Origin of the sequence: Streptomyces sp. SUK 48 (assembly GCF_009650765.1) — a bacterium.
Taxonomy (GTDB): domain Bacteria; phylum Actinomycetota; class Actinomycetes; order Streptomycetales; family Streptomycetaceae; genus Streptomyces.
In genome coordinates this window covers 911,715-968,162 of record NZ_CP045740.1, presented here as the reverse complement: position 1 = coordinate 968,162, position 56,448 = coordinate 911,715, and the positions used below count along the sequence as shown (strand labels likewise).

Sequence of the window (56,448 nt, the reverse complement as noted above, 5' to 3'; positions counted from 1 at the left end):
CACGACGCCGTCGTACACGAACTCGACGTCACCGCCGCGGCGGCCGTGCCCGGCATCGCGGACGCCGTCGCCCTCGCCCCGCCGGGCACGGAGCTGCGGCTGCCCCCGCACGGCATCGTGCCCCGCCTGGCCGCGCTGATCGCCACGGGCGACCGCCCCGAGGAGTGCCGCACGGCCCTGGACACCGCCGAGCGGGCCGTGCGCCACCGCCTCGCGCCGCTCCCTCGCTGACCTCGCACCAGAACGCCGACCTCTCACTCCGCACAAGGCCGACCTCTCACCCCGCAAAAGGAAGCAAGGAGCTCTTCGACCATGTGGATCCTGGGCGTCAACGCACCACCGGCCGGCCGGCACGACACCGCGGCCTGTCTGATCGACGGCGACGGCCGGATCGTCGCCTTCTCCGAGGAGGAACGCCTCAACCGGCGGCGCCACTCGCTGTACCGCAAGCCCGCCGGTGCCGCCCGGTTCTGCCTGGAGCGGGCGGGCATCGGCGCCGCCGAGATCGACGTGGTCGCGGTGGGCTGGGACGACGAACAGCTGCACCCGGGCGGATTCGCCGACGACGCCGAGTTCCTCGCCCACGCGGTCGGCCTGGACTTCGGCGAGCGGCTGCCGGAGGTGGTGCGCGTCGGCCACCACCAGGCGCACGCCGCCTCCTCCTTCTACGCCTCGCCCTTCCGCAAGGCGGGCGTCCTGGTGGTCGACGGCCACGGCGAGAACGAGTCCTCCAGCATCTGGACCTACGAGGAGGGCCGCGCACCGCGCCGGGAACGCTCCTGGCGGCGCACCGCCTCCCTCGGCTACGCCTACGACGCGGCCTCCACCTGGCTGGGCTTCTCCTTCCTCGACGCGGGCAAGACCATGGGCCTGGCCGCCTACGGCCGCGCCCGGGGCATCCGCACCGAAAGCCTCGTGGCCATCGAAGGCGACGACTTCGCCCTCGCCGTCGAGCCGCTGCCCGAGCGCCCGGGGCGGGCCACCGCCGAGGAGATCAAGGAGCAGTACGGCCACACGGTCGCCCGGTGGCGCGAGCGCTACGCCCGGATCGCGGGCGCCGACGGGCCGCGGGCCGCGCCGGACCGGCTCGCCGACGACCCCCGGGCGGTCCTGATCGCCTACACCGCCCAGCGCGTCGTGGAAGAGGCCGTCACCCATCTCGCCTCGCTCACCCGCAAGGCGGCCGGGGTCGAAGAGCTGTGCATGAGCGGCGGCGTCGCCCTGAACTGCTCCACCAACGGCACCCTGCCGGGACCCCTGTACGTACCGCCGGTTCCCCACGACGCCGGCGTGGCCCTCGGCGCCGCCTGGACCGTCCACCCGCCGCGCTCCCGCACGGCGCCGCTCTCCCCGTACCTCGGCAGCGACACCGGCGCCGGGACGCTCACCGCCGCGGACACCGAGGACCTGCGCCGCACCCCGCTGGACATCGACGAACTGGCCGGGCTGCTCCTGGACGGGCGGATCGGCGCGGTCGCGCAGGGCCGCGCCGAGGTGGGGCCGCGCGCCCTGTGCCACCGCTCGATCATCGCCGTACCGGACACCGCGGACGTCAACACCCGGGTGAACGCGGTGAAGAACCGCGAGCAGTGGCGCCCGTTCGCCGGTGTCACCCGGCCCGGCTACGGCGCCCGCCTGTGGGAGCGCCAGGAGCACCTCAGCCGCTACATGCTGGGCGCCGCCCGCGCCACCGAGCTGGGCCGCCGGGTCGCCCCCGGCGTCGTCCACGTCGACGGCACCACCCGCCCGCAGACGCTCGACGGCGACGAGGCGCCCGCCGTCGGCGCGGCCCTGGACGCCCTGGCGGCCCGAGGGGCGCCGCCGGTCCTCCTCAACACCTCCTTCAACGACCGCGGCGAGCCCGTCGTGGACCGCGCGCGCGACGCGCTCGCCGCGTTCCGCTCCATGGACCTGGACTTCCTCGTCCTCGAAGACGCCCTGTACCGGAAGAAGAGCCCGTCGGGAGGGGGCGCATGATGGCGGCCGGCCGGGCCGCGTCCGAGCGCTTCCGCGCACTCGGTCCCAGGCACCTCGACGAGATCGCCGCCCGTTTCGGGCTGGGGGAGGAGGTACGCGAGACGGTGCGCCGGCTGTCGCTGGTGCTGCCGTTCCGGGTCAACGAGTACGTCCTGAGCCGGCTGATCGACTGGGACCGCGTACCGGAAGACCCGATGTTCCAGCTGACCTTTCCCCAGCGGGGCATGCTGGCGGCCACCGACGAGGAGCAGCTCGCCAAGCTCTCCGCGGACCCCGGGGACAAACCGCTGCTGCGCGAGCTGGTCGGCGACATCCGGGGACGCCTGAACCCGCACCCCTCGGGCCAGCAGCAGTACAACGTGCCGCACCTGGACGGGCGGCCCGTGCCGGGACTCCAGCACAAGTACCGCGAGACCGTCCTGTACTTCCCCGGCCAGGGGCAGACCTGCCACGCGTACTGCACCTACTGCTTCCGCTGGGCGCAGTTCGTCGGCGACGCCGACCTGCGCTTCGCCGCCCCGGACCCGGCCGGGCTGCTCGCCCATCTCGCCGCGCACCCCGAGGTCAGCGACGTGCTGGTCACCGGCGGCGATCCGATGGTGATGACCACCGAACGGCTGCGCCGCCATCTGGAGCCGCTGCTCGCCCTGGAGTCGGTCGACACCGTGCGCATCGGCACCAAGTCGGTGGCGTACTGGCCGTACCGCTTCACCACCGACCACGACGCCGACGACGTGCTGCGCCTGTTCGAGCAGGTCGTGGCGGCGGGCAAACAGCTCGCCGTGATGGCGCACTTCAGCCATCCGCGCGAGCTGGAGACCGCGCCCGCGCAAGAGGCGTTGCGGCGCATCCGCGCGACGGGCGCCGTCGTGTACGGCCAGGCACCGCTGATCGCCCGCGTCAACGACGACGCGGCGACCTGGAGCGCCCTGTGGAAGGCCGAACTGGCCGCGGGCGTCGTCCCGTACTACCTGTTCGTGGAACGCGACACCGGGCCGCACGCGTACTTCCAGGTGCCGCTGGCCCGCGCGTCGGAGATCTTCCGAGCCGCCTACCGGACGCTGCCGGGCCTGGCCCGTACCGTGCGCGGCCCGGTCATGTCCGCGACGCCCGGCAAGGTCGTCGTGGACGGGGTGCAGGAGACGCCCGAGGGCGCCTACTTCCAGCTGCGCATGCTCCAGGCCCGCGATCCCGCCCTGGTCGGCCGCCCCTTCCGGGCCCGCTACTGTCCCCGGGCGGCCTGGCTGGACGACCTGGAGATCGCCCCGGACTGCCCGCCCGACCTGGCGGCCGCGCTGCGCGGCACCCCACCGGAATCCGGGGCGGCCGCGTGAGGCCGAGCGCTCCGCCGGTGGTCCGGGACGGCGGCCGCGTGAGGCCGGGCGCTCGGCCGGCAGCCCGGGGCGGCGGCCACGTGATGCCCGGCGCCCCCTTGTGTCCACCCACCCGCGAAAGGACCCCGCACGTGCCCGGTTCGCCTCCACCCGCCCGCGATACGACCCCGCACGTGCCCGGTCTCCCGCGGCGCCCGCTCTCGCCCAACCTCGCTCTGGACCAACTGGTGCACGAACGCCGGGCCGCCGGGGAGTCCCTGGTGCATCTGGCGTTCGGCGAGGCGCGGTTGCCCCTGCTGCCCGGTCTCGCCCGGGCCCTCGTCGAGGGGCGGGACGGACGTCGTACGGTCCGGTGGCGGGCCGCGCCGACGCACGCGAGGCCGTCGCCGGCTACTTCGCGCGCCGCGACCTGCCCACCGAGGCCGACCAGATCGTGCTGGCGCCGGGCAGCAAGCCGCTGCTCATGGCCCTTCAGCTCACCGTCCCCGGCGATGTGCTGCTGCCCGCCCCCGCCTGGAACACCTACGCTCCCCAGGCCGCGTACGCCGGCAAGCGGGCCATCGCGGTCCCGGTGCCCGCGGACTGCGGGGGAGTCCCCGAGCCCGCCGCCCTGCGCGCCGCGCTCGCGCGGTCCCGCGCCGCGGGCCAGAAGCCCGCGTCGCTGGTCCTGACGCTGCCCGACAACCCCACCGGCACGCTCGCCCCGCCCCGACTGGTGCGGGAGATCTGCGCGTTGGCCCGCGCCGAGGACCTCGTCGTCATCTCCGACGAGATCTACCGTGACGTGCTGCACGACCCGGCGGGCGGCTACCTCAGCCCCGCCGAGGTCGTGCCCGAGCGCACGGTCGTCACCACCGGCCTGTCGAAGAGCCTGGGCCTGGGCGGCTGGCGCATCGGCGCCGCCCGCTTCCCCGCCGGGGACCTGGGACGCCGGCTGCGGGAGGGAGTGCTGTCGGCCGCCGGCGAGCTGTGGTCGACACTGGCGGGCCCGATGCAGCAGGTCGCCGCGTACGCCTTCGCCGAACCGCCGGAGGTGGTACGTCGGTTGCGGGACGCCGCCCGCCTGCACGGCGCCGTGGCCCGCGCGGTGCACCGGATCGCGCTCGACGCCGGCGCCCTGTGCAGACCCCCCACCGGCGCCTTCTACGTCTACCCCGACTTCGAACCGCTGCGCGCCGAACTGGCCGCCCGCGGCGTCACCGGCTCCGCCTCCCTCGCCCGGCGCCTCCTCGACGAGTCCGGCGTCGTCGTCCTGGCCGGACACCTGCTGGGCGACGCCCCCCACGCACTGCGCTTCAAGGCGGCGACCAGCCTGCTGTACGGGGACGAGCACGGGCAGGCCGAGGCCCTGGCCGCCGACGACCCCGTGCGCCTGCCGCACATCGCGGGCCAACTCGCCCGCATAGCCGACGCGTTCGCCGAGCTGACCGGCCGCCGCCCCGCGCCCGCGCCGGTGCACGACCCCGCGCCCGCGCACGACGTCCGGAGGCGAGCCGAACCAAGCCGAGCCGATGACGGCGACGGCGAGCGATCACCTGGGAGGGGCCCGATGAAGAAGTCCGACGTCCCGGAGGAGGCCCGATGAAGGAGATCGACCCCACCCCCGCGGTCCTCCGCGAACTCGACCGTGCCGCCGAGCGGCTCCTCACCGCCGCCGCCACGCTGGACGACGCGGCCGTCACCGCCCCGTCCCGGCTGCCCGGCTGGACCCGCGCCCACGTCCTCAGCCACCTCGCCGCCCAGGCCCCGGCGCTGGAACGCCTGCTGACCTGGGCGCGCACCGGCGTCAGGAACGATCAGTACGCCGGCCGCGAGGCCCGGGACGCCGAGATCGAGGCCGGGGCGCTGCTGCCCGCCGCCGCGCTCGTGGCCCGGGTCCGCGAAAGCGCCCGGAGCTGGCAGCGCGCGGTCGAGACGCTGCCGGGGCCCGCATGGGACGCCACGATCGTCCCGTTCACCGGCGAGACCTGCACCCCGCGCCGCATCCTCGTCATCCGGCTGCGCGAACTCGTCCTGCACCTGGTCGACTTGGACGCCGGTCCCGAACTCGCCGACATCCCGGCGACCGCGCGGGACATCGTCCTGGACGACGTCGTCGGCTACTACGCCGAGGCCGAGAAGGTGCCCGCCTTCACCCTGAGCGACGCCGAGGGCATGGAGCTGGCCCGGTTCGACGGCGGCGGCCCCCTGGTCCGCGGCGCGCGGGCCGAGCTGCTCGCCTGGCTCAGCGGGCGCGGTGACGGCGCCCTCCTCGACGCGCCCGGCGGCCTGCCGGTGCTGCCCCCGTGGATCTGACCCGCGCCCCTCCCCGAACGACCGAGGACTCCACCGACATGCCCATCCCCCTGCCCCCGGCAGCCCCCGCCCCCCTGCCCCTGGCGGGCATCCGCAGCGACCTGCTCGACTGCGTCCAGGTGAACCTGGCCGTGCTCGCGGACCACTTCCACGGCCCCGGCACCCATCTGCGCCTGGGCGCCCGCCTGGACCTTCCGCTCCGTACCCTGCCGGACGGACTGCCCACCGCCGACCCCACCCTCGACACGCGGCTGACGGGTGACGCACCCCTGGTGGGACTGCGCCCGGTGACCAGGCGCGGCCTGGCCGCCGCCGACCTCCTCGCCGAGACGGCCCGGCGGACCGAGGCGCACTACGTCGTCGCCGACAGCTATCACCTGCCCTGGCTGCCCTACCACGGCAACGCCCACATGGAGCACAGCTTCCTGCTCGCCGCCGGCCCCACCGGATGGCACGTCACCGACGCCTACCGCGTCGAGACCCGGTGGGGCGCGGCGGAACCGGGCGAACACATCCTGGACGAGCGGGAGTTGGCGGGCATCGGGACCGCCGAGGTCGTCACCTTCGCACCGGCCCCGCCCGAGCCCGCGGAGCCGAGCGTGGCCGACTTCGACCCCGGGCCCTACGTCACCGCGTACGCGACCTGGCCGGACCGGCTGCGCGCCCTCGGCCAACTCTCGGCGGAGACCTGGCTGCTGGCCCGCGCCCGCAGACTGCACGCCGCCCACCGCGCACAGCGCGCCGGACGCGCCGAGCCGCCGGAGGCCGTACGCGCCCACCTCGCGGCCTGGGACAAGCTGGTCGAGCAGACCTACCTCGCCCAGCGCAGGGTGGCCCGCGGCCGTGCCGAACCGGCGGGCGCCCTGGACCGGCTGGCCGAACTCCTCGCCGCCGACCGCACCGTGTTCGCCGTCGACCGCGGTGCCTTCGCGCACGACAGCGACGACGCCACTGCCGACCGTGACGAGCTGCGCTCTTCCGTCGCCCGCGCGGCCGCCGGCGTCCTGGGCGTCACGGAGGCCGAGCTGCTGGACGGCGCCGCGCTGGACTCCTTCCCCTCCTTCAGCTCCTTCCGGCTGGTCGAGATCATCGACCGGATCGAGAGCGACCTCGGCCTCGAACTCGCCGCCGACGAGCTGATCCCCGAACAGCTGCGCCACGTCGACGACTTCTGCCGCATCGCCCGCCGCTGACACCCCCCCCGCAGCGCACCGGCGCACCCCGCACCGAAAGGACGCCCCCATGGACCCCCGCTTCACCGAACTGCTCCGGCCCTTCCTCAAACACGCCGGCCCCGGCGACCTCACCATCACCCCCGAGACCGATCTGCGCCGGCTCGGCGTCGACTCCATGCAGGCCATCGAGCTCCTCTTCCAGCTGGAGGACGGCTTCGGCATCCAGCTCCCCGACGAGGACATGACCGACGCCACCTTCGCCACCGCGGGCAGCCTGTGGCGCGCCGTCGCCGCCCAGCTCTCCGGCGAGGAACCCGGCCCGGTGACGGCGTGAGCGCGGAGGCCGCGTCCTCGCTCGCCGCCCGGCTCGCGGAGGTCGTCGAGGTGACCGAGGCCCACCTCGCGGACGCCGACCGGGACGCGGTCTTCCCGCTGGAGGCGCTGGCCGCGCTGCGCCGGTCCCGGCTGCTCGGGCTGCTGGTGCCGGTCGCGTACGGCGGCCTCGGCGGCACCCCGCGCGACCTGGTGCGGGCCGCCGAGACCCTCGGGCGCGCCGACATGTCCGTGGCCATGATCTTCGCCATGCACTGCCAGCAGTCGGCCGCCCTGGTCCGCCATGCCGACGAGCGGCTGGCCAAGGCGGTCCTGCCCCGCGTCGCGGCCGGCGAGATCTACCTCGCCTCGGTCACCACCGAGACCGGCAAGGGCGGCCGGCTCACCACGGCCGACGCCCGGTTGACCGAGGCCGACGGCCTGCTGGAGATCGACCGGTTCGCGCCCGTCGTCACCGGCGGCGCCCACGCGGACGGATTCCTCATCACCATGCGCGCGCCGGGCGACGCCACCGCCCACGATGTCTCCCTGGTCTACGCCGACCGGGACCAGCTGACCGTGGCGGCGTCCGGCGACTGGCAGCCGATGGGCATGCGGGCCAGCCACAGCGCGCCCCTGCGGCTGACCGGCCGCGTCCCGGTCCGCCAAGTGGTCGGCGAGCCGGGGTACTTCCACGAGATCGCCGCGCAGGTCTTCGGCCCCCTCGCTCATCTGGGCTGGTCCGCCGCCTGGCTCGGCACCGCGGCGGGCGCGCTCTCCCGCGTCCTGCGCCTGATCCGCAGCCCGGCCGGCCGCGCCCGCTTCGACATCACCTCCGAGCTGCTGCTCACCCGTCTGTCCCGGGCCCGCCAGCGCCTGGACAGCGTCCACGCGCTGCTCCGGCAGGCGGTGCCCGTCGTGGAGTCGGGCGAGGACCTGTCCCGTCCGCCGCGGCAGCTCCTGCTCAACGCCCTGAAGATCACCGCCTCGGAGCAGTGCCTCGCCGCCGTGGACGAGCTGGTCGAGGCGGTCGGGCTGCGCGACGGCTACCTCAAGGACTCGCCCACCCGGCTCGAACTGGCCGTACGCGACCTGCGTTCCGCCGCGCTCAACTACCACAACGACCGTCTGCACCTGGCAGACGGCCGCCTCGCCCTGCGCGACCCGGGAGTCACCTTTGCCTGACCTGCCCGCCACCGCACCGGCCGGAACCCCGACGGCCGACGACCCCGCCCCGCGCGACCTGGCCCCGCCCGGCCCCGACCCCCGCGACTCCGCCCCGCCCGGCCCCGCCCCGCGCGACCCCGCCCTGAGCGGCTCGGCGGCGTGGGCGGCCCTCGGCGCGGCCGGTCACCTCGCCCGCGTCTACCGGGACGGCGACGTCCGCCGGGGCATCGACACCGACGGCCTCGCCACCGTGCTGGCCACGGCCGACGCCCGCTGGTCCATCCCCGCGACGCTGTCCGCCGCCGTGCAGCTCGCCACGGCCCTGCCGGTCCTTGCCACCGGCAGCGGCCCCGCCGTCGAGCGCGCCCTCACCCGCACCCTGAGCGGGACGGCCACCCTGGCCCTGGCCGCGACGGACACCACGGCGGGCACCGACCTGACCGCGCTGCGCACCGAGGCGGCCGTCGACGACACGGGCGTCACCGTGACCGGCGGCAAGGAGTGGATCACCAACGCCACCACCGCCGAGTCCCTCCTCGTCCTGGCCCGGCACCGCCCCGGCCGGCACTTCGCCAGCTTCACCTGGGTCCTGGTCCCGGCCGACGCGCCCGGTGTGGCGGTGCGGCCGGCGCGCTCGGCGCTCTACGCGGGCGCGGGCGCGGGCCATGTGTCGTTCGACGGAGTGCGCCTGGGCCGGGAGCACGTGGTGGGCCGGGTCGGGTTCGGCCTGCCGGCGTTCGCCCGGCACATCGCGGTCGAGCGTCTGGCGGGGGCGCTGTGGGGCGTCGCCCTGTGCCGCCGGGTGCTGGCCGACACGCGGCACCGGCTGACCGGGCGGGAACACCAGGAGGGCACGCTGTGGAGCCGCGGCCATGTCCGCCAGCGCTTCGCCGCCGCCCTGGTACGGGTCCAGGAACTCCACGCCCTCACCGAACGGGCGGCTCCCGCGGTGGCCGGGCACTACGACCTGCGGGCCGCCGCCACCTTGAAGGCCGCCGCCGGCACGACCGTGCCGTACGTCCTCGGGGAGTGCGCCCACCTGTGGGGAGCGGCCGGCTTCGCCGACGGGGGACTCCAGGAGGTCCGGGCCCAGGCCGCGCTCTTCGGCATCGGGGGCGGCACCACGGAGGTGGTCCTGGAGACGGTCGCCGAGGAGGCCGAGCGCGTCCTCGACGGTCTGCGCCGCGAGATCCTCGAAGCATGAGGCCCGGCCTGGTGGTGGGCCCCCTGGCGGTCGCCGGGGGAGTGTGGGTGGTGGCGGGCTCCGGCGCCCCGAGCACCCACCCGGACGACCGGCGCCGCGCCGCCGCCCTGCCCGAGTGGCGCGCCCTCAGGTTCCTCCACGGGCGCGGTGTGCTGCGGGAGCTGCTGCGCGCGGTGGCGCCGGAACTGGCCTGCACCGACATCGTGCCCGACGAGCGCGGACAGCCCCGCCTCGCCGGGTGCCCCGGGGCCGCGATCAGCGTCTCGCACAGCGACACCATGGTGGCCTGCGCCTTCGCCGCCGAGGGGCGCGTCGGGGTGGACCTCCAGCACCCGGCGCCCTCGGTCAGTGCCACCCTGGTCCGCCGGTTGCTGCGCTCCCACGCACCCGGCGTCCTCGCGCTCGCACCGGCACGGGCGGCGACGGAGGTGGCCTGGGTGTGGACGGCCCAGGAGGCGTGCGTGAAGGCGGCGGGGACCGGACTGGCGGGACGGCCGTGGGAGATCGAGGTGCCGCCGGGAAGCCGCGGCGGCCACTGGGGACCGTACCGCTGGACCTGTCTGCGGAACGTCTCCGGAACACCGCTGAGCTGCGCCGTGGGCCCGGCCCCGCCGCTCGGAGGGGCGGCCGGCCGCCCCTCCCCGAGATCCCGGCTCTCCCGCCCCTCCCTCTCCCCGAAAGGCGTGAACGACACGTGACCGAGGCCCCGCGAGCCGAACGCCGGACGCTGCGCGACTGGTTCGCGCACCCGGCCGCCGCCCACCCCGCCGCGACGGCACTGGAGGTCGGCGACACCCGGCTCACCTACGCCGAACTCGGCGTCTTGGCGGATCAGGTGGCCCACCGGCTGCTGGAACGGAGCGGCACCGCCGCGCCGCCGCGCCGTATCGGGCTGCTGACCGGGCGGACCGCCGTCGCGTACGCCGGTTATCTGGCGGTCCACCGGATCGGCGCGGCCGTGGTGCCCCTCGGCCCGGCCTTCCCGCTCGCGCGCAACGCCCGCGTGACCGCCGCCGCACACCTCGACGTGATCCTCACCGACGGCTCCTGCGACCACGCGGCCCGGCTGCCGGCACCGGTCCTCACGCTCACCGGCGAGGACCTGCTCGCACCCACCGCCACCGCACCCCCGGACCTGCCCGAGCCGGCCACCACCCCCGACGATCTCGCCTACCTGTTGTTCACCTCGGGCTCGACCGGCGAGCCCAAGGGCGTCCCGATCCGGCACCGCCAGGTGTGCGCCTATCTGGAACACGCGGTGCCGCACTACGGCCCCGGGCCAGGCGACCGCGTGTCGCAGACGTTCGACCTGACCTTCGACCCGTCCGTGCTGGACCTGTACGCGGCCTGGGGCACCGGCGCGACCCTGGTCGCGGCGACCCGTGGCGACCTGCTGCGCCCCGTCCGCTTCGCCGCGGCCCGCGCCCTGACCCACTGGAACTCCGTGCCCTCGGTGATCTCCCTGGCCGAACGGCTGCGGGCGCTGAAACCGGGCAGCCTGCCGGGCCTGCGCCGCAGCATGTTCTGCGGCGAGCCGCTGACCCTCCGCCAGGCGCGGGCCTGGGCGCTGGCCGCCGGGAACAGCACGCTGGACAACGCCTACGGCCCCACGGAACTCACCGTCACCTGCGCCGGCCACCGGCTCCCCGCCGACCCCGGCGCCTGGCCGGACACCCCGAACGGCACCGTGCCGATCGGCCCCCTGCACCCCCGCCTGGAGGGCCGCCTCCTGGCCGGCGAACTGTGTGTGCGCGGCCCCCAGCGCTTCGCCGGCTACCTCGACCCGGCCGACAACGCGGGCCGCTTCCTCGCGCCCGACGGCACCCCGTACGACCCGGGGACGCCGCTCACGGACGCACACTGGTACCGCACGGGCGACCGCGTGACCGCGCTGTCCCCCTCGACCGCCGACGAGGGCCCCCTGGCCCCCGGCACACCCCTCGCCCACCTCGGCCGTGTCGACCAGCAGGTCCAGGTGCACGGCTACCGGGTCGAGCTGGGCGAGGTCGAGGCGGCACTGCGGCACCTGCCGGGCGTCCTCGACGCGGTGGCGGTGGCACTGCCGGTGCCGGGCGGCGGCCTCGAACTCGCGGCGGCCCACACCAGCGCCCCCGGCGCCCGGACCGAGGACCACCGCACGGCTCTGCGCCTGCGCCTGCCCCCGTACATGGTCCCGGCCCGGATCACCGCGCTCGCGGCACTCCCGCTGAACCCGAACGGCAAGGTGGACCGCGCCGCGGTCGAACGGCTGCTGCGCGCGCCGGAGCCGTCCTGAGCCGTGACCGCCGTCCGGTGTTACGACGAGGCGGGCGGGTGCGGGGAGCGGAGCACGAGCAGGGTGATCTCGCTGGGGGCGAAGACGCGGAACGGCGGGCCCCAGAAGCCGGTGCCGCGGCTGGTGTAGAGGAGGGTGCGGGCGCCGTGCCGGCTGAGCCCGGCGACGACGGGCTGGTCGATGCGGACCAGGTGGTGGAAGGGCCAGATCTGGCCGCCGTGGGTGTGGCCGGAGAGCTGGAGGTCGATCCCGGCGGCCGCCGCCCGGTCGACGAACTTGGGCTGGTGGGCCAGGAGCAGGACGGGCAGGCCGGGGTCGGTGCCGTCCAGGGCGCCGGCGAGGTGGGCGCGGTGGCCCTCCAGGCCGGAGGACTCGGCGGTGACGTCGTCCACACCGGCGACCACGAGGGTGTCGCCGCCGCGTTCGAGCAGCAGATGGCGGTTGCGCAGCGGCTCCCAGCCCAGCTCGTCCATCAGGTCGACCCAGCCCTGGGCCTCGCTGTAGTACTCGTGGTTGCCGGTCACGTACACGCGGGCCCGGGTGGCCCGCACGGTGCCGAGGGGGAGGGCCTGGGCGCGGCGGCGTTCGGCCGTGCCGTCCGCGATGTCGCCGGTGTGGCAGACCAGGTCGGCTTCCAGGGTGTTCACGGTCTCGCACACCCGCTCCGACCAGCGGGCGCGGTCGAGGGGGCCGTAGTGGGTGTCGGTGATGAGGGCGACCCGGAGGCCGTCCAGCCCGGGGCCCAGACGGGGGAGCGGTACGTCGAGCCGGCGCACCCGTGGCACGCGGCGGGCCTCCGCGTACCCCCAGCCGAGCAGGACGGCGGTGGTGCCGAGGACGGCCCAGGTGACGATCCGGGCCCGGTCCTGACCGTCCCCGACGCCGGCCAGGACCAGGGCGAGCCGCAAGAACACACCGAGCAGAACGGACCAGGTGAACAGCACCCAGCTGGTGCCGAGCAGGGTGTCGCCGGCGATCGCCGCCCGGTCCCGCTGGCGCCGGCCGTGACCGTGCACCATCGCGAGCGGCATCCCGATGAGCCCGAGGACGAACAGGGCGGTGCCGGTCAGGGAGACGGGCAGCGGCCAGTGCTGGCCGGCGTGCAGGAGCACCCAGCAGGGCACGGCCCACAGCAGCACGGGGGCGATCAGCGGGATGACGCGCATCAAGCGGTGCAGCCGGCTCGGCCGCGGCTTCTGCGCCGCACCCTCGACGGGCCGGGTGTTGCTGGTGTCGGTCACGCTTCCCCTCCCTGACCGGGCTGTCGTCCCGCGCACTGTATCCGGACGGCGGTACGCCGCCGCGAGCACCTCGGTGAAGCCACCGCGGACACCTCCCTGAAGCCACCGCGAAGAGCTGCCTGAATGACGACAGCACCTGTCCGGTTCCACACCTAGTGTCGCCTTGTCGGCCACCGAAAGGACACCAGGCCATGCGCATCGCGGTCACCACGCCCACCGGGAACGTCGGACGCCATGTCGTCGCCCTGCTGATCCGGGCCGGGCTGCGGCCCCTGCTCCTCGCCCGCGACCCCGGCCGGCTCGATCCCGCGGTACGCCGCGAGGCCGACGCCGTCGCGGTCGACCAGCGGGACCCGGAGGCGGTCGTGGCGGCCACCGCCGGGGTCGACGCCCTCTTCTGGGTCGACCCCCCGACGACGGGCGCGGACCCGCTCGGCGACTACGCGCGGGCCACCGCGAGCGTGGTGAGCGCCGTCCGCGCAGGCGGCATCGAACGGACCGTCTTCCAGAGCAGCGTCGGCGCCGAGCTGCGCCACGGCGCCGGTGAGATCGACGGACTCGCGGGCACCGAGACCGCCCTCGACGCGCTCGGCGCCACGGTCACCCACCTGCGCTGCGGCTACTTCTTCAGCAACCTGGAGTCCCTCCTCGACGCCGTCCGGGCCGGCACGATCCCCGTGATCCTCCCGCTGGACCAGCCCCTCGCCTGGGTCGCGCCGCGCGACATCGCCGAGGTCGCCGTGGCACGCCTGCTGACGACCCACTGGTCCGGCCGCCATGTCCAGGCCGTCCACGGCCCGGCCGACCTCACCTGGACCCAGGCCGCGGAGATCGTGTCCGCCGCGATCGGCCGCCCCCTGCGCGTCGAACGCGTCACCGACGACGCGATGCGGCATCTGCTGCGCGCGTCCGGCATGACCGACGGCCTGGTCGAAGCGGTCATCGGCATGTCGGCCGGGCTGCGGGACGGCTTCGTACCGGAACAGCCCCGTACCGTGCGCAGCACCACCCCCACCACACTGGCGTCGTGGGCGTACGACGTGCTGCGGCCGCGCCTACGTGTTCATCGCGGAGACAGGTGAGTTGGCCGGGCGCTGACCCAGGACCGGCTCGGGTTCAGGAAGCGGTCGATCTCCAGGTCCGCCAATCCCAGTTCGTACGCGAGGGATCGGTCGTCCACGGGCCTGGTGACCACCGATTGCGTCCATTTCGAGCCGTCGATCTCGTAGTCGAGGGTGAAGGACAGCAGCTCGGAGGACGCCTGGCTCAGCTCGCGCATGCTGATCGTGCATCCTTCCGCCACTTCTCGCGCGAACGGCGGCTCGTCGACGTAGCGCCGCTCCGGCGGGTCCCGCTGGATGAGCACACGCCCCCGGTTCTCGACGTGGGCGCGGCAGACCCTGAGAAATGCCCGGGCCTGCTCGATGTCCGGTTTCTCGATCAGATGCGACATCAGGAGAACCACGTCGAAGCGGCGGGCGAGCTTCAGATCCTCGATCCTTGATTCGATGGTCTCCGCGCCTTTGATGTGCGCCAGCATGGCGGCCGACTCGTCGACCGCGACCACTTCGTGGCCCAGCTCCAGCAGGGGATGGGTGATTCTCCCCGCGCCTGAACCGAGTTCGAGGATGCTCGCACCCGCCGGAATCGACGCGTGGATCAGGCGCGGGCTCGAACCGGCCGGCAGGCGCGCGTAGAACTCCACCGGAGAGCCGTCGGGGGAGAGGGAGAGATCAGGGTGCGTCACTGTTCCTGCCACCTAGGTAGGGCATCGGCTGTTGGTGTGGGGCGAGAACAGGCCGCAGCAGTCGCCGTCCAGATCCTCGTCGAACACGCCTTCCTCGACCGCTGGATGCTCGCCGGTCAGATCCTTGAAGTCCTGACTTCTCAGCGGCGGCAGACCGGGCACCTCGATCACGCAGTCGGACGTGATGAAGTCGACGTGCACATCGCAGGAGTGGACCAGGCCGCGCACCTGGTTGCTCTGGCCGAAACCGATATGGACGCTCGGAAACCGCTCGTTGAGGTGCGAGTTCAGGGAGATGAACCGCTCGATGCCGATGTTGGTGCCGAATCCCAGCTCGCCGACGCGATCGGCGTTCGGGAGCCGCAGGCAGCGTTCGATCAATGTCGTGACCGAAGGGTCGTCGCACCGGTGGTCCGTCATGATGCCGTTCTCGATCTCGAACACGGCGGGATGTTCCCCCAGGCGCGCGTCGAGCGTCGTGTACGCGGTCGAGTTGAAGGCGCCGTCCGCGACGAGCGTGCCGCTGATCCGTGCGGGACAGGTCGCCACCTCGCCCGCGGGGAGGAGCACGAAGGCCCCCTCGCGGTGGAGACCGCGGTTGCTCACCCAGCGGTAGCGCGCGGGGTCCAGGACGACCTCCAGCTCCGACCCGGAGGACGTCCTGACCTTGAACTGCTCGGCGGTCCGGAGGATGTGCAGGAGCCCGGCGTTGATGTCGTTCAAGGTGGCCGGCGACGTCGTCACGGCCTGCCGGAAGAATTCCGCGCCGGTCATCACGGTCCGGAAGACCTCGGTCCGCTGCCCGGCGAACGGCTCCAGCGCGTCGCGAATCATGTGCGACGGGGTGACGATGTCGTATTCGACACAGAGGACGACAAGCCGGCCGGCGACCCGGTCGACAGTGAATTTCGTGCTGTCGAGCGCTTTCTTGACCGCGGCGGCGGACATTCCTTCCAGGTCCATGAGCGCCGTGGGCACACCCCGGATATCGAGTTCGGCTGCCACCCAGGCGGCCGGTTCGCGCGCGCTGCGCGCGTACAGCAGAAGCACCCGATCGTGGTCCTCGAGACGGATGTACTGATCGAGCATCGATGAGATTCCGTGCCAGACCTGTTCGTCAGGCCCCTCGTGCGCGACGGCGCTATTTTCGACCGGACCACTATTTCCCATGGCGTGAGCGCATTCCCGGAGATCGGAGAGTGGCGGAACAGGCGGAAAACGGCGCACGCGGAAGAGGAGAGGGCTCTCTCATCTTTCGCGTGCACCGCCGATGAGGATCAGTCTTCGGTCTCCCACGCGGACGTGAAGTTCACCGCTTCGCTGTCGCTTCCCGAGAGGATGTCCACGAGCGGCGCCGTGGCGACCGGGGCCTCCTGGGCCAGCATCGTGTTCAGCGTCGTTGCCACTCGCGCATTGCGCTTAGCTTCCGAGGTCGTCATAGAAACATTTCCTCCTGGCTGGTCGGGCTGAATTCGAAAATTAACAAGTGGCCGGACCCCGGTCAAGGTTGTCGACATTTCAGCCCATTCTGTAGAGGTGAGATCGGGCCATGTTCACGTACCGCCGCTATCCCTCTTGTGGGTTGATTTCCTGGGCCGTGGGGCCGGTGGGGCGGCCGGGGCCGAACTGCTCGGAATGGCGGAGCGCGGGTAGGAGGACGAGCAGGACGGCGAGTGTCCCGGTGCCGGCGAGGGCGAAGGTGGTGCGCGCGCCGAGCAGGCCGACCGACAGTCCGCCGGCGAGATAGGCGAAGCTCGCGCCCAGTTGGGCGGCGGTGCCGAGGGTGCCGAAGACCCGGCCGAGCATCGGGCGGGGCACGATGCCCTGGATGACGGTGTCGTAGCCGATGTTCTCCCCGGCGTTCCCCGAGCCCGCGAGCAGTTGCGCCGCCAGGACGACGGCAAGGGCCGGAGCCAGCCCCGTGAGCAGCGTGCCCACACCGCTCGCCGTGATCGCGACGACCAGCAGAGCCACCGGTGAACGCCCCCGGGCCAGCCGTGTGCACGCGGCCGAGGCCAGCAGCATTCCCGAGCCGAAGGCACTGGCGGCGAGACCGTATCCGGCCGGGCCGCCCGCCAGTTGATCCCTGGTCAGGAACACCAGCGCCACGTTGTCCACACCGGCGAGGGCGACGATGACGAACAGGGTGAGGATGAGGGTGCCGACCCGCCTGTCCGCCGCGACGTAGCGAAGCCCCTCCGTCGCCTCGGCCCAGACCCCGGTGACCGCCGCGGGGGCGCGGGCCGGTTCCAGCGCCGGGAGCCCGGTCAGCAGCAGCGCCGAGACGGCGAAGGTCGCGGCGTCGACCGCCAGCGCGGTGTGGATGCCGCCGGGCCCGGCGGCCAGCAGCCCGCCGAGGCCGGGACCGACGGCGAGTTGCAGGGTGCGGGCCAGCCCGAACAGCGCGTTGGCCGGGGCGCGATCGGCGGGCTCGACCAAGAGGGGGACGAGGCTGCGCCCGGCCGGGTTCCTGATGGTGGCCAGCGCTCCCGCGAGCACCACGAGCGGGACCAGGACCGGCAGCGGCGGCAGGGTGACGGCGATCAGGCCGATGACGAGACCCGAGGCCAGTTCGCAGCGTGTCATCAGCCGGCGGGTCGGGACACGGTCGGCGAGCACCCCGGCCAGCGGGCCGGCGAGTCTCGGCAGGGCGTTCGCGAGCAGCAGCAGGCTCACCCCGAGCGGCCCGTCCTGCCGGGCGGCGAGCACCACGAGCACGGTGGCGGTGATCCCGTCGCCGACGAACGACACCGCCCGCGAGGCACACAGGGACCGCAGCGCGGGGTTCCCCCGCAGCAGACGGGTGCGTGGCGGGGGCGCCACCGGCGCGGTCGGGGGTTCGGCCATGACCGACAGGGTGCCGTTCTGGGGGCCGGGAGAACGCGGATTCGATGTCCGTCGAATCCAGGTCTGCCATCGTGAGCGGTATGACGCTGGTGCTGAGGTTCGGGTCGGGTGACACGGCACGGTGCCGGTTCGCGGTCTCCCCGTTGCAGGAGACGATGTCCGCGCTCCTGGTGCTGAAGGCACCGCACCGCCAAGCCTGGTACCTGCCGTGGCTGCGCGGCATCCAGGACGTCGTCGCCGGACTCGATCTGGGACTGCTCGGCGTCGCGGTACCGGTGCGCGGGCACGGGCCGGACTTCCTGTGGCCGAGCCCGACCGGCCCGCTCACCACCATCGAGGACGATCTCGCCCAGGTCCGGGCCACCGCCCCGGACGTCGTCGCCGCCGAACTCGCCGAGCACGCGCGTCGCCTCGACCCCCGTACGGTGCCCCCGCACCTGTACCGCGCCCTCACCGGGGACCCCGTGGTGGCCCGGGACAGGCTCGTCGCACACCAGCGAGAGGCATGGCGGGCCCTGGTCGCACCGCTCTGGGACCGCGTACGCGGCCTGCTCGACGCGGACATCACCACGCGCGCCCGGCAGTTGGCCGACGGCGGTCTGGAAGGACTGTTCGCCGATCTGCACCGGCGGGCCAGGTGGGAGAACGACGCCCTGCACCTGAGGGGGCTGCGGCGGGGGAGCCTCGACCTGCGCGGCCGTGGCCTGGTCCTCGTCCCGACCGCCTTCGGCTGGCCGAACCTGGGCATCGGCCCCACCGGCGCCACGTCGGCCGCGCCCCCGTCCCTCGTCTACCCCATGCTCGGCGCCGCGCGGCTCTGGGCCCCGGCCGCGCGGCCACCGGCGATCGCGCGGCTGCTGGGCGCCGGGCGCGCGGCCGTCCTGGCGGAGACGCTCGTCCCCGGCACGACCGGCGGCCTCGCCCGTCGGGTGGGCCTGGCACCGGCGACCGTCTCCCACCACCTCACCGTCCTCCGCGACGCCGGCCTCGTGACCGCCGAACGGCGCGGCCACGAGGTGCTCTACCGGCAGACCCCGCTGGCGGCGGCGCTGTACTCGGGCGGCGTCTGAGCACCCCGGTCGGCGGCGGACGGCACCTGGCCGGCCCTGTAGACCCAGCCCGTCGCCGTACCCGGCGTCCAGTGGCGGAGCGTGTACGGCGTCTAGCGGGGTGTGGGCCGGCCCGTGCCGTGTGTCGAGCGGACCTGGAACAGCCGTGGCTGGACGTCGGTCGCGAACTCCGCCGCCTGGTCCATGTGGACGCGTGCCGCGGGGTTGGCGAGCATCGCCCGGTAGTGGTCCTCGGACTCCCACTGGGCGTAGTTGACGACCCGTTCCCCGTCCTCGGAGGCGTGGAAGTTGGCGCAGATGAAGCCGGGTTGGTGCTTCATCGTCTCCTCGGTGGCGCGGGCCAGCAGGGCGATCAGTTCGTCCTGGCGGTCCGGCGTGACGGTGAAGACGTTGATGAGGGTGGCCACGGGGCGGGTCGTGTCGATGCTCGCGGTGACGGTGACGGTCGTCATCGTGTCTCTCCTCTTCGGAAGGGGATGAGGGCGCGGAGCCGGGTCACAGGGGCCCGGGTGCCAGGGAGCGGGCCGGATGGCGGGGGCCGAGGAAGACGGCGACGCCCCGGCCGTCGGGGGAGGGATGCGTGGCCTGGGTCCAGCCCTGGCGGCGGTAGAAGGACAGGGCGCGGCCCGACCGCACGGACGTCACCAGCCAGGCGCGGCCTCCCGGGGCGTCCGCGGTGACCGCCTCCAGGAGGCGGGCCGCGAGGCCGGTGCCCCGGGCGGCGGGGCGGACGGCGAGTTCGCCCGTCTCCCGGGCGCCGACCAGCCAGCGCAGGGTGTGGTCGGGACCGAGCCCGGCGGCGGCCTGCGCGTGGCAGCGGTCGTCGGGGAAGGGGGCGAGGGTGGTCCAGGCGGTGGCGAAGCCGAGCATCGTCCCGTCCCGTACCGCCGTCGCCGCGAGAAAGCCCGGCCGGCCGGTGTCCACCGGCAGCCGTCGGACGAACTCCGCGGCCCGCTCCTCGTCCTCGTCCCATGGCGGGGCACAGAACGCGTCGACGTAGACGGAACGCAACTCCTCGACTTGCGCGAGGAGTTCGGCGCCCGTATGGACGCGGATCCCGGTCACGCCGCCACCGCCCGGGCCGTGACCGGATGCAGCGCCGCGTGCTCCAGCGGCGCCGACGGGTCGATCGACACGTCCAGCGGGGCGGGTTCGGCTCCGGCCCGGACGAGGAGGTCGCCGACGGCGGCGATCATCGCGCCGTTGTCCGTGCACAAGTTCAGTGGTGGCACGCGCAGTTCGATGCCCGCGGCCCGGCAGCGGACCTCGGTGAGCGCCCGCACCCGCGAGTTCGCGGCGACACCGCCGACCACGACCAGCGTCCCCACGCCGTACTCCGCGCAGGCCGCCACCGCCTTGCGGCTGAGTACGTCGGCCACCGCCTCCTGGAGCGAGGCCGCCCCGTCGGCGACCGGCAGCTCCCGCCCCCTGTGGCTCTCGGCCCAGCGTGCGGCGGCCGTCTTCAGACCCGAGAAGGAGAAGTCGTACGACCCCGGCAGCGGACGCGGGAAGGCGACGGCGCGGGGGTCTCCCGTGCGCGCCGTCCGGTCGATGGCCGGGCCGCCGGGATACGGCAGCCCGAAGACCCGCGCGACCTTGTCGAAGCACTCCCCGGCGGCGTCGTCGAGGGTGTCGCCGAGGTGGCGGATCGGGTCCCGGGCCAGATCGCGCACGAGGAGCAGCGAGGTGTGGCCGCCGGAGACGATCAGCACCACGCAGGGGTCGGGCAGCGGGCCGTGGGCGAGGGTGTCGGCGGCGACATGGCCGGCCAGGTGGTGGACGCCGTACAGCGGGACGCCCAGCGCGTAGGCGAGCCCCTTCGCCCCGGCCAGGCCCACCTGGAGCGCGCCCGACAGGCCCGGCCCGGTGGTGACGGCGACCGCGCCGATGTCGGAGAGCCGCAGCCCCGCGTCGTCCAGCGCGTGCCGGACCACCGGGCGGAGTGCGTGCAGGTGGGCCCGGGAGGCGATCTCCGGCACCACCCCGCCGAACCGGGCGTGCTCCGCCATGCTCGACGCCACCGCATGCCCCAGCAGCCGCCCGTCGCGGACCAGGCCGGCGCCCGTCTCGTCGCAGGACGACTCGATGCCGAGCACGATCGGAGAACCCATCGCGGACCCTTTCTGCACACTCTACGTTGTTGCGAACAGTGTGCAATAAGAATCCCGTGGATGCGCACCCGGCCGAGAACGCACAGGTCAGCGCCCCTGGAAGAGGTCCAGGGGCGCTGTGCGCGGCACCGGTATCAGGGCCCGCCGACCGGGCCTCGGACGGGCAGCGCCACCCCGTCCCGGCCGTGGACGCAGGCGTCCCGCGCCCCCTGGACCTCCCATGGCGGGAAGGGGTCCGCGCCGCCGGCGGGTTCAAAGCGGGCGACGCCGCCCGCCTGGGACCACAGTCCCGTCACCCCGGCGCGTCCGGCCGGTGTGAAGAAGCCCTTGCCGCGCAGCACCGAGCCGAACGCGCCGCTGTCGAGCCGCTCGGTGACCAACTCCCAGAGCCGGCCCGGGTGGAAGGGCCTGTCGGCGCGGAACAGGGTGGACCCCAGCCCGGGGCCGGTCGCGCCCGTTCGGCGTCGTAGCCGCCGGTCCCGAGCACATCGCGGGCGTGCACCCGTCCCCGTACGGTCTCCAGCAGACGGGCGCCCGGGTTGAGCCGGGTCGGGACGCCGCGCAGGCGACCGGCCGAGGCGCCGTCGACGAGGTCGAGCTTGTTCCGCCGCGTCCACCACGGTGGCCATGGTGTCGAGCCGGGTGAGGTCCTCCGGTGTCGTGCCGTCGTCGCGGGCGAAGGAGAAGGCGGCGGCCACCGGCATGGGCTCCGAGATGCCGCCGGACTCGATCAGCGGGTAGTCGAACCGGCCCTCCAGGGCGAGGCGTTCGGCCTCTTCGAGCAGATCGTCCCGGAGCGTGCAGCAGATGCAGCCGTTGGTCATCTCGACCAGTCGTTCCTCCGTGCGGGAGAGCGCGGCCCCGCCCCCGCGCACCACCGCGGCATCGATGGTGATCTCGCTCATGTCATGGACGATCACGGCGACCCGCAGTCCCTCGCGGTCGGCCGGCAGAGGGTTGAGCAGGGTCTTGCCCGCGCTGAGGAAGCCGGACAGGGCCGAGGAAGCCGGACAGGACGGTCACCGGCAGGCGGCCGTTCGTCATACCGCTTCAGCCCTCCGGCCTCAGGAGGCCGCGCTCGTACGCCTTCCTGAGGTGCTGGGGCACCAGATGGGTGCGGCCGCCGACGGTGACGGGGACGAGCGAGGGGACGGACGCCCGCCACTGGGCGCGGCGGTGACGGGTGTTGCTGCGGGACATCCTGCGTTTGGGGACGGCCATGACGGTCCTTTCGTGCCCTTCGTGAAAGGGGCGGGTGCGGTGGGGGTCAGCGGCTGGAGTAAGGGAGCAGGGCCATCTCGCGGGCGTTCTTGATCGCCGCGGCGATCCGCCGCTGCTGCTGCCGGCCCACCCCGGTGACACGGCGGCCGCGGATCTTGCCGCGGTCGGAGAGGAACTTCCGCAGCAGGTCGGTGTCCTTGTAGTCGATGTACGTGATGCCGGCCGCGTCGAGCGGGTTGGGGCGGTGCTTGCGCGCGAGAGCGGGCTTGGTGGGGCGGGCCATGGGATCTTCCTCGGGACGGGGGCGGGACGGGGTACGGGAACGGTTCGCGGGACGGGGTACGGGAACGGTTCAGAGGGTCGGGTACGAGGTGCGGGGTACGGATCCGGGACCGGTCAGAAGACGGGGTCGAGCAGTTCGTCGAAACCGGTGGGCCGCCGCCAGGCTTCGGCCCCGGACGCGAGCTCGTCGTCGGTGAGCAGGCAGGAGTCGAGCAGCGAGAGCAGCCCCGCCCGGTCGAGCCCGGGGGAGGTGAAGACGAGGTGCTGGCCGCGGTCGCCGTGCTCGGGGTGCCAGTCCAGCGCGGCGGCGGTACGGCGCTCGGCGGGCATCAACTCCCAGGCGGCGTCCGGCAGCGCGGCCATCCACGGCCCGGCGTTCTCCACGCACAGCGCCCCGCCGGCGGCCTCCCAGGCGAGCAGGCTGTCGGGCCGGTCCGCCAGCCAGAACCGCCCCCGGCTACGGGCCGCGGCGCAGCACAGATCCTCCAACGCGGCGTAGAGGCGACCGGCGTGGAAGGGCCGGCGGCGCCGCCAGACGAGGGTGCCGATGCCGTGCTCGTCGCAGTCGTGCGGGAGCCGGGCGCAGGCCGGATGCTGTGCGGCCGCCGCCGCGGCCACGTCGAACCCGGCGACCGCGGCCGGGCCCAACTGCCCCGAGCCGATGGGGAGCCGCCTCGCGAGGGGATGCAACTGCCGCAGCAGCGCCAGGTCGTCGAGTCCGGTGGCGGGGCCCTCGGCCACGGCGAGGACGGGGGCGTACTCCAGCTGCCGGGCGAAGGTGTCGCCCACGGTGCGCCGGTCCGCCCGGGCCGCGGCGAGCCCGGCCTCCGCGAGATCGTCTCCGTTGGACAGGGCGGGCAGCACCAGGGCGGGGTCCACGGCGGTCAGCACATTGGTGAGCCGGAAGGCGCCGCCGCCGTGAGCGGCGATCACCTCGGCCATGCCGCGCGGCTCCACGGAGTCCCACAGCTCGACGACCGCGAGACGGGTGAGGCCGCCGTCGGCCAGCCGCTCCAGCTCGGGCACCAGGTCCTCCCGCAGGGCGCAGCAGGCGCAGTCGTTGACCAGGGGTGTCTCGCCCCACGCGGTCTCGCCCGTGGCGTCGCGGACGGTCCGGCGCACGGTGCCCGCCGGACCGGTGGACAGATCGTGGTGCAGGGCGACGCTGCCGGGCACCTCGCGCAGCAGCGTCTCGACCGCCTCGCGCCGGGCGTCGGCGTGCAGCCCGCCGACGATCACCACCGGCATCGGTGCTCCGGCGCTCATCGGCGGTTCCCCTCGCGTCCGTAGCGGCGCTCGAAGCGCTCGACGCGCCCGGCGGTGTCCAGCACACGGGCGGTGCCGGTGTAGAAGGGGTGGCTCGCCGAGGAGATCTCGACGTCGACCACCGGGTAGGTGCGGCCGTCCTCCCAGGCGATGGTCCGGTCGCTGGTCATGGTCGAGCGGGTGAGGATGGCGAAGCCGCCGGCCTTGTCGCGGAAGACGACCGGGCGGTAGGCGGGGTGGATTCCGGGCTTCATGGTGTCTCTTCCCTGGGTCGGGGTGAGGTCGGTCGGACGGTGGGAGCGGTCAGCGTTCCTCGCGGAACCCGACATGGCGTCCGACTACGGGGTCGAACTTGCGCAGCACCAGCCGGTCCGGGTCGTTCCGGCGGTTCTTGCGGGTCACGTACGTGTAGCCGGTGCCGGCGGTGGAGCGGAGCTTGATGATCGGGCGTACCTCGTTGCGAGCCATGGGAGGTAGTATACGACAATGATTTCCATTACCGATAAGCATCGGTGGAGAGAAAGGCAGCACCCCGCATGTCCGCCCACTGCCAACTGACCGGCGCCCGGCCGTCCTTCGGCAAGAAGATCTCCCACTCGCACCGGCGCACCCCACGCCGGTTCGACCCCAACATCCAGAACAAGCGCTACTGGCTGCCCAGCGAGGGGCGGTACGTCCGGCTGCGGCTGAGCGCGCGTGCCGTCAGGGCGGTGGACGCCCTCGGTGTCGAGGCCGCCATCGCCCGGATCCGAGCCCGTGGGGAGCGGGTCTGATGGCGAAGAAGAGCAAGATCGCGAAGAACGAGCAGCGCAAGCGGATCGTGGCCCGTCACGCCGCGCGCCGCGCCGAACTGAAGTCCGTCCTGGCGTCCCCCCGGGCCACGGCCGACGAGAAGGCCGCCGCGCGGGCGGAACTCGGCCGCCAGCCCCGGGACGCCAGCGCGACCCGGGTCCGCAACCGCGACAGCCTGGACGGCCGCCCCCGCGGCCACCTGCGCAGGTTCGGCCTCTCCCGGGTGAACGTACGGGCGCAGGCGCATGCCGGACATCTGCCCGGGGTGACGAAGTCGTCCTGGTGAGCTGACCGTCGGGCGGGGGACGCCACACGTGTGGCGTCCCCCGCCGGGTGGGCCTCGCTTGCCGCGCACGGGTGGCAGGGCGCGGGGCCGGATCGGAGACTGGAATCGTCTCCGCGTCGGGCGCGGGCGGGTGGCGGTCACTGCCTGTGGTGATCGCCGGCTCTCGCACGGCTCACGCACGACTTACCGGGACACACGTGTTTATCGCGCCCTCTCCTGGACACGCGGCCTGTGGGACAGGGGTGCCGGACAGGACCGTCTCCACCGCGGCCGGGTGGCGTGCGGTGGAGGTCCGCGTCCGGCAGCCGCGACGACATCGGTGTCGCACCACGAAAGGCAGACCCATGACGGAGATCCGACCCGCCACCACCAGCGATTCCGGCGCACCGGTCGAGAGCGACGAACATTCGCTCACCGTGGGCCCCGGGGGACCCATCCTGTTGCAGGACGCCTATCTGATCGAGCAGATGGCACAGTTCAACCGGGAGCGGATCCCCGAGCGCCAGCCGCATGCCAAGGGGAGCGGCGCCTTCGGTCACTTCGAGGTGACGGACGATGTCAGCGCGTACACGAAGGCGGCCCTGTTCCAGCCCGGTATCCGTACCGACCTGGTCATCCGCTTCTCCACCGTCGCCGGTGAGCGCGGCAGCCCGGACACCTGGCGCGACCCGCGCGGCTTCGCGGTGAAGTTCTACACCAGCGAGGGCAACTACGACATGGTCGGCAACAACACGCCGGTCTTCTTCGTGAAGGACCCGATGAAGTTCCAGCACTTCATCCGGTCCCAGAAACGCCGCGCGGACAACAACCTGCGCGACCACGACATGCAGTGGGACTTCTGGACGCTCTCCCCGGAGTCGGCCCACCAGGTGACCTGGCTGATGGGGGACCGGGGCATCCCGCGGACCTGGCGCCACATGAACGGGTACACCTCCCACACCTACATGTGGATCAATGCCGCCGGTGAGCGCTTCTGGGTGAAGTACCACTTCAAGACCGATCAGGGCATCGAGTTCTTCACCCAGCACGAGGCCGACCAGATGGCCGCGGCCGACACCGACTACCACACGCGGGACCTCTTCGAGCACATCCGGGACGGCGACTTCCCCAGCTGGACCCTGTATGTGCAGGTGATGCCGTACGACGAGGCGGCGGACTACCGGTTCAACCCGTTCGACCTCACCAAGGTGTGGCCGCACAGCGACTACCCGCTCATCCGCGTCGGCAAGATGACGCTCGACCGCAACCCCACGGACAACCACGCCCAGATCGAGCAGGCCGCGTTCCAGCCCAACAACTTCGTCCCGGGCATCGGACCGAGCCCGGACCGCATGCTGCTGGCCCGGCTGTTCTCCTACGCGGACGCCCACCGCCACCGCATCGGCGCCAACTACCAGCAACTGCCGGTGAACGCGCCCGTCGTCGACGTCCACACCTACTCCAAGGACGGGGCGATGGCGTACCGCAACACCACCGACCCCGTCTACGCCCCGAACTCCAAGGGCGGGCCCGCGGCGGACACCGAGCGTTACGGGTCGCCGCCCAGCTGGACGGCCGACGGTGAGATCACCCGCTCGGCCTACGTCTCGCACCCGGAGGACGACGACTGGGGGCAGCCCGGAACCATGGTGCGCGAGGTCCTGGACGACGCCGCGCGTGACCGGCTGGTCGACAACGTGGTCGGGCACCTCCTCAACGGGGTCACCGAACCGGTCCTCCAGCGAGCCTTCGAGTACTGGTCCAACATCGACGAGACCATCGGCAAGCGCATCGCCGACGGCGTCCGGGCCAAGGCGGACGAGAAGGACCCCAAGGCCGCCGAACAGGGCAACCCGGCACGGAGTTCCATGCAGCACAAGGCGTGACGGAGTCGCTTCACCGGGCCTCCCTCTCCGGGGGGCCGACGCCCACCGCGGTCGCGGACCGCGGTGGGCGCCTGTGTATCCGCCCCGGTCAGCCGGACTGCCCCCGCAGCCCCTTCTCGATGCTGTCGACCACGCCCATCGCGTCGCTGTACGAGCCGGGCAGGAAGTCGGGGGTGCCGACCACCCGGTGCTTCTTCGCGGCCGGCAGCTCCTTGAACGTCCGCAGGGCGAACAGCTTCTGGATGTCGTTGGCGGGGGAGCCGTCGTTGTTCGTGTAGTAGACGACGTAGTCGGCGTCCTTCAGCAGGTCCGCCCGCTCGTACGACACGGACTTGGTTCCGCCCTTGCCGACCGAGGCCGTGGCGGAGGCGAAGCGCACCCCCAGCCGGGAGAGGATGTCCCCGACGGGCGAGGCGGGGCTGTAGATCCAGTAGTTGCCGCTGTCGAAGCCGCCCTGGATCACGTCCCAGCTGCTGTCGGTCAGCTTCGTGCCGAGGGACGTGCGCACCGCGGCGATCCGGTCGTCGTACTTCTGCTTGAGCCGGGTGAGCTGCGCCGTGCCGTTGACGAAGGTGGCCGTGGCCTGCGGATACGTGGACCAGGAGGAGGACTCGTCGAAGGAGGCGAACGCGGTCGGCGCGATGGCCGAGAGCCTCTTGTACGCCTTGGACAGGTACGGCACGTCGACGCCGACGATCAGGTCCGGCTTGAGCGCGGCGATCTTCTCGTAGTCGATGTCGGCGCCCGTCGTCACCTTCGCCGCGGCCTTCCAGCGCTTCAGATAGCGCGGCGGGACGTAGTTGGCCCCGCTGTTCTCCACGCCGACGGGCCGGATGCCCAGGTCGAGCAGCGACTCGGTGGACCAGGAGTGCACGGAGACGATCCGCAGCGGATGGGCGGGCACGGTCACCTTGCCGTGCGCCGTGCCGACCACCCGGGTCGCGGCGGCCTTGCCGTCCCCGCCGCCGGTGGTGGTCGAGGACGAGCCGCAGGCGGTGAGGACCAGGGCCAGCGCGGCGGCGGCGACGGCCGGGCGCAGCAGGCGCGGGCGGGCGGGGCGCCGCCGGGCGGACGCGCGGGCGGGGGAGGGTACGGAGGTCATGAGGGGTCCAGGTGTGGGAAGCCGGAGGGGGTGGCCGGGGTGGCCGGGGGAGTGCGGGGGTTCAGGAGGCGGGGTGCGGTCCGACGCCCGCGCGGGCGGAGTGGACCCGCGTGGCCAGGCCGTCGAGCAGGACGGTGAAGTTCGCCCAGCTGTAGGCGTACCAGGAGGCCAGTTCGGGCTTGAACAGCTGTCCGGCGGCGACGGCGGGCGTGCGCTTCCACAGGGGGTTGTCCGGCAGCGGGTCGGACACCGCCCACACCAGCAGGTCGGCCGGGATGGACGGGACGTTCTCCCAGCTCACGGCCTGGCTGTAGGTGTTGGCGGAGCCGCCGGGCACCGGCACCAGGCGCATTCCCAGCGCGCTCACCGTCTTCAGCACGGCCCAGGTCCTCGGGTTCATCACGCCGAGGGTGTTCTTGTCGATGCCGAAGACGAAGGCGACCCGCAGGTCACGGTTGGCGGCGACTGCCTTGCGCAGCCGCGTGCCGGCTTCCTGGTAGCGGGTCTTCGCGTCGCCGTCCGTGAGCCGGGCGCCGAGACCCTGGGTCAGCCGGTCGGCGGTGCCGGCGATCTGTTCGATCGACCGGTAGGCGCTCAGTCCGACGACCGGGGCGATCTTGGTGACCTCCGGGAGCTGCGCGGCGACCTGGAGGCTGCCGTCCGGCTGCACGGCGTCGATCAGCAGGTCCGGGCGGGCCTGGGCGAGCGCTTCGAGCCGTACGCCCTTGTCCGCCGAGTAGATCCTGGTGACACCGGACCAGTCCGGCTCGACGGCCGGGACGATGCCCTGCCCGGAGTCCGTGGCGGCGACCGGGTGCAGCCCGGCCGACCACAGGGCGGCGCCGACGGTGTCGGTGAGGAACGCGACGCGCTTCGGCCGCCGGGGCAGTCGTACGGTACGGCCGCGGTCGTCGGTGAAGGACCACGCGCCGCTGTCCGGGCCCGACCCGCCGGCCGGGGCGGAGCCGCCGGTCCCGCACGCGGAGAGGCCGAGGAGAGCGGCTGTTCCCAGTCCGCCGGCGAGGAGTCCGCGCCGGGTCGGGCGCGTGCCGCGGGCGGCGGGCGGCAGGCGGAGGGTGTCGTGGGAACGCTGCGGGGTTGCGCTGGGCATGGGTGTGTCCTTGAGGTGAGGGCGCGGCTCGCCGGGCCACGAGGGGGAGAGCGTGCCGCCGGGGCCGCGCGGCGAGCGGGGAGGGCGGCGCAGGGCGAAGAGAGCGCTGGGTGAGAGTGCGCAAAGCGGACGGGCGGGCGCGGGAGTTCACCGGCCCGTGGGGGGTAACCCCTCGCGGGCCGGCGCGAGGAGTGGCCGCAGGCACCTGCCGGCGCGGGCGCCGGTCATGCCCGGCCCGCCCGCCGCCGGGTGACCAGCACCCGGCACAGATACAGCCCGCCGAGCACTCCGGTCAGCGCGCCGACCGGCAACTCGGTGCCGGGCAGCACCCGTTGGGCGGCGAAGTCGCTCGCCGTCAGCAGCAGGGCGCCCATGAAACCGGCCGGTACCACCGGCGCGCCGGGGGAGCGGACCAGCCGTCGGCACAGATGCGGGGCGGCCAGGGCGACGAAGGTGATGGGTCCGACGGCGGCGGTCGTGGCCGCGGCGAGGGCCGTGGCGGCGACCGCCAGCAGGATCCGGGCCCGCCCCACCGGCACCCCGAGGCCCCGGGCGGTGTCCTCGCCGAGTTCCAGCCAGTGCAGGGCCCGCGAGGCGACGACGGTCACCGGGACGAGCACCGCCAGGGCCGCGGCCAGGGGCGTGACGACGGACCAGCTCGCGGAGTTGAGGCTGCCGATCAGCCAGATCTGCGCGTCCTGCGCCTCGTACAGGCTGGCCCGGGTCAGCAGATACGCGGTCAGCGAGGTGAGCATGGCGCTGACGCCGATCCCGATCAGCACGATCCGGTGGCCGACGGCCGGACCCCGGCCCGCCGCGACCAGGCCGACGAGCAGCGCCGTGGCCAGGCCGCCGCCGATCGAGGCGACGGCGGTGGCGTACGGTCCGCCGTGGAAGAGCACGATCTGCACCACGGCACCGCTCGCCGCGCCGCTGGTGAAGCCGATGACATCGGGAGAGCCCAGCGGATTGCGGGACATGCTCTGGAACACCGCGCCGCTCATCCCGAGCGCGCCGCCGGCCAGCAGGGCGCACACCAGACGTGGCAGCCGCAGACCGACGACGATGAAGGACTCGGCCCCGGAGCCGTGGCCCAGCAGACAGGCGAGCACGTCCGGCAGCGGGACGCGGTACGTGCCGGTGGTCAGGCCGATGACGCCCGTGATGAGGCAGGCCGCGGCCAGCAGCAGGCAGACCACGACGGTGCGCGGCTGCCAGCGCAGCGAGATCCGGCCGCCGTTCAGGCGCAGCACGCGGCCGCGCAGGACGGTGCCGTGGCGGACCTCGCCGAGGAGGACGGGGTCCCGCCGGGCGGGGCGGGCAGAAGTTCTGGTGGTCACAGTTCGGCGATCCTGCGGCGGCGGACGAGGGCGATGAAGACGGGCGCTCCGGCGAAGGCCGTCACGATCCCGGCCTGGATCTCGCCGGGCCGGGCGACCACCCGGCCGAGGATGTCGGACCCGAGCAGCAGGCTCGCTCCGAGGACCATGGAGTACGGCATGAGCCAGCGGTGGTCCGGCCCGGTGAACGCCCTGGCCAGATGCGGAACCGCCAGGCCGACGAAGGCGATCGGGCCGACGGCCGCCGTCGCCGCCCCGCACAGCAGGGTGACGGCGAGCATCCCGAGGACGCGGGTGCGCAGGACGCGGGTGCCGAGGGCGCGGGCCGTGTCGTCGCCGAGGGCGAGCGCGTTGAGCGAACCGGCCAGGCCGAGGGCGAGCAGCGCGCCCGCGCCGAGGAACGGCAGTATCCCGGTGAGGACGGACATCGGCTGCCCGGCCAGGGAGCCCACGCCCCAGAACCGGAACTGGTCGAACACGTCCGGTCGCAGCAGGGTGACGACGGAGATCAGCGCGCTCAGCACGGCGCTGACCGCCGTACCCGCGAGGGCGAGCCGCACCGGCGCGGGCCCGGTCCGGCCGCGTGAGCCGAGCAACTGGACCAGCGCGGCGGCCAGTCCGGCGCCGGCGAAGGCGAACCAGACGCGGAAGGACGGATCGGTGGTGCGCCACAGCGCGATGGCGACGACCACGGCCGCCGAGGCGCCCATGTTGACGCCGAGGATGCCGGGGTCGGCGAGCGGATTGCGGGTCAGCGCCTGCATCAGGACGCCGGCGAGACCCAGCGCGGCACCGACGGTGATGCCGAGCAGCGTACGCGGCAGCCGCAGGTCGAGGACGACCGCGCCGTCCACCGAGGCCCGGCCGTGGAACAGGACGCGCAGCACCTCGCCGGGCGGGATGGCCTTGGCTCCGACGGCGACGCTCACCACGGTGACCAGGACCAGCAGTCCGCAGACGAGGAGAAGGCCGAGCAGCCGTACGGCGAGCCCGGCCGTGCGCGGTCTTCGGTCCGTGTCCCCGGCTCCTGGCACCGTATCGGTGGTGCTGATCGTGGTGGTGCCCATCGTGCTCCTCGGCGACATACCTGCCGATACCAGGAACCGGCGGGGAGAGTTAGCTTAGCCTTACCTAAGAAGGTAGAGGCGTCGCTTCGGGCGCGGCAAGAGGGTCGGACGCCACCTCATGTCGCCGATCCGCCATCACCGGGAGGGCCGGGCCGAAAAGGCCCCGGCCGTCACTCCGGCCCGCTCGTCTCCCCCCGCGACCGGGCGAAATAGGCGGCGGGCGTGGACCCGGTCACCCGGCGGAACGCGGCGACGAACGCGCTGGGCGTCGCATAGCCCACCCGCTCGGCCACCCGTCCGACGGGCTGCCCTTCGGCGAGCTGCGCGAGGGCCGCCTGGAGCCGGGCATGGGTCCGCCACTGAGTGAACGTCATCCCCGTCCCGGCCAGGAAGAGCCGCAGCAGGGTGCGCTCGCTGGCGCCGACCGCCCGCCCCAGTTCGCCCAGCCCGCGCCGGTCCGCGGGGTCCTCCAGCAGCAGCGCGGCGGCCTCCCGGGCCCGCGGATCGACCGGCAGCGGCAGCTCGAACACGGCGGCCTCCGCCGGGCGCAGCACATCCAGCAGCACGGCCTCGGCGTGCGCGCGCCCGGTGGGCGGCAGTTCGCCGGCCAGGTGGCCGATCAGATGCCGGGCGAGCGGCGGTACGGCGAGCACGGTCGGCCGGGACCAGGCCAGCGGGCAGGTCGCCGGGTCCAGATAGACGCCCTGGAGCACCGACTTCCGCAGCGCCCCGGTGGCGTGCCGGAGACCGCCCGGGATCCACAGCGCCAGATGCGGGGGCAGCACCCAGCAGCGGTCCTGGATGTCGACCATGACCACACCGGTGCTGGCCCAGGCGAGTTGGTGCTCGTCATGGACGTGGTGCCGGAAGGTCTGCCCCCGGACCATCTCGAACCGTTCGAGCCCGATGGTCTGCTCGTGTGCCATGCCCGGCGTTCCCGCTCCTGCTCACGCGCCCCGCCCGCTGCCCATGTCCGATGTGCGACATACGGTGGCGCCCTGCTGCGTTTACGACAAAAGTAAGGTGACCCTAACGTGGCCGGGTGACCGTACCCGCCACCGCCCCTCCCCGCCGCCCCGCCGCCGCGGCCCCCCGCTCCGCCGCCCCGGCCCCGGCCGCCTCGCCCGGGGCGCTGCTGTGGTGGTCCCTGGGCAACCGCCGACGGGATCTGCTGCTGGCGTCCGTACTGTTCAGCACCCACCAACTGGGCGAGGCGCTGGTCCCGGTGATCGTCGGAGCCACGGTCGGCGAGGCGGTCCGGTCCGCCACGCCCGCGTCCACGGTCCGCTGGCTCGGGCTGCTGGCGCTGGACTTCCTGCTGCTGTCCCTGTCGTACCGCTTCGGCGCGCGGGCGTCGGTGCGCGCCCGGCAGCACACCGAGCACCGGATCCGCATGGCGCTCGCGGACCGCGTCCTGCGCCCGGCCGGCGGGGTACGGCTGGTGCCGGGCGACCTGCTCAGCCGCGCCTCCGGCGACGCCGAGCGGGTGGGCGCCTTCGCCGGGGCCCTCGCCGGCACGGTGGCCGCGGTGGTCGTCCTGCTCGGCTCCACGGTGCTGCTGCTGCGCATCTCCCTCGGGCTCGGCGCGCTCGTCGTGGCGGGCACCGCCGGGGTCCTGCTCGCACAGAACCGGCTCTCCCACGTCCTGCGCCGCACCAGCGGCGCCGAGCAGGACCGGCAGGCGCGGGCCACCGCCCTGGCCGAGGAACTCGTCCGGGGGCTGCGGGTGCTCAAGGGCATCGGCGCGGAGCGCGCGGTCGCCGCCGACTACGCCCAAGACAGCAGGGCGGCCGTACGCGCGGCGCGCCGGGCGGTGTCCGCCGAGGGCGCCCTGGTGTCGGTGGGCGTCCTGCTCACCGGGCTCTGCCTGACCGCCGTCGCCGCGGTCGGCGGCGGGCTCGCCCTGGAGGGCCGGATCGGCCTCGGCCGGCTGATCGCCGTACTCGGTCTCGCCCAGTTCGTGAACGGCCCGATGCGCGTCGTCGGCGCCGCCCACGCCCGCTGTGTCCGCGCCCTCGCGTCGGCCGCGCGCGTCCAGGAGGTGCTCGGCGCGCCACCGGCCGTACCGGAACCGGCGGCGGCCCCGTCCCCGCCGCACGGGGAGCCGGCCGATACCGGCGGAGCCCGCAGGACACCGGCCCCGCCGGACACCGGACCGGGCAAGGTGCTCGGCACCCTCGGCTTCCACGGCGTACCGCTGCCGGGCGGGACCCGTGCCGAGTGGTCCGTACCCGCCGGCGGCATGACCGGCCTCGTGTGCGCCGACCCCGCCGACGCCGACGCGGTCGCCCTGCTGCTGGCCCGCGAGGAGGACCCCGGGGCCGGGCGCATCCTGCTGGACGGCACCGATCTGACGGCGCTGCGGCTGGACGCGCTCCGCGCCACCGTGCTGGTCTGCCACCACGAACCGGTGCTGCTGCCCGGCACCGTCGCCGACAACCTGGCCGCCCTCACCGAGGACCCCGCCGCCGTGGCCGAAGCCGCCCACGCCGCCTTCGCCGACGAGGTCGTACGCGCCCTGCCGCACGGCGCGCACACGACGGTCGGCGACCGCGGCGAGACCCTCTCCGGCGGCCAGCGCCAGCGCGTCGCCCTGGGCCGCGCCCTCGCCGCCCGGCCCCCCGTACTGGTCCTGCACGACCCCACCACCGCCGTGGACGCGGCCACGGAGGACGCCGTCGCCGACCGGGTCCGGCGGGTGCGGGAGCACCGCACCACCCTGGTCATCACCACCAGCCCCGCCTGGCTCGCGCGCTGCGACCGGGTCGTCCACGTGCCCGCGGCGGACCGGGTGGTGACGCCGTGACGGCCCCGGTGACCCCGGCGACGCTGCTCCCCGTCGCCACCGCGCGGCAGACCCGGGCCCGGCTGCGCGCCGCCCTGCGCGGCCGGCGGTCCGCGCTGTGGGCGGCCCTCGCCGCGCTCGTCCTCGACGGCGCCCTGACCCTGGCGGGCCCGGTGGCGATCGGCCGGATCACCCAGGCCGTCGCCGACCACCGTGACCCGGGCGCGCTGGTCGGGCCCGTCCTGCTGCTGACCGCCGCCGCCGTGGCCGGCGCGCTGACCGCGTGGGCCGCCACCGTGCTGCTCGCCCGGGCCGTCCTGACGGTGACGGGCCGGCTGCGCGAGGACGCCGTCACCGCGGCGCTCGCCGTGCCCGTGGACGCCGTGGAGGCGGGCGGCACCGGCGACCTGGTCGCCCGGGTCTCCGGCGACACGGAACGGGTCGCGGACGCCGCCTCCGGCGCCCTGGGCGACTTCGCCGCGGCGGCGCTCGCCATCCTCGCCGCGCTCGCCGGACTGGCCGCGCTGGACTGGCGGTTCGCCGTCGCCGGACTGCTCGCGGTGCCCCTCCAGGCACACACCCTGCGCTGGTACCTGCGCACCTCCCAGCCGCTCTATGCGGCGGGCCGCACCGCCGAGGGCCGCCGCGCCTCGGCACTGCTCGGCGCGTTCACCGCCCTGCCCACCCTGCGCGCCCTGCGCCTCGGACCGGGCCGCCACGCCCGCGTGGCGGCGGCCTCGGCGGAGGCGATGTCGTACGAGTTCCGGACGACGCGCGCGGCGACCCGCTTCTACGGCCGGCTCAACATCGCCGAGTTCACCGGGCTGAGCGCGGTCCTCCTCGTGGCCTGGGCCCTGGTCCGCGCCGGGCACGCCGACGTGGGCGCCGCGACCACGGCGGCCCTCTTCTTCGTCGGCCTGTTCGACCCGGTGAACACGCTGCTCGGCACGTTCGACACCGTGCAGCAGGCCACCGCCGCGCTCGCGCGGGTCGTCGGCGTCTCCCTGGGACAACCGGCGTCCGAACGGAACCCCGAGCCGGCGCCAGAACGCCACCCCGAGCCGGCGCCCGAACAGAACCCCGAGCCGTCGTCCGGCCGCCGCGGGGAGGGGATCGCCGTGCGCGGCGTCCGCCACCGGTACGGCGCGAACGGGCCCGACGTCCTGCACGGCGTCGACCTCGACATCCGCCCCGGTCAGCGCCTGGCCGTCGTCGGCGCGACGGGCTCGGGCAAGTCCACCCTGGCGACGCTGATCGCCGGGATGCGCGCGCCGTACGCGGGCGGCGTCACGCTCGGCGGCGTGCCCACCGATCGCCTGGCCGGCCCCGGTGCGCGGGGGAGCCGCAGGATCGTCCTGGTCACCCAGGAGCACCACCTCTTCCCGGGCACGGTGGCCGACAACCTCCGCCTCGCGTGCCGGGAGGCGTCGGGGGAGGAGATCGGAGCCGCGCTCGCCGTCGTGGGCGCCGCGGACTGGGTCGCCGCGCTGCCGGACGGCCCCGATACGGCAGTGGGTCGCGGCGGTGTTCGACTGACCACCCGTCAGGTACAGCAACTCGCCCTCGCGCGCGTCCTGTTGATCGACCCCGAGGTGGTCGTGCTGGACGAGGCGACGGCCGAGGCCGGCAGCGATCTGGCCCAGTCCCTCGACCGGGCCGCGCTGGCGGTCACCGAGGGCCGGACCGCCGTCGTGGTGGCGCACCGGCTCTCCCAGGCGGCCACGGCCGATGTCGTGGTGGTGATGGAGAACGGCCGGGTGGTCGAACAGGGGCGGCCCGACGAACTGCGGGCCGCGGGCGGCGCCTACGCCCGGCTGTGGGCGTCCTGGACGTACGGGAGATGACGCGTGCGGTCAGACGCTCTCGCGGCGATCGTGCACCCGCCCCAGCTTGCGGCCGACCAGGAGGTAACCGAGCAGCGCGCCGGACGTGTTGAGGATGACGTCGTCCACGTCGAAGGCCCGCCCGGTGACCAGGGCGCCCTGGGCCATCTCCACCAGCAGCATCACGGTCGCGGTCAGCAGCAGCACCCGCCAGATGCCCCGGGCGCCCGGCGCGAGCACCGGTACCAGTATCCCGAACGGCACGCCCAGCAGGATGTTGCCGCCGATCTGCTTGACGGTGTCCCGCAGATCGGGCTGGTCCAGATAGGCCCTGATGGAGCGGCCGGGATGCAGATTGCTGTGCACCAGGGAGACCGAGGCCGGGGACGGCTCCAGGGTGATCTTGGCGAGGACGACGGCGAAGCCCACCATGAGGACGAAGGCGCACAGCATCGCCAGCATCCGGACCGGCAGGGGGAGAACGTGCCGGCGGCGGACGGGGGTTGCCACCTCGGCGCGCTCCGCCTCGGTGGCTTCCGGCGCGCGGTCCGGCTTCGCGCGCCGGAAGGCCCCGCCACTCCATCGCGCCCGTGTTTTCGCGAGGCGACTCGTCCGGGGCGCACGGCCGGGAGCGGCGGTGCGTGAGAAGAGAGCGGTGCGGGCCATGCGGTCCTCCAGTCGTCGACGACCCTGAGATGAGACGTGGTCACCCGTACGAGACGTGCACGTCCTTGAAACCGAGGGAGTGCAGCAGGCCCTCCAGCATGTCCGTGGTGTTGGTCTCGGCCCGCGCGGTCAGCCCGCTGCCCTTGGCCGCCTCACCGATATGGGACACGGCGAGCTTCTGTACGGCGTGCTCGCTGTTGGGGTTGTCCGAGAACAGGTCGCCCAGCCGGTCGAGCAGCCCGCGCTGCTTGGAGACGGCGTAGGAGTGGTCGGCGTCCAGGGCCGGCTTGCCCAGTCGCGCGTGCGGCAGCCGCAGCGTGGCCGACGTGCGGTCCTTGTTCACCGTCACGTCCTTGTCGCCGACCTGGCCGAGGTCCACGTACGCCTCCACGGTGCCGGCGCCGACGTACAGCGTGCGGGTGCTGTGCAGGGCGTCCGGCAGGTACTTGGCGTCCTTCTCCAGGTCGACGACCACCTGGAAGTTGCCCGAGGCCGCGTCGTAACGGCTCATGTCGTTGATGGACTTGAGGAGCGCGGGACCCGAGCGGTCGTGCGTCTGCGTGCCGAGCAGATCCTCGAGGCCCGGGAGCACGGCCAGCCTGATCCCGGCGAACAGCACCACGAGCACCAGCACGAAGGCGGCCACCACCTTCGCCCAGCCGGGCATGCGTCTGGGCGGCCGCTTGAGGTCGGTCGACATCCGGCACCCCTCCTTCCTGGTGTGCGGATGCCCGGCAAAGCGCGCAACAGACCATCGAGTTGACGGGAAGGCGCACGGGCGGCCGGTCCGCGCACCGGCCGCCCGCACTGCCCGCTCGTACGATCCGGTGCGGCGGTCACCGGCCTCCGGGTGCCTCGCGGGACGCCCCCGGGATCACAGGTCCGCCGCCTTCTTGACCGCCGTCTTGCCGGGGTTCGTGAGCCCCAGTCCCATGCGGTCGAGCTGCACCAGCGGCTTGTTCCCCACGTGCTCCTTCGATGTCAGGAGGGTGAACGCCGCGTCGAACTGCGCCTCGGTGAGGTGCAGTTGGCCGATCGCGTCCTGCTTCGCGCCCAGGATACGGAACTTGGGCGCGGACTTGAGGGCCGACAGCACGGCGCGGGCGACCGGATCGGTCCGCCACGCGGGTGCCGCCTCCTCGGCCGCCTGCGCGGGCTGCTCGCCCGCGGCCGACGACGGCCCGTTGACCGGACCGGGGACCGCGGGCGGAGCGAGCTTCAGCTCCTCGGCGCTCTTCCAGTACCGCGCCGCCTCCTCCTCGTGGTTCTTGCGGAACCTGTCGAGGGTGGCGGTGATCAGCTGGGAGTAGTCCCGGCCCGTCGCCGGGTTGCGCGGCGCCTGGTAGGGGTCGTAGGCGACACCGAAGTTGGCCGCCATGTCCATCACGAAGTGGTAGCGGTGGATGTCCGTGAGATCGCGCCGGTAGTCCGTGTACCACAGGGCCAGCAGCGAGTAGGCGATGGCCTCCTTGACCGCCGGGTCGGCACCGGTCGCGTCGGCCAGCTTCATCAGTTTGCCCGTCGTCCGCGAGGGCCCCAGCGACACCGGGTAGCCGAGCCGCCCCGCGGTCCGCACCTGGTCGTTGAGCTGGTTCGGTGTCGCCATCGTCCCCCGGAAGTTATTGGGGACGGGCGTCCGCTCCAGATCGCCGACGCTCCCGCCCGAGGGGGCCGCCCCCTGTTCCCGTGCCCAGTCGGGCGAGTTCCGCGGGCCCGCGAGCTTCGCCTGGTCCTTGAGCACATACCCCTTGAACTGCTCGGCGGAGACCGTGACGTGCTGTTCGAGCTCCTTGATGCCGTAGAGGATCTCGGCGATGTCGTGGATGGCGCTGATGAGCGTGGCGAACCCCTGCGCCTCGGGGTTGCCGAGGATTCCGTCCAGGGTCTTCTCGCCGAACTCGATGTACGGCAGATAGAGCCGGCGCACCGATGACAGTTCCGCCACGGTCTTCGCGAGGATGTCGCCGAGTTCCGTCACCTGGTTCCGCTGCTGTGCGAGCCACGGCCGCAGGGCGTTCGCGACGTATCCGGCCAGTACCTCCTTGATCTTCGCGTCGACGGCCACGTCGTCGGAGATCGCCTTCTCCACCTCCGCGACCGGCAGGGCGTTGACCCGGTCCAGCACGGCGGAGGCCGCCTCGTCCATCGTCGCGTACGAGCGGGCGAGCGCGTCCCGCGAGCCCCGCTTGCTGTCCGCGGTGGCCTGCGGTGTGGACTGCTTCGGCGCCGTGATCCACTCGTCGAGCACCTTCATGATCGCCGGCTTGTTCGCCGTGTCCTCCCAGGCGCTGATCAGCTCCGGATCCGTCAGCTCCGCCCGGATCTCCGCGTACGCGGGCTCCGCCGCCTTCGCCTCGCCCTTCTTGCCGAGGACCAGCAGCCGCTGGACCGCGGGCCGCCGCGCCACCGTCGTGCCGGACGCGTCCGCGGGTCCGTGCGCGGCGGGCCCGTGCGCCGCCGCGCCGGCCGGGGCTTCGCGCATGACACGGTGCGCGGTCGCCTCCGCCTCCCGCTCGAAGCGGTCCGACGGGTCGGACACCCGGAGCCCGTCGCCCATCTCCGTGCCCGCGACCGGCCCCCGGCGCTGCTGGATGACATGGGTCAGCTCGTGCGCGAGGGTGTGGTCGTCCCCGCCGCCCTCGCCGATCACGATGTGGTTGCCCGAGGTGTAGGCGCGCGCCCCCATCGCGGTCGCGGACGCCTTGGCCCGGGCGTCGCTGTGCACGCGCACATCGGAGAAGTCCGCGCCCAGCCGCGCCTCCATGTCCACGCGAACGCCGTCGTCGAGCGGCCGGCCTCCGGTGCGCAGGACGTCGTGGACGGCGGACCGCTGCACCTCGGTCCGGCCGGCCCGGGCGAGCATCTGTACGACCGCCGCGTTGCCCACCGAGGTCTGCAACCCGAGCAGCCCGCCCGGCCGGGTGGCCGGGGCGGGGTCGGCTGTGCGGGACGTACGGGCCCTGCCGATCCCGGTGGCTTTGGCGTCCTCGTGATCGCGCAAGGGGTCTCTCCTCCAAGATGTGATGATCAACTTCTTCCTGGATACGTGCTCGCGAGCGGCGGCGCCAGGTACGCAGGGGCAGCCTGACCAGCCCGAACGGGCAAAACAGGGGTGGCGGCGCGGCAATGTGAGGCCGGGAGTACGGCCGCTCGCCGCCGACCGGACCGCCCGTACGCCGCCCGTCCGTGACGCCCGTTCGATGCCGCATGCCGCCCGCCGGAACGCCCGCATGCCGCCCGCCGGACCGCCCGTACGAAGCCCGCCGGACCGCGGCTGCGAAGCCGCCGGAGCGCCGTTGCGACGCCCGCCGCCGGACCGGACGCTTAGCAATGGGCCCCGTGGGAAGTCGGGGGGCACAACTCGCCTCCGGGGGACTGATGGGGCGGGGCGGTTTCCGGGCGCGGTTGCCGGCGTTCGGCCGTCACCTAGGAGTGCGCGTGACCGTTCGGATCGGAGTGGAAGAGGAATTCCACGTCGTCGAGGTGGAGACGGGCCGGCTCGCCCCGCGGGCCGATGCCGTGCTGGAGGGTCTCCCCGGGTACTCCTTCACGACCGAGTTGCAGCAGGCGGCCGTGGAGACGAACAGTGGTGTGCATGAGACGCTCGCCGACCTGTACGACGATGTGACCAGCGCCAGGCGCCGGCTCGATGCCGCGGCGAACGCACACGGGCTGGCCGTGGTGGCCGCCGGTACCGTGCCGCTGGCCCGTGCCGAGGACACCCGCCCCACCCCCGGGCGCCGGTACCGCCGTATGGTCGACGACTACCGCCTGATCGCCGACGAGCAGCTGATCTGCGGGACCCACGTCCACGTCGACGTCCCGGACCGGGACCTGGCCGTACGCGTGATGTGCGAGGTGTCCCCGTGGCTGCACGCGCTGCTGGCCCTGTCCGCCAGTTCCCCCTTCTGGGCGAGCGCCGACACCGGGTACGCCAGCTGGCGGACCATGGTCTGGCAGCGCTGGCCCACCGCGGGCCCGCCCGGCTGCTTCGCCGACGCCGCCGAGTACGACGCGCTCGTGCAGGGCCTGGTCCGCTCCGGCGTCATCAGCGACGTCGGGATGATCTACTACGACATCCGGCCCTCCGCCCACCAGCCGACCCTCGAACTGCGCATCTGCGACGCCTGCCCGCGCGCCGAGACGGTCGTCCTGATCGCCGGGCTCTTCCGCGCCCTGGTGACCGACGCCCGCGCGCGGCTGACGGCGGCGGACCCGCCCGCCTGCCCGGGTCGGCACGAGTGGCTGCGCGCCGCCGCCTGGCGGGCCGCGCGGTCCGGCCTGGAGGGCGCCCTGATCGACCCCGGCACCCGGCGCGAGGCGCCCGCCGCCCAGGTCGTCCGGAGCCTGCTTGCGCGGGTGCGCCCGGCGCTGGAGGCCGCGGGGGACTGGCCCACGGTCCGCGGCCTCGCCGAGCGCGCCCTCGCGGACGGCAGCGCCGCCCACCGCATCCGTCGTACGGCCCACCGCGAGGACCTGCTGGCCTGCACGGATCTGGCGATCGCGGAGACCAGGGGCGAGGAGCGACCGCGCCCACGGCCCACCGCACCCGCCCGCCGCGTCGCCTCCCCGGGGCAGGCCGCCGCATAGCCGGGGCCGTCCGGGCCGCACCGCACCCGAGCGCGGAGACCTGAGCGCAGAGAGAGGACAGAAGAGGGCACACGCAGAACGTCGGTACCACCCGGACACCCCCTCGTCGCGAAGGAGAGGCATCCCCGTGTCGACCAGTCCCGGCCACATGCCGGTGCGCGGCCTCCCGCGCACCTCACCGCCGCACTTGCCGTACCCGCCGTACTCGTCGCGGCCCCCGCGCGACCCGTACCCGCAGCGGGGAGGTGGTCGCGCGTGTGCGGCCTGAGCGGGGAGATGCGCTTCGACGGCGAGCGGCCCGATCTGGCGGCCGTGGAGCGGATGAGCGACCGGCTCGCCCCCCGCGGTCCCGACGGCCGGGGGATCTGGACGCGGGACGCCGTGGCGCTGGGGCACCGCCGTCTGAAGATCATCGATCTCTCGGAGCGCGGGGCCCAGCCCCTGACCGACACCACCGGTGAGGTCACCGGCGTCTTCAACGGTTGCATCTACAACTACCGGGAGCTGCGCGCGGAGCTGGTCGCCCTCGGCCACCGGTTCCGGTCCACCTCCGACACCGAGGTCGTCCTCGCGGCGTACCGGCAGTGGGGGACCGCCTGCGTCGACCGCTTCCTCGGCATGTTCGCGATCGCCCTGGTCGAGCACCGGACCGGCCGACTGATCCTGATCCGCGACCGGCTCGGCATCAAGCCGCTCTACCTGGCGCGGACCGCCGGGCGGCTGCGCTTCGCCTCCTCGCTGCCCGCGCTGCTCGCGGCCGGCGACGTGGACACCTCGCTGGACCCGGCCGCCCTGCACCAGTACCTCAGCTGGCACGCGACCGTGGCCGCGCCCCGCACCGTGCTGGCGGGGGTGCGCAAGCTGCCCCCGGCCACCGTGCGGGTCGTCGAGCCGGACGGCACCCACCGGGACCACCGCTACTGGCAGCCGTCGTACACCCGCCGCCCCGAGCACCTCGGCATGGACGCCGCCGAGTGGCGGGACGCGGTGCTGGACGCGCTGCGCACCGCCGTGCAGCGGCGCATGGTCGCGGACGTCCCGGTCGGCGTCCTGCTGTCCGGCGGGCTGGACTCCAGCCTGATCGTGGCCCTGCTGGCCGACGAGGGGCAGCGGGACCTGGCGACGTTCAGCGTGGGGTTCGAGGCGGAGGGCGGCGACGAGGGCGACGAGTTCTGGTACTCCGACCTGGTGGCCCGGGAGTTCGCCACCGACCACCATCAGCTGCTGATTCCCTCCCGGCACGTGTCGACGGCGCTGGACGGGGCGGTCGCGGCGATGAGCGAGCCCATGATGAGCCACGACGTGGTCGCCTTCCACCTGCTGTCCGAGCAGGTCTCGCGGAACGTCAAGGTCGTCCAGAGCGGGCAGGGCGCCGACGAGGTCTTCGCCGGCTACCACTGGTACCCGCGGCTGGCCGAGGCGGCCCGCGAGGAGGAGCCGGAGCGGTACGCCGAGACCTACTTCGACCGGTCGCACGAGGACCTCGCGGCCGTCCTGCGCCCGGAGATGCTGCCGGCGGAGGACGTCTCCGGCCGGTTCGTGCGGGAGCACATGGCGGTGCCCGGGGCCGAGACGGCGCTCGACGCCGCCCTGCGCCTGGACACCCACGTCATGCTGGCGGACGACCCGGTCAAGCGGGTCGACAACATGACCATGGACTGGGGCCTGGAGGCCCGGGTGCCGTTCCTCGACCACGAACTCGTGGAACTCGCGGCCGCCTGCCCGCCGGAGCTGAAGCTGGCCGACGGCGGCAAGGGCGTCCTGAAGGAGGCCGGCCGCAAACTCGTGCCGCCCGAGGTGGTCGACCGGCCCAAGGGCTACTTCCCCGTCCCGGCGATCACCCATATGGCGGGACCCGTCCTGGACAAGGTGCGCGACGCCCTGAACGCCCCCGAGGCGAAGCGGCGCGGCGTCTTCCAGGACTCCTACGTCGCCGCGCTCCTCGCGGCCCCCGACCGACACCGCACCAGGCGCGGAGCGAACGCGCTGTGGCAAGTGGCTTTGCTGGAGATATGGCTTCAAACCCACGGAATCTGACCGCGGAGGCCGCCGCGGACGGTGCGTCCGGCGTCGGCGCGCCCGGGGCCGGGACGGCCGGTGCCGGACGGTCGTCCCCCGTGTCCCCGGCCGAGCGCCCGGACGGGACCGCCGGCCCGCTGCGGTCGGCCTCCGACGGCCTGACCGCCGCCTTCGCCGCGCCCGCCCGGGTCCCGCTGCCGGACGCCGCCGGGCCCCGCGACGTGCCGACCCGGCTCATCGCGCACGGCTGCTGGTACCCCTCGGCCGACCCGTCCGGCACCCGGCTCGCCTTCATCTGCGACCGGGGCGGTGTGCCGCAGCTGTGGACGGGCCCCGCGGACGGCGAGCCCGTACGACTGCTCGACGACGGTCCGGACCCCGTGCGGGAGGTGTCCTGGTCGCCCGACGGCCGCTGGATCGCCTACACCACGGCGCCCGGCGGCGGTGAGCACACCCGGGTGCTGTGCGTGCGCCCGGACGGCCGCGACCGGCAGATCCTGGCCGGTGCCGAACCGGGCAGCTCCGCCCATCTGGGCTGCTGGGCGCACGACGGATCGGCGGTCACGGTCACCGTCGCGGTCCCCACCGGCCCGCCCGCGCCGCCCGGTGCGGACGCCACCGCCGCCGACGGCCCGTCCGGCACCGGTACCGGCGGCGCACTCGGCCCGTCCGACGGCCGGCTGCCGGACCACTGGCAGGGCCGCGCGGGGGAGACGGAACTGCTCGGCCCTGCCCCGCACACGGACCGCGGCCCGGCCCTGCCGTCGCCCGCCGTCACGGTGGGGACGACCCCGATCGGCGCCCCGGGCGGAATCCTCCACGCCACCGGCTTCGGCGACGGTCTCTCCGCGTACCTGGTCGATCCCGACGGCGTCGCCGCCCCCGTCCTGATCGCCGCCGTGCAGGACGCGGCGACGCTGCGCGTGTGCGACCTCAGCCGCGACGGCACCCTCGCCCTGCTGCGCCGGGGACCGCGCGGCCGCCGCGAGGCGGTCGTGCTGCGCACCGCCGACCATGTGACGACCTGTGTGATGCCGGTCGCCGACGGGGACCCGTGGATCGGCGGCTTCTCCCCCCGGGCGGACGCCCTGCGGCTGCGCAGCAACGCCCACCGGGAGTTCGCGGTGCTGCTCACCGCCGAACTCGGCCCGGAAGGAGAGCCGCTCGGCTGGTCGACCACCGCCGCGCGCGAGGGCAGCGACCTGGAACTGCTGCGGTACACCCGCGACGGCGCCACCGCCGTGCTCGCCTGGAACGTCCGGGGGATGAGCGACGTGGAGATCCTGGACACGGAGACGAATACGGACATGGAGACGGACGGAGACGTAGACGCGAACGCGGACGCCCCGCCGGAAGAGGAGACCGGACCCGCGTCCCGGCACGTCTCCCTGCCCCATGAGGTGGTCACCCGCATCACGGACGCCAACTCCCGTCTGGCGCTGGCCCTCTCGGGGTCCCGTAGGCGCCCCGGCATCTGGTGGCTGCCCGACGGCGCGACCCCGGTCCGCACCCCGTGGTCCTCCCGGGACGAGGACGCCGTTCCGCCCGGCCGTCCACCCGTACGACCGGTCCCGCTGCGCCCCACCGCCCGGGACGGGCTGCCGCTGAACGGCTGGTACTACCGCGCCCCGGGGCGCGCGCCCGGCGAACCGGCGCCCTGCGTCATCCATCTGCACGGTGGCCCCGAGGACCAGGAACGCCCCGTCCTCGACCCGCTGTACCACGAGATCCTCGGCCGGGGACTGGACATCTTCGCGCCCGACGTGCGCGGCTCATCCGGCTACGGCAGGTCGTTCGTGGACGCGGACCTCGGGCGGGGCCGGTTCGCCGCCCTCGACGACGTGGCGGACTGCACCGCCCACGCCGTACTGGCCGGTCCCGCCGACCCGTCCCGGCTCGCGGTGATGGGCCGTTCGTACGGCGGCTACCTCACCTTCGCCTCCCTGGTCTGGCACCCGGACCTGTTCCGCACCGGCGTCGCGGTGTGCGGCATGTCGGACCTGGCGACGTTCTTCGAGGGCACCGAACCCTGGCTCGCCCAGTCGGCGGCCCACAAGTACGGCCATCCCGAACGCGACCGCGAACTGCTGCGGGAGCTGTCGCCGATGTCCCGCATCGACGCGCTGCGGGCACCGGTGTTCGCGGTGCACGGGGAGCACGACACCAATGTGCCGCCCAGGGAGTCGGAGCAGTTCGTACGGGCGGCACGCGAGCGCGGTGTGCCCGCCGAACTCCTCACCCTGCGCGAGGAGGGACACGACTTCCTCCGCGCCGACAACCGCCGGCTCTTCCGCCGTGCCGCCGCCGACTGGCTGCAACGGCACCTCACCGGATGAGGAGTTGGGGAGAGACGGCGTCAACTCACGTCCGGCCGACGCGGATCCCAGGGGCTCATACCCGTTCCCCGGCGCCACGCCTCCAGTTCCACCCCGTCCACGCACACTATGCCGCACTGCCGCGCGTAGTCGAGCGCGGGCGCGGTGAACTCGCTGGTGGTGACGAGCGCGGCGACGTCGGCCTCGTGGATGGTGAAGCAGGTGCCGCCGAAGCGCTGCATGTCCTGCGAGCCCACCTTGTTGGTGTCGCCGTACTGCTTGCACTGGATGACCACGCGCAGCCCCTCCGCCGTGACCGCGAGGACATCCGCGCCCAGATCGCCGGCGCCGCCCACCACCTCGACCTCGCCGCACCCCTCCCGGACGCACAGCTCGGCTATGGCCTGCTCGAACCCGTAGGGGTCCAACTCGGCATACGCGTCATGGGAGTCGAGGAGAATCGTGGGCTCCTCGCCGTCCCCGTCGGGCGCGGCGATCGTGTCCGGCAGCACCGCCGTGGGGAGACATCCCCCGGCGTCCGGTACGGCGGTCTCGACCACCGGTGTGAGGTGGAGGCTGTCGGACGCCGCCTCGGCTCCCGCCTCCAGCGCGCGGGCGGCTCGCCGGGCACACCTCCTGGCGGACAGCCGCCCCCGTCCGGGCCGCCAGAGCAGGACCCCGGAGACGGCGAGCAGGGCCAGGACGGCGGCCCACAGCGGACGTTGCTCGACGACGTGTGCCGCGAGGCGCACCACCAGCGCCAGCAGGCACAGGACGAGCGCGAGCAGGACGAAGAACCAGGTGGTCGTCCGCAGATCGAACCGCCGGTCTCGGCGCACAGGACGCAGCGGGCGCACCGGTATGGTCATCTGGCTCTCTTTCGGGCAGGAAACGAAGATCGAGGACATACGGATGCCCGAGAGCGCCGTCGGTTTCCGCGGCTCTCGGGCTGGTTCAGGCGGCCAGGACCCGGGTCCTGACGGCGGCCGCGCGGCGGTTCGCCCGGTGCCGTTCGAGGAGCGCGTCGGCCGCGGCGAGTGCCTCGTCCACCGTCCGGGTGCCGGTCATCACGCGCAGCGCGCAGGAGGTGTCCTCGAGCTCGCGGCTGGAACGGCCGGTGGGCTGGAGATCATGGCGGAAGCGGGCCTCGGCGAACCGGGCGAGCAGCGCGCGCACTTCCTTCTCGGCGGGCAGCGACACGGCGGAGTCCTTCCTGGCCTGAGGGCGGAGAGGGGGGCCACTTCCCCCCGCATCCCGTCTGCCCCCGCCGTGTCACCGCATGCCACGCTCCCACGACTTTCCGCACGTCATCGCGTCGCGTGGCGTCCCGCCCGCACATCGCCGCCCCGGGCCCGCAGCGGCACGCCCGCCTCGCCGAGCAGACGGTGCACGAAGCCGTACGACCGGCCGTGCGCCTCGGCGATGGCGCGGATCGACCGTCCCTCCCGGTACTCCCCGGCGAAGGCGTCGGCCAGTTCCTGGCGTGCGCCGCCTGTGATCCACTGTCCCTTGTTCACGGTGATCTCCTTCTCGCTGCGTCGAGACGTGATCACCGATTGCCCGCGCCGCCGCGGCCCATGCACCCGGGCCCGGTGGCGGCGACGGGGCGGTTCAGTCGGACGGGTTCAGCTCGGTGTACACCAACTCCACCAGTTCCTCGGCCTCATGCGTGCGGGGATCGCCGCCGACTCTGTAGTAGCCGCCCAGGGTGGCGATCACGTCCGCCTGGGACTCGTCGTACTCGTGGCCGTGGCCGTCCCGTTCCCCGGCGGTCCCGGAGCCGGACGTCCGCCACCACCACACCCGGCTCCTGATCTCGTCCTTCGACAAGCCCCCTTCCAGGGTGATGTCCCGGCCCTGGACCTTCCCCGTGATCCTCGCGGAGTTCGCGTCGGTGGCCATGCGCCATGTCTCCTCTCACCGGAGGGAGCGCGGTCGGTGCCGCGTCCCGGTACCGGCTGCGGATACCCCCGGAAGTGCGTTTTCCACGGTCCCGGCAGGTCGATGGCTTGAACTGGTGAAGGGAGCGGAGCCGTTGACGGACGTCAGCGCGCGGTCCAGCCGCCGTCCAGGGGGATCGAGGCACCGGTCAGGCAGGCGCCGCCTTCGCCGCACAGCCACAGCGCCGCCTCGGCGACCTCCACCGGCTCGATCAGCCGCTTGGCCGTGGGCGCGCGCCTGGTCGGCGATCTGCCTCTCCACCAGAGGCGTGCGGACGTACCCCGGGTTGAGGCAGTTGCTGGTCACCCCGTGCGCGGCGCCCTCCAGGGCGACCACCTTGCTCAGCCCCTCCAGCGCGTGCTTCGCCGTGACGTACGCCGATTTGTAGGCGCTGGCCCGCAGGCCGTGCACCGAGGAGATGTTGACCACCCGGCCCCACGCCCCCGCGTATATATGGGGCAGGGTCCGGCGCAGGATGCGGAACGGCGCCTCCACCATGACCCGTTGGATCAGCGTGAAGCGGTCCGGGGGGAACTCGTGGACGGGCGCGACGTGTTGCAGCCCCGCGTCGTTGACCACGATGTCCGCGTCGTCCGGCAGCGCGTCGACGGCCGCCGCCTCGGAGAGATCGGCCACGACGGCGATGCCGCCGATCGCCCCGTCCACCTCCGTGGCGGCCTCGGCGGCCCGGTCCACCACACAGACCTCGGCACCGGCCGCGGCGAAGCCCTCCGCACAGGGCCGGCCGATCCCGCTGGCCGCACCGGTGGATCACCGGCATATTCGCTCACCCCCGAATGGGCGCCGCCACCATGCGCCGCCTCCTCCTCGGCGCCGGTCACCGCGACGGCGACCGGGTCCGCGCCCACGGGCTGCTTCGTCATCGCCGACTCCGGCTGCTGAACCGAGCCTTCCCCGGCTGATCGAGGGCCGTACCGTACAACCGCGTCAAATTGTCGCGTGTTGCCCGCCGAACGCAACGGCAACATGTCGGCTTCATGGCACGGCTGGTAAAGACCTGGTGCAGGGGTGACGCACGGGACCAAGCTGACGTGTGCATATCCATGCAGCCCGTCCGTCCCCCCAGAAAGCGTCATCGCGCATGCCTTCGCCCTGTCTCCCCGGTACTCCCGACGTACGCGTCCCGCGTGTGGCGAGGAGGTGCCGCACATGGTGCGCTATGTGATGCGCAAGGCGGCCGGCTGGCTGCTGATGATCGTGGTGGCCACCAACGCCACCTATTTTCTGGCCAGTTGGTTCCTGGACCCGCGGTCGAACTTCAAGGAGCTGCGGCCCGTCCGCAGCGAGGCGCAGATCGACCGGGCCCTCGCGCCCTACAACCTGGACCCCCGGGTGCCGTTGGTGCACCGCTGGTGGGACTGGCTGACCTCGGTGGTCCTGCACTTCGACTGGGGCAAGTCCCCGACCGGCGTCTCCGTCAACGGCGAGATGGGCTACCGGGCCCTGGTCAGCGCGGAGTTGGTCGTCATCGCGACCGTGCTGTCCGTGGTGGTCGGTGTCGCGCTCGGCGTCTACACCGCCGCCCGGCAGTACGGCTGGGCCGACCGGGTGTCGCAGGCGGTGTCCATCGTGGTGTTCAACATCCCGACGTCCGTGGCCGCCCTCGCGGTGGTCTTCGTCGCCATCTGGCTCAACCAGCACGCCGGGCTGCACTTCCTCTACGTCGCCGGGGAGAACTCCCCAGGCGTCGAAGGGCTGTTCCCCACCCTCGCCGACCGGCTCCTGCACCTGATCCTGCCGACCCTGACCCTCACCCTGATGGGCTACGTCGGCTACCACCTGACGCAGCGTTCACTGCTGCTCGACACCCTGAACGCCGACTTCGTGCGCACCGCGCAGGCCACCGGGCTCACCCGCGCCCAGGCCATCCGCCGGCACGCCCTGCGGGCCGCGCTCATCCCGACGGCGACCTCCGTGGCGTTCAGCGTCCCGGCCGTCTTCACCGGTGCCGTCATCACGGAGACGATCTTCGGCTGGAACGGCATGGGCCGCTACTTCATCCAGACCATCGGCAAGAACGACGTACACGGCGCGGTCGCGACGGCCGCCTTCGCCGCGGCGCTCACCGCGATCGGCGCGATCCTCGCGGACATCGCGACCGTGTTCCTCGACCCGCGGGTGCGGGTGAGCTGACATGACCCTCGACGTACCCGCCCACCCGCCCGCGGAGCTGAACCCCGAACCGGCCGCCGGCGCGCGCAAGCAGGCCGACCTCGGCCTCGGCCGGCTCTATCTGCGGCGCTTCCTGCGCAACCGCCTTGCCGTCGCCGGAGTGGTCATCCTCGTCCTGCTGGTGCTGTTCGCGGCCTTCGGCGGCCGGCTCACCTCCCACGCGTACACCGACACCGACTTCACCGCGCTCACCCAGCCCCCGAGCGGATCGCACTGGTTCGGCACCAACCAGGGCGGCAACGACATCTACGCCTGCGCCGTGCACGGGCTCCAGCGCTCCCTGACGATCGCGGTGAGCGTGTCGGCCCTGACCATCGTCCTGGCCGCCCTCATCGGTTCCGGCGCCGCCTACTTCGGCGGCCGCGTGGAGCGGGTGACCCTCGGCGTCATCCACTTCCTCCTGATCGTGCCCTCGTTCCTCATCCTCGCCCTGGTCTCCCACCGGCTGGCCGGCGACTGGCGGGTCCTGATCATCGTGCTGACCGTCTTCGGCTGGATGTCCACCGCACGGGTCATCTGGTCCGTCTCGACCTCACTGCGCGAACGGGACTACGTGAAGGCGGCCGAGTTCATGGGCGTCGGACCGCTGCGGATCATCCTGCGCCACATCATCCCCAACCTCGGCTCCCTGCTGATCGTCAATCTGACGCTCGGCGTCGTGGCCACCGTGCTCAGCGAAACCGCCCTCTCGTTCCTGGGCTTCGGCGTCCAGCCCCCGGACGTGTCGCTCGGCACGATGCTCGCGGACGGCGCGAGCACCATCACCAGCGCCCCCTGGCTCTTCGCCTTCCCCGCCGCACTGGTCGTGCTGCTCACCGTCTCGATGACCCTCATCGGCGACGGCCTGCGCGACGCCCTCGACCCCACGTCGGTGACCTCGGCGGGAGGCCGACGATGACCCTCGCGACCCCCCTGCCCACCCCGGCGCCGGCCCTCGGCCCGGACCCCGTCCTGTCCGTACGGGACCTGCGGATCTCCTTCCCCTCCGAGGCGGGCACCGTCGAGGCGGTGCGCGGGGTGGACTTCGACCTGCTGCCCGGCCGGACCCTGTGCATCGTCGGCGAATCCGGCTCGGGCAAGTCCGCCACCGCGATGGGCGTCATGGGGCTGCTGCCGCCCACCGCCCGCCTGCGCGGCCAGGTGCTGCTCGGCGGACAGGACCTGATCGGCCTCGACGACCGGGCCCTGTCGAAGATCCGCGGCAACTCCATCGGCATGGTCTTCCAGGACCCCCTGTCCGCCCTCACCCCGATCTTCTCGGTGGGCAGGCTGCTCTCCGACGCCCTGCGGGTCCACCAGGACCTGACCAAGCGGGACGCCTGGGAACAAGCCGTGGAACTGCTCGACCTCGTGGGCATCCCCGACCCGCGCGGCCGGGCCACCGCCTTCCCGCACGAGTTCTCCGGCGGTATGCGCCAGCGCGTGGTCATCGCCATGGCCATCGCCAACCGGCCGTCCGTGCTCGTGGCCGACGAACCCACCACCGCCCTCGACGTCACCGTGCAGGCCCAGATCCTCGACGTGCTGCGGCTGGCGCAGCGGGAGACCGGCGCCGGACTCGTCCTGATCACCCACGACCTCGGCGTCGTGGCGGGCCACGCCGACGACGTCGCGGTGATGTACGCGGGCCGCTTCGTGGAGCACGCGGGCGTCGGGGAACTCTTCCGCCGGCCGACGATGCCCTACACCGCCCGGCTGCTGGCCGCCGTACCGACCGTGGACGGCGGAAACCGGCGCCCCCTGATCCCGATCGGCGGCGAACCGCCCGCCCTCGTGGACCTCCCCGACGGCTGCCCCTTCGCACCCCGGTGCGCCGTCGCCCTCGACGCGTGCCGCACCGCCGAACCCGCGCTGCGCCATGTCACGGGACACGGGGACGTGGCCTGCCTGCGCGCCGACGAGATCGCCGGCGGCTCCCTGGACCCCGCCGGTGACGCCGCGCCCGCGGGGCCGCCGGTGCCCGCGCGCCCCGCCGGGGCCGGCGAGGTGGTGCTCCGGGTGACGGACCTCGTCAAGACGTTCCCGGTCACCAAGGGCGCCCTCCTCAAGCGCCGGGTCGGCACGCTGCGCGCCGTCAACGGGGTCGGCTTCGAACTGCGCGCCGGCGAGACGCTCGGCCTGGTGGGCGAGTCCGGCAGCGGCAAGACCACGACACTGATGGAGATCCTGCGGCTCACCCGGCCCGAGGGCGGCCGGATCGAGATCGCCGGCGTCGACGTCGGCACGCTCACGTCCGGCGCGCGGACACGCGAGCTGCGGCAGGACGTACAGATCGTCATGCAGGACCCCCTCGGGGCGCTGGACCCCCGGCTGCCCGTCTTCCACCTGCTGGCCGAACCGCTGCGGGCGATCGGCCGCGACCGCGAGTCGATCCGCGCCCGCGTCCGCGAACTGCTCGCCCTGGTGGGCCTCGACGCCTCGGTGGGCGACCGCTTCCCGGCCGCGCTCTCCGGCGGCCAGCGCCAACGGGTCGGCATCGCCCGCGCGCTGGCGACGGAACCGAAGCTGCTCGCGCTCGACGAGCCGCTGTCCGCGCTGGACGTCTCGGTACAGGCCGGGGTGATCAACCTGCTGGCCCGGCTCAAACGGGAACTCGGCCTCGCCTACCTCGTGGTCGCCCACGATCTGGCCGTGATCCGGTACATCTCCGATCGCATCGCCGTGATGTACCTGGGCCACATCGTGGAGACCGGGGACACCGAGACGATCTTCTCCGACCCGAAGCACCCCTACACCCGGGCCCTGCTGTCGGCGATCCCGGTACCCGACCCGGAGCGGGAACGCGCCCGCGAACGCGTCGTACTGGAGGGCGAGCAGCCCAGCGCCGCGCGCCTGCCCGAGGGGTGCGTCTTCGTCGACCGCTGCCCGCTGTACCGGCTCGCCGACGAGGAACTGCGGCACCGCTGCCGTACCGAGCGCCCCGCGACGGTCTCCGCGTCCGGGCCGCCCGGCCACCAGTACGCCTGCCACGGCGTCTGAGCCCCGGCCGCCGCCGTCCCGCGCCGGTCCCACCGATCTCCGCCATCTCCCGATCTTTCGAAGGAACCCTCCGCCATGCGCACCAGACTGGCCCTGCCCGTCGCCCTGATCGCCGCCATCGCCGGCACCGCCACCGCGTGCCAGTCCTCGGGGACGGGCTCGGCCGGCTCGGACGGGAAGGCCGCCCCCAAGGCCGCGTCGTCCGTCGCCGACTACGACCCCACGCCGTACGACCGGATCAAGGACGGCGGCACGTACACCTCGGTCGGCACCTTCGACGACCAGGGCAATCCCTTCAACGTCAATGCCACGCTGACGGCGTCCCGCGTCTGGTCCTGGTACAACGCCGACGCGATCACCTACTCGCCGACCGGCGAAGTGCAGTACAACCCGGACTACTTCAGCGATGTGAAGGTCTCCGTGGCGGGCGGCGACCAGAAGGTCACGCTCACCATCAACCCCAAGGCCGTCTTCAACGACGGCACCCCCATCGACTGGAGGGCGATCGAGGCCACCTGGAAGGCCGACAACGGTTCCGACAAGGCGTACGCCGCCTCCTCCACGGACGGCTACGACCGGATCACCTCGGTCGAGAAGGGCGAGAACGCCAAGCAGGCCGTGATCACCTTCAAGGGCGTCTACCCCTCCTGGTCCAGCCTGTTCACCACCTTCCTGCACCCCAAGGCCGCGACGGTCGGGAACTTCAACAACGCGTACGTCAAGAAGGCGCACCCGGAGTGGGGCGCCGGGCCGTACACGGTCGGCACCTGGGACACCCACTCGGGCGACATCACCTTCGTCCGCAACCCGAAGTGGTGGGGCAAGAAGGGCAAGCTCGACAAGCGCGTCTACGTCAACCTGGAGTCGACCGCGGCCGTCAACGCCTTCAAGAACGGGCAGGTGGACAACGTCTCCGCCGTCAACGCCGAGAGCCTCAAGCAGATCAAGGGGCTCCCGGGCACCGAGATCCGCAGCGGCGGCAGCCCCTTCGAGTACTCGCTCTACCTGAACACCAAGTCGCCCGTCCTCGCCGACCCCGCCGTGCGCAAGGCCATCGAGGAGAGCGTCGACCGCGGCCAGATCGCGAAGATCCAGTTCCAGGGCCTGGACTACAAGGAGCCGCTGCCCGGTTCCGCCATCCTCTACAGCTTCCAGAAGGGCTACCAGGACAACGTCTCGGCAGTGCTCGAATACGCCCCGGACGACGCCAAGAAGGCGCTCGACGCGGCGGGCTGGAAGCCCGGGAGCGACGGCGTACGGGTCAAGGACGGCAAGAAGCTCGAGGTGGGCTACACACTCCTCGGTGACGACCCGCTGGACAAGGCGACCGCGGGCGCCTTCGCGGCGATGCTGAAGCCGGTGGGCATCCGCCTCGACATCAGGAAGGCCGACGAGTCGGACTTCTCCAAGATCCTCAGCGACCGCACATTCGATCTGTTCCTGTCGGGAAACCGCTCGATGGACCCGTTCGGCGCCCGCTACCTGTGCGACTTCTACTGCTCCGACCGCAGCTCCAACCTCACCGGTGCGGGGACACCGGCGCTCGACAAGGAGATCCGCGCCACGACCAGGATCGCCGACCTCGGCGAGCAGGCCGCCGCGGCCAACAAGGCCGAGCGCGACGCGCTGCGGCAGTACGCCTTCCTCCCGCTGTTCAGCGGCCCCTCCACCTACGGCGTCAAGAAGGGCCTCGCCAACGTCGGCGCGACCATCTTCTACAACCCGCTCCCGGAGACGGTGGGCTGGGCGAAGTGAGCACGCGCGGGACGGCGCCGTAGAGCGCCCGGGCCGCTCCGCTCTCCGGCGGAGCGGCCTTTCACGATCCGCTTCTACGATCCACCGCGCTCGCGGGGATCTTCAGCCCCGCCTCGATCGCCACCGGCAGCCGGTTCTCGGCCGGTGGCAGCGGGCAGGTGGCCAGGTCGGTGTAGGCGCACGGCAGGTTCGCCGCGCGGTTGAAGTCCAGGAGGACCGTGCCGTCGGCGGCGGGCGGCCCGACGTTCAGGACCCGGTTGGCCGCGTAGGTGGTCACCCCGGACGTCGCGTCGGTGAACAGCAGCATCAGCCGACCGCCCCCGTGCCCGGGGAAGGCCGTCAGGGACAGCTCACGTCCGTCCAGCGCGAACGCGATCCGGCCCGGAGCGTCGTACACATGCTCAAGGCCCTCGACGGCCGCGCCCACGGTGGTCGGCCGCGGCGCGTCGAAGGGGACGTACCGGCCCGTCACGGCCCAGCGCGGGTCGGGGGAGTAGGCGGGTGTTCCGGCGAAGGCGGCGCGCAGCGGTGCGTCCGGGTGCCGGGGGCGCACGATGTCATGGCCGCCCCGCCTGGCGACCTCGATGACGGCGTCCCCCCAGACCGCGTCGACGCCGCCACGCTCGGCGAGCACCCCGAAACGATGCTCGCCCCGCACCGGCGTGCCCTCGACGACCAACTCGTCCCCCTCGTCCAGGAGTACGACCACCCCGTCCCGGCCGCTGTGCCAGGCGCCGGGCGCGTCGGGGAAGCGCTCCGGCCGCTCGTCCAGCCAGTGCAGGCCGGTGATGGCCAGGAACCCGTGCGGATCGGCGAGCGTGGCCTCGTGGGCGCGGTACCAGCGCTGCCATTCGTCGGCGAAGGCCCGGGGGTCTGCCGTGATGCCCTCAGTGGTCATGAGTCTCTCCTTGGTACCCGCGAACGCGGAGCGTCTGCCATCCGGTCATCCGGTTATCGGGTCGTTTGGTCATCGGGTCGGCCGGTCGTTCATCCGGCCAGTTCGCCGAGGAGGGCCCAGGTACGACGGCGCTGGGCGTCCCCCGCGATCTCGGTGGCGCTGAACACGACCTCGGTCGCGCCGGCGTCGCGGTAGCGCCGTACCTCGGCCGCGACCGCGTGCTCGTCGCCGATCACGGCCAGGTCGACGGCCCGCCGGCCGCCGGAGAGCTCGATCGCCCGGGCGTAGGACGGGATCCGCTCGTAGAACGCGAGGCTCTCGGCCAGCTTCGCGCGCACCGCGTCCACGTCGTCCGTGACCACGCCGGGAACCAGGGCCACGACCCTGGGCGCGGGACGCCCCGCGGCCCGCGCGGCGGCGGTCACGGCCGGGACGATGTGCTCCGCCAGCGCACGCGGCCCCGCCAGGTACGGCAGGATTCCGTCCGCCAGCTCACCGCTGACCCGCAGCGCCTGCGGCCCCATCGCGGCGACCAGCAGGGGAACGCCGTCCTCGGCACCCGCCACCCGCGCCGGGACCGGAGTCGTCGCGGTGAGCAGCTCGCCGTGGAAATCGGCCGTGCCGGTCCGGGTCAACTGCCGCAGCGCGGTGAGGAATTCACGCAGCCGGGCGATGGGCCGCTCGAAGGGCAGTCCGAACCCGGTCTCCGTCAGCAACTTGGTGCCCACGGCCAGACCGAGGTGGTACCGGCCGTGCGTCGCGGCCTGAGCGGTCAGGGCCTGGCTGGAGACGATCAGCGGATGCCGGCCGAAAACGGGAATCGCGGAGGTGCCCACCTGTAGCCCGGGCACCGCCCGCCCCACGATCGCGGCGAGCTGCGGCGAATCCGCGCCGAAGGTCTGCCCGAACCAGGCGGACCGCAGCCCGGCGTCCGCCGCCTCCTTGGCCAGCTGAACGGTGGCGTCGACCTCGTTGGGCGCGCCCTGCGCGTTGAGTGCTACTCCCACAGTCATGCCACTGAAAACGGGCTACCGGCGGACGCGCATTCCGGATCGTGTGTGACAGCTTCTTGTCAGGTGTGTGTACGGGGGCGGCTCCTGCCCGGCCGCCCGGCCGAGTCGATCCTCCCGGACCGGTACGCCCCTACGCTTTCCCTCTCGTAGCCGGGCGGGGCCGACCACGACACGGAGGAGTGACGGACATGCGGGGGATCGACGTGGCGGAACGACGGACCCGGTTCGGCCCACGGCACCGGTCGGCGGTCGCCGCCCGCGCGAAGGGCCCGGTCGAGGTGGCGGGTGACCTCGTCGCGCCGCACAGCACCGACCCGTCCTCCGTGTACCTCGCCGTCTGGGCGCGGACGAACGGCGGTTCGGTGCCGGACGTGGAACGCGCCC

The 56,448-nt window shown here is 73.6% G+C and carries 53 protein-coding genes and 2 pseudogenes (2 of these 55 running past the window's edge); 26 read left to right on the top strand and 29 right to left on the bottom strand.

The window, feature by feature from the left end; all coding sequences use genetic code 11:
* The 11 genes from GHR20_RS04235 to GHR20_RS04185 all read left to right on the top strand — a co-directional run.
* Positions 1–231: the final stretch of an ATP-grasp domain-containing protein gene (locus tag GHR20_RS04235; RefSeq protein ID WP_153812274.1), read on the top strand. The gene continues 2,259 nt to the left of window position 1, outside the view; the window shows 231 of its 2,490 coding nt (coding positions 2,260–2,490); its start codon lies off the left edge, out of view; the stop codon is at positions 229–231.
* A gap of 81 nt (positions 232–312) precedes the next feature.
* Positions 313–1,977, top strand: a complete 1,665-nt coding sequence (locus tag GHR20_RS04230; RefSeq protein WP_153812273.1) for a carbamoyltransferase C-terminal domain-containing protein — start codon at positions 313–315, stop codon at positions 1,975–1,977.
* Positions 1,974–3,311 carry a lysine 2,3-aminomutase gene (locus tag GHR20_RS04225; protein WP_153812272.1) on the top strand — a complete coding sequence of 446 codons (1,338 nt, stop codon included), beginning with the start codon at positions 1,974–1,976 and terminating at the stop codon, positions 3,309–3,311. Before GHR20_RS04230 ends, GHR20_RS04225 begins: the two co-directional genes overlap by 4 nt.
* 352 nt (positions 3,312–3,663) lie before the next feature.
* Positions 3,664–4,896: a pyridoxal phosphate-dependent aminotransferase gene (locus GHR20_RS04220; RefSeq protein ID WP_343335989.1), complete on the top strand. Its 1,233-nt coding sequence runs from the start codon at positions 3,664–3,666 to the stop codon at positions 4,894–4,896.
* Entirely contained in the window at positions 4,893–5,606 is a 714-nt protein-coding gene (locus GHR20_RS04215) for a maleylpyruvate isomerase N-terminal domain-containing protein (RefSeq protein WP_153812271.1), read from the top strand. The genes GHR20_RS04220 and GHR20_RS04215 overlap by 4 nt, the downstream gene beginning before the upstream one ends.
* A gap of 38 nt (positions 5,607–5,644) precedes the next feature.
* Positions 5,645–6,799: a hypothetical protein gene (locus tag GHR20_RS04210; RefSeq protein ID WP_208446837.1), complete on the top strand. Its 1,155-nt coding sequence runs from the start codon at positions 5,645–5,647 to the stop codon at positions 6,797–6,799.
* 49 nt (positions 6,800–6,848) lie between these two features.
* Complete coding sequence (locus tag GHR20_RS04205; RefSeq protein ID WP_111584911.1) at positions 6,849–7,115, top strand: phosphopantetheine-binding protein; 267 nt, start codon at positions 6,849–6,851, stop codon at positions 7,113–7,115.
* Positions 7,112–8,278 (top strand): acyl-CoA dehydrogenase family protein, encoded by a 1,167-nt coding sequence (locus GHR20_RS04200; RefSeq protein WP_153812270.1) that lies wholly within the window; start codon positions 7,112–7,114, stop codon positions 8,276–8,278. The genes GHR20_RS04205 and GHR20_RS04200 overlap by 4 nt, the downstream gene beginning before the upstream one ends.
* Complete coding sequence (locus GHR20_RS04195) at positions 8,271–9,464, top strand: acyl-CoA dehydrogenase family protein (protein ID WP_243877926.1); 1,194 nt, start codon at positions 8,271–8,273, stop codon at positions 9,462–9,464. Before GHR20_RS04200 ends, GHR20_RS04195 begins: the two co-directional genes overlap by 8 nt.
* Entirely contained in the window at positions 9,461–10,162 is a 702-nt protein-coding gene (locus tag GHR20_RS04190; protein WP_194858804.1) for a 4-phosphopantetheinyl transferase, read from the top strand. The genes GHR20_RS04195 and GHR20_RS04190 overlap by 4 nt, the downstream gene beginning before the upstream one ends.
* Complete coding sequence (locus GHR20_RS04185) at positions 10,159–11,739, top strand: AMP-binding protein (protein ID WP_153812269.1); 1,581 nt, start codon at positions 10,159–10,161, stop codon at positions 11,737–11,739. The genes GHR20_RS04190 and GHR20_RS04185 overlap by 4 nt, the downstream gene beginning before the upstream one ends.
* 20 nt (positions 11,740–11,759) lie before the next feature.
* Here GHR20_RS04185 and GHR20_RS04180 read toward each other — a convergent pair whose 3' ends face one another.
* Positions 11,760–12,980 carry a metallophosphoesterase gene (locus GHR20_RS04180; RefSeq protein WP_153812268.1) on the bottom strand — a complete coding sequence of 407 codons (1,221 nt, stop codon included), beginning with the start codon at positions 12,978–12,980 and terminating at the stop codon, positions 11,760–11,762.
* A 191-nt stretch (positions 12,981–13,171) separates the two neighbouring features.
* Here GHR20_RS04180 and GHR20_RS04175 point away from each other — a divergent pair, with 191 nt between their 5' ends.
* The gene (locus GHR20_RS04175) at positions 13,172–14,062 is read left to right on the top strand and encodes an NAD(P)H-binding protein (RefSeq protein WP_153812267.1); all 891 of its coding nucleotides are present in this window, start codon (positions 13,172–13,174) and stop codon (positions 14,060–14,062) included.
* On the opposite strand, the gene GHR20_RS04170 is transcribed toward GHR20_RS04175, so the two are convergent.
* The 4 genes from GHR20_RS04170 to GHR20_RS04155 all read right to left on the bottom strand — a co-directional run bounded on the left by GHR20_RS04170 (position 14,044) and on the right by GHR20_RS04155 (position 17,574).
* Positions 14,044–14,685, bottom strand: a complete 642-nt coding sequence (locus GHR20_RS04170) for a class I SAM-dependent methyltransferase (RefSeq protein ID WP_194858803.1) — start codon at positions 14,683–14,685, stop codon at positions 14,044–14,046. The genes GHR20_RS04175 and GHR20_RS04170 overlap by 19 nt on opposite strands.
* A 54-nt stretch (positions 14,686–14,739) precedes the next feature.
* On the bottom strand, positions 14,740–15,816 hold the full coding sequence (locus GHR20_RS04165; RefSeq protein WP_153812265.1) for a hypothetical protein: 1,077 nt from the start codon (positions 15,814–15,816) through the stop codon (positions 14,740–14,742).
* Positions 15,817–16,004: 188 nt separating this feature from the next.
* Positions 16,005–16,166, bottom strand: coding sequence for a hypothetical protein (locus GHR20_RS04160; RefSeq protein WP_153812264.1), 162 nt, complete (start codon positions 16,164–16,166; stop codon positions 16,005–16,007).
* Positions 16,167–16,293: 127 nt separating this feature from the next.
* A complete protein-coding gene (locus tag GHR20_RS04155; protein WP_153812263.1) occupies positions 16,294–17,574 on the bottom strand; it encodes an MFS transporter in 1,281 nt (426 codons plus the stop codon).
* Positions 17,575–17,654: 80 nt separating this feature from the next.
* Between GHR20_RS04155 and GHR20_RS04150 the strand changes: the two genes are divergently transcribed.
* Positions 17,655–18,644, top strand: a complete 990-nt coding sequence (locus GHR20_RS04150; RefSeq protein WP_208446867.1) for a DUF5937 family protein — start codon at positions 17,655–17,657, stop codon at positions 18,642–18,644.
* Between the two features lie 92 nt (positions 18,645–18,736).
* On the opposite strand, the gene GHR20_RS04145 is transcribed toward GHR20_RS04150, so the two are convergent.
* The 9 genes and pseudogenes from GHR20_RS04145 to rpmG form a co-directional block, all read right to left on the bottom strand.
* A complete protein-coding gene (locus GHR20_RS04145) occupies positions 18,737–19,096 on the bottom strand; it encodes an antibiotic biosynthesis monooxygenase family protein (protein ID WP_153812262.1) in 360 nt (119 codons plus the stop codon).
* A 43-nt stretch (positions 19,097–19,139) separates the two neighbouring features.
* On the bottom strand, positions 19,140–19,709 hold the full coding sequence (locus GHR20_RS04140) for a GNAT family N-acetyltransferase (protein ID WP_153812261.1): 570 nt from the start codon (positions 19,707–19,709) through the stop codon (positions 19,140–19,142).
* On the bottom strand, positions 19,706–20,755 hold the full coding sequence (gene tsaD / locus GHR20_RS04135) for a tRNA (adenosine(37)-N6)-threonylcarbamoyltransferase complex transferase subunit TsaD (RefSeq protein WP_153812260.1): 1,050 nt from the start codon (positions 20,753–20,755) through the stop codon (positions 19,706–19,708). The genes GHR20_RS04140 and tsaD overlap by 4 nt, the downstream gene beginning before the upstream one ends.
* 134 nt (positions 20,756–20,889) lie before the next feature.
* A pseudogene (locus GHR20_RS04130) lies at positions 20,890–21,799 on the bottom strand (GTP-binding protein).
* Between the two features lie 6 nt (positions 21,800–21,805).
* Entirely contained in the window at positions 21,806–21,976 is a 171-nt protein-coding gene (gene rpmF, locus GHR20_RS04125) for a 50S ribosomal protein L32 (protein WP_111584922.1), read from the bottom strand.
* A gap of 46 nt (positions 21,977–22,022) precedes the next feature.
* Complete coding sequence (gene rpsR / locus GHR20_RS04120; RefSeq protein WP_153812259.1) at positions 22,023–22,259, bottom strand: 30S ribosomal protein S18; 237 nt, start codon at positions 22,257–22,259, stop codon at positions 22,023–22,025.
* 113 nt (positions 22,260–22,372) lie between these two features.
* A complete protein-coding gene (locus GHR20_RS04115) occupies positions 22,373–23,524 on the bottom strand; it encodes a GTP-binding protein (RefSeq protein WP_153812258.1) in 1,152 nt (383 codons plus the stop codon).
* Positions 23,521–23,778, bottom strand: coding sequence for a type B 50S ribosomal protein L31 (locus tag GHR20_RS04110; RefSeq protein WP_111584925.1), 258 nt, complete (start codon positions 23,776–23,778; stop codon positions 23,521–23,523). Before GHR20_RS04110 ends, GHR20_RS04115 begins: the two co-directional genes overlap by 4 nt.
* Before the next feature lie 49 nt (positions 23,779–23,827).
* A complete protein-coding gene (rpmG, locus tag GHR20_RS04105; protein ID WP_153812257.1) occupies positions 23,828–23,992 on the bottom strand; it encodes a 50S ribosomal protein L33 in 165 nt (54 codons plus the stop codon).
* A 68-nt stretch (positions 23,993–24,060) separates the two neighbouring features.
* Here rpmG and rpmB point away from each other — a divergent pair, with 68 nt between their 5' ends.
* From rpmB to GHR20_RS04090, 3 genes are all read left to right on the top strand, one after another.
* Positions 24,061–24,297 carry a 50S ribosomal protein L28 gene (gene rpmB / locus GHR20_RS04100; protein ID WP_153812256.1) on the top strand — a complete coding sequence of 79 codons (237 nt, stop codon included), beginning with the start codon at positions 24,061–24,063 and terminating at the stop codon, positions 24,295–24,297.
* Entirely contained in the window at positions 24,297–24,602 is a 306-nt protein-coding gene (gene rpsN / locus GHR20_RS04095) for a 30S ribosomal protein S14 (protein ID WP_153812255.1), read from the top strand. The genes rpmB and rpsN overlap by 1 nt, the downstream gene beginning before the upstream one ends.
* Before the next feature lie 344 nt (positions 24,603–24,946).
* On the top strand, positions 24,947–26,467 hold the full coding sequence (locus GHR20_RS04090; protein ID WP_111584929.1) for a catalase: 1,521 nt from the start codon (positions 24,947–24,949) through the stop codon (positions 26,465–26,467).
* 88 nt (positions 26,468–26,555) lie between these two features.
* Here GHR20_RS04090 and GHR20_RS04085 read toward each other — a convergent pair whose 3' ends face one another.
* The 5 genes from GHR20_RS04085 to GHR20_RS04065 all read right to left on the bottom strand — a co-directional run bounded on the left by GHR20_RS04085 (position 26,556) and on the right by GHR20_RS04065 (position 32,013).
* The gene (locus GHR20_RS04085; RefSeq protein ID WP_153812254.1) at positions 26,556–27,569 is read right to left on the bottom strand and encodes an ABC transporter substrate-binding protein; all 1,014 of its coding nucleotides are present in this window, start codon (positions 27,567–27,569) and stop codon (positions 26,556–26,558) included.
* Positions 27,570–27,630: 61 nt separating this feature from the next.
* Entirely contained in the window at positions 27,631–28,680 is a 1,050-nt protein-coding gene (locus GHR20_RS04080; protein WP_153812253.1) for an ABC transporter substrate-binding protein, read from the bottom strand.
* A gap of 224 nt (positions 28,681–28,904) precedes the next feature.
* Positions 28,905–30,020 (bottom strand): iron chelate uptake ABC transporter family permease subunit, encoded by a 1,116-nt coding sequence (locus GHR20_RS04075; RefSeq protein WP_153812252.1) that lies wholly within the window; start codon positions 30,018–30,020, stop codon positions 28,905–28,907.
* Entirely contained in the window at positions 30,017–31,087 is a 1,071-nt protein-coding gene (locus GHR20_RS04070; protein WP_153812251.1) for an iron chelate uptake ABC transporter family permease subunit, read from the bottom strand. The genes GHR20_RS04075 and GHR20_RS04070 overlap by 4 nt, the downstream gene beginning before the upstream one ends.
* Before the next feature lie 170 nt (positions 31,088–31,257).
* Positions 31,258–32,013 carry a helix-turn-helix transcriptional regulator gene (locus GHR20_RS04065; protein ID WP_148025510.1) on the bottom strand — a complete coding sequence of 252 codons (756 nt, stop codon included), beginning with the start codon at positions 32,011–32,013 and terminating at the stop codon, positions 31,258–31,260.
* A 116-nt stretch (positions 32,014–32,129) separates the two neighbouring features.
* On the opposite strand from GHR20_RS04065, the gene GHR20_RS04060 reads away from it, so the two are divergent.
* Together GHR20_RS04060 and GHR20_RS04055 are read left to right on the top strand one after the other, a co-directional pair.
* Entirely contained in the window at positions 32,130–33,893 is a 1,764-nt protein-coding gene (locus GHR20_RS04060) for an ABC transporter ATP-binding protein (RefSeq protein ID WP_153812250.1), read from the top strand.
* A complete protein-coding gene (locus GHR20_RS04055) occupies positions 33,890–35,716 on the top strand; it encodes an ABC transporter ATP-binding protein (protein WP_153812249.1) in 1,827 nt (608 codons plus the stop codon). The genes GHR20_RS04060 and GHR20_RS04055 overlap by 4 nt, the downstream gene beginning before the upstream one ends.
* 9 nt (positions 35,717–35,725) lie before the next feature.
* On the opposite strand, the gene GHR20_RS04050 is transcribed toward GHR20_RS04055, so the two are convergent.
* From GHR20_RS04050 to GHR20_RS04040, 3 genes are all read right to left on the bottom strand, one after another.
* Positions 35,726–36,361 (bottom strand): VanZ family protein, encoded by a 636-nt coding sequence (locus tag GHR20_RS04050; RefSeq protein WP_243877925.1) that lies wholly within the window; start codon positions 36,359–36,361, stop codon positions 35,726–35,728.
* Positions 36,362–36,401: 40 nt separating this feature from the next.
* Entirely contained in the window at positions 36,402–37,061 is a 660-nt protein-coding gene (locus tag GHR20_RS04045) for a DUF4230 domain-containing protein (RefSeq protein ID WP_153812248.1), read from the bottom strand.
* Positions 37,062–37,235: 174 nt separating this feature from the next.
* Entirely contained in the window at positions 37,236–39,329 is a 2,094-nt protein-coding gene (locus GHR20_RS04040; protein ID WP_243878289.1) for a DUF4157 domain-containing protein, read from the bottom strand.
* 470 nt (positions 39,330–39,799) lie between these two features.
* Between GHR20_RS04040 and GHR20_RS04035 the strand changes: the two genes are divergently transcribed.
* The 3 genes from GHR20_RS04035 to GHR20_RS04025 all read left to right on the top strand — a co-directional run bounded on the left by GHR20_RS04035 (position 39,800) and on the right by GHR20_RS04025 (position 45,306).
* On the top strand, positions 39,800–40,951 hold the full coding sequence (locus tag GHR20_RS04035) for a glutamate--cysteine ligase (protein WP_243877924.1): 1,152 nt from the start codon (positions 39,800–39,802) through the stop codon (positions 40,949–40,951).
* Between the two features lie 255 nt (positions 40,952–41,206).
* Complete coding sequence (locus tag GHR20_RS04030; protein WP_148025506.1) at positions 41,207–42,988, top strand: N-acetylglutaminylglutamine amidotransferase; 1,782 nt, start codon at positions 41,207–41,209, stop codon at positions 42,986–42,988.
* Positions 42,964–45,306 (top strand): prolyl oligopeptidase family serine peptidase, encoded by a 2,343-nt coding sequence (locus tag GHR20_RS04025; RefSeq protein WP_153812247.1) that lies wholly within the window; start codon positions 42,964–42,966, stop codon positions 45,304–45,306. The genes GHR20_RS04030 and GHR20_RS04025 overlap by 25 nt, the downstream gene beginning before the upstream one ends.
* Before the next feature lie 20 nt (positions 45,307–45,326).
* Here GHR20_RS04025 and GHR20_RS04020 read toward each other — a convergent pair whose 3' ends face one another.
* The 5 genes and pseudogenes from GHR20_RS04020 to GHR20_RS04000 all read right to left on the bottom strand — a co-directional run bounded on the left by GHR20_RS04020 (position 45,327) and on the right by GHR20_RS04000 (position 47,976).
* On the bottom strand, positions 45,327–46,154 hold the full coding sequence (locus tag GHR20_RS04020) for a restriction endonuclease (RefSeq protein ID WP_194858802.1): 828 nt from the start codon (positions 46,152–46,154) through the stop codon (positions 45,327–45,329).
* Between the two features lie 85 nt (positions 46,155–46,239).
* Positions 46,240–46,485: a DUF5133 domain-containing protein gene (locus GHR20_RS04015; RefSeq protein ID WP_153812246.1), complete on the bottom strand. Its 246-nt coding sequence runs from the start codon at positions 46,483–46,485 to the stop codon at positions 46,240–46,242.
* 107 nt (positions 46,486–46,592) lie between these two features.
* Positions 46,593–46,835 (bottom strand): helix-turn-helix domain-containing protein, encoded by a 243-nt coding sequence (locus GHR20_RS04010; protein ID WP_275549806.1) that lies wholly within the window; start codon positions 46,833–46,835, stop codon positions 46,593–46,595.
* 61 nt (positions 46,836–46,896) lie between these two features.
* Entirely contained in the window at positions 46,897–47,187 is a 291-nt protein-coding gene (locus GHR20_RS04005) for a hypothetical protein (RefSeq protein ID WP_111584943.1), read from the bottom strand.
* A 143-nt stretch (positions 47,188–47,330) separates the two neighbouring features.
* Positions 47,331–47,976 (bottom strand): annotated as a pseudogene (locus GHR20_RS04000) (SDR family oxidoreductase).
* Positions 47,977–48,396: 420 nt separating this feature from the next.
* Between GHR20_RS04000 and GHR20_RS03995 the strand changes: the two are divergent.
* The 4 genes from GHR20_RS03995 to GHR20_RS03980 all read left to right on the top strand — a co-directional run bounded on the left by GHR20_RS03995 (position 48,397) and on the right by GHR20_RS03980 (position 54,153).
* Entirely contained in the window at positions 48,397–49,380 is a 984-nt protein-coding gene (locus GHR20_RS03995; RefSeq protein ID WP_153812244.1) for an ABC transporter permease, read from the top strand.
* A 1-nt stretch (position 49,381) separates the two neighbouring features.
* The gene (locus GHR20_RS03990; RefSeq protein ID WP_243877923.1) at positions 49,382–50,317 is read left to right on the top strand and encodes an ABC transporter permease; all 936 of its coding nucleotides are present in this window, start codon (positions 49,382–49,384) and stop codon (positions 50,315–50,317) included.
* Positions 50,314–52,398, top strand: a complete 2,085-nt coding sequence (locus GHR20_RS03985; RefSeq protein ID WP_153812243.1) for an ABC transporter ATP-binding protein — start codon at positions 50,314–50,316, stop codon at positions 52,396–52,398. The genes GHR20_RS03990 and GHR20_RS03985 overlap by 4 nt, the downstream gene beginning before the upstream one ends.
* 75 nt (positions 52,399–52,473) lie before the next feature.
* Complete coding sequence (locus GHR20_RS03980; RefSeq protein WP_194858801.1) at positions 52,474–54,153, top strand: ABC transporter family substrate-binding protein; 1,680 nt, start codon at positions 52,474–52,476, stop codon at positions 54,151–54,153.
* A 61-nt stretch (positions 54,154–54,214) separates the two neighbouring features.
* On the opposite strand, the gene GHR20_RS03975 is transcribed toward GHR20_RS03980, so the two are convergent.
* Both GHR20_RS03975 and GHR20_RS03970 read right to left on the bottom strand, forming a co-directional pair.
* Positions 54,215–55,051, bottom strand: a complete 837-nt coding sequence (locus tag GHR20_RS03975) for a DUF1684 domain-containing protein (protein WP_153812242.1) — start codon at positions 55,049–55,051, stop codon at positions 54,215–54,217.
* A gap of 89 nt (positions 55,052–55,140) precedes the next feature.
* Positions 55,141–56,064 (bottom strand): TIGR03564 family F420-dependent LLM class oxidoreductase, encoded by a 924-nt coding sequence (locus GHR20_RS03970; protein WP_153812241.1) that lies wholly within the window; start codon positions 56,062–56,064, stop codon positions 55,141–55,143.
* Between the two features lie 337 nt (positions 56,065–56,401).
* On the opposite strand from GHR20_RS03970, the gene GHR20_RS03965 reads away from it, so the two are divergent.
* Positions 56,402–56,448 carry the 5' end (the start) of a crosslink repair DNA glycosylase YcaQ family protein gene (locus GHR20_RS03965; protein ID WP_243878286.1) on the top strand. The gene runs 544 nt beyond the window's last position, so only the first 47 of its 591 coding nucleotides appear in the window; its start codon is at positions 56,402–56,404; the stop codon falls past the right edge of the window.

Bases quoted from the DNA above. Each gene is read 5' to 3' on its own strand.
- GHR20_RS04230 (WP_153812273.1), top strand. From the start codon at position 313: ATGTGGATCCTGGGCGTCAACGCACCACCGGCCGGCCGGCACGACACC.
- GHR20_RS04225 (WP_153812272.1), top strand. From the start codon at position 1,974: ATGATGGCGGCCGGCCGGGCCGCGTCCGAGCGCTTCCGCGCACTCGGT.
- GHR20_RS04215 (WP_153812271.1), top strand. From the start codon at position 4,893: ATGAAGGAGATCGACCCCACCCCCGCGGTCCTCCGCGAACTCGACCGT.
- GHR20_RS04210 (WP_208446837.1), top strand. From the start codon at position 5,645: ATGCCCATCCCCCTGCCCCCGGCAGCCCCCGCCCCCCTGCCCCTGGCG.
- GHR20_RS04205 (WP_111584911.1), top strand. From the start codon at position 6,849: ATGGACCCCCGCTTCACCGAACTGCTCCGGCCCTTCCTCAAACACGCC.
- GHR20_RS04190 (WP_194858804.1), top strand. From the start codon at position 9,461: ATGAGGCCCGGCCTGGTGGTGGGCCCCCTGGCGGTCGCCGGGGGAGTG.
- GHR20_RS04175 (WP_153812267.1), top strand. From the start codon at position 13,172: ATGCGCATCGCGGTCACCACGCCCACCGGGAACGTCGGACGCCATGTC.
- GHR20_RS04165 (WP_153812265.1), bottom strand. From the start codon at position 15,816: ATGCTCGATCAGTACATCCGTCTCGAGGACCACGATCGGGTGCTTCTG.
- GHR20_RS04160 (WP_153812264.1), bottom strand. From the start codon at position 16,166: ATGACGACCTCGGAAGCTAAGCGCAATGCGCGAGTGGCAACGACGCTG.
- GHR20_RS04155 (WP_153812263.1), bottom strand. From the start codon at position 17,574: ATGGCCGAACCCCCGACCGCGCCGGTGGCGCCCCCGCCACGCACCCGT.
- GHR20_RS04150 (WP_208446867.1), top strand. From the start codon at position 17,655: ATGACGCTGGTGCTGAGGTTCGGGTCGGGTGACACGGCACGGTGCCGG.
- GHR20_RS04145 (WP_153812262.1), bottom strand. From the start codon at position 19,096: ATGACGACCGTCACCGTCACCGCGAGCATCGACACGACCCGCCCCGTG.
- tsaD (WP_153812260.1), bottom strand. From the start codon at position 20,755: ATGGGTTCTCCGATCGTGCTCGGCATCGAGTCGTCCTGCGACGAGACG.
- rpmF (WP_111584922.1), bottom strand. From the start codon at position 21,976: ATGGCCGTCCCCAAACGCAGGATGTCCCGCAGCAACACCCGTCACCGC.
- rpsR (WP_153812259.1), bottom strand. From the start codon at position 22,259: ATGGCCCGCCCCACCAAGCCCGCTCTCGCGCGCAAGCACCGCCCCAAC.
- GHR20_RS04115 (WP_153812258.1), bottom strand. From the start codon at position 23,524: ATGAGCGCCGGAGCACCGATGCCGGTGGTGATCGTCGGCGGGCTGCAC.
- GHR20_RS04110 (WP_111584925.1), bottom strand. From the start codon at position 23,778: ATGAAGCCCGGAATCCACCCCGCCTACCGCCCGGTCGTCTTCCGCGAC.
- rpmG (WP_153812257.1), bottom strand. From the start codon at position 23,992: ATGGCTCGCAACGAGGTACGCCCGATCATCAAGCTCCGCTCCACCGCC.
- rpmB (WP_153812256.1), top strand. From the start codon at position 24,061: ATGTCCGCCCACTGCCAACTGACCGGCGCCCGGCCGTCCTTCGGCAAG.
- rpsN (WP_153812255.1), top strand. From the start codon at position 24,297: ATGGCGAAGAAGAGCAAGATCGCGAAGAACGAGCAGCGCAAGCGGATC.
- GHR20_RS04090 (WP_111584929.1), top strand. From the start codon at position 24,947: ATGACGGAGATCCGACCCGCCACCACCAGCGATTCCGGCGCACCGGTC.
- GHR20_RS04085 (WP_153812254.1), bottom strand. From the start codon at position 27,569: ATGACCTCCGTACCCTCCCCCGCCCGCGCGTCCGCCCGGCGGCGCCCC.
- GHR20_RS04080 (WP_153812253.1), bottom strand. From the start codon at position 28,680: ATGCCCAGCGCAACCCCGCAGCGTTCCCACGACACCCTCCGCCTGCCG.
- GHR20_RS04070 (WP_153812251.1), bottom strand. From the start codon at position 31,087: ATGGGCACCACCACGATCAGCACCACCGATACGGTGCCAGGAGCCGGG.
- GHR20_RS04065 (WP_148025510.1), bottom strand. From the start codon at position 32,013: ATGGCACACGAGCAGACCATCGGGCTCGAACGGTTCGAGATGGTCCGG.
- GHR20_RS04050 (WP_243877925.1), bottom strand. From the start codon at position 36,361: ATGGCCCGCACCGCTCTCTTCTCACGCACCGCCGCTCCCGGCCGTGCG.
- GHR20_RS04045 (WP_153812248.1), bottom strand. From the start codon at position 37,061: ATGTCGACCGACCTCAAGCGGCCGCCCAGACGCATGCCCGGCTGGGCG.
- GHR20_RS04025 (WP_153812247.1), top strand. From the start codon at position 42,964: ATGGCTTCAAACCCACGGAATCTGACCGCGGAGGCCGCCGCGGACGGT.
- GHR20_RS04020 (WP_194858802.1), bottom strand. From the start codon at position 46,154: ATGACCATACCGGTGCGCCCGCTGCGTCCTGTGCGCCGAGACCGGCGG.
- GHR20_RS04005 (WP_111584943.1), bottom strand. From the start codon at position 47,187: ATGGCCACCGACGCGAACTCCGCGAGGATCACGGGGAAGGTCCAGGGC.
- GHR20_RS03995 (WP_153812244.1), top strand. From the start codon at position 48,397: ATGGTGCGCTATGTGATGCGCAAGGCGGCCGGCTGGCTGCTGATGATC.
- GHR20_RS03990 (WP_243877923.1), top strand. From the start codon at position 49,382: ATGACCCTCGACGTACCCGCCCACCCGCCCGCGGAGCTGAACCCCGAA.
- GHR20_RS03985 (WP_153812243.1), top strand. From the start codon at position 50,314: ATGACCCTCGCGACCCCCCTGCCCACCCCGGCGCCGGCCCTCGGCCCG.
- GHR20_RS03980 (WP_194858801.1), top strand. From the start codon at position 52,474: ATGCGCACCAGACTGGCCCTGCCCGTCGCCCTGATCGCCGCCATCGCC.
- GHR20_RS03975 (WP_153812242.1), bottom strand. From the start codon at position 55,051: ATGACCACTGAGGGCATCACGGCAGACCCCCGGGCCTTCGCCGACGAA.
- GHR20_RS03970 (WP_153812241.1), bottom strand. From the start codon at position 56,064: ATGACTGTGGGAGTAGCACTCAACGCGCAGGGCGCGCCCAACGAGGTC.